Annotated in this window: 43 protein-coding genes and 1 pseudogene (2 of these 44 running past the window's edge); 16 read left to right on the top strand and 28 right to left on the bottom strand. The window is 61.1% G+C overall.

What is annotated here, in order from left to right:
- From JF545_RS02430 to xdhA, 5 genes are all read right to left on the bottom strand, one after another.
- A protein-coding gene (locus tag JF545_RS02430; RefSeq protein ID WP_206938321.1) for a rhodanese-related sulfurtransferase crosses the window boundary here: on the bottom strand, positions 1-818 show its 5' portion. The gene continues 262 nt to the left of window position 1, outside the view; only the first 818 of its 1,080 coding nucleotides appear in the window; it begins with the start codon at positions 816-818; its stop codon lies beyond the left edge, outside the window.
- Positions 819-1,068: 250 nt separating this feature from the next.
- Positions 1,069-2,460 carry a guanine deaminase gene (gene guaD, locus JF545_RS02435; RefSeq protein WP_206938331.1) on the bottom strand — a complete coding sequence of 464 codons (1,392 nt, stop codon included), beginning with the start codon at positions 2,458-2,460 and terminating at the stop codon, positions 1,069-1,071.
- Positions 2,461-2,561: 101 nt separating this feature from the next.
- Positions 2,562-3,422, bottom strand: a complete 861-nt coding sequence (gene xdhC / locus JF545_RS02440) for a xanthine dehydrogenase accessory protein XdhC (RefSeq protein ID WP_206938341.1) — start codon at positions 3,420-3,422, stop codon at positions 2,562-2,564.
- Entirely contained in the window at positions 3,419-5,860 is a 2,442-nt protein-coding gene (xdhB, locus tag JF545_RS02445) for a xanthine dehydrogenase molybdopterin binding subunit (protein WP_206938343.1), read from the bottom strand. The genes xdhC and xdhB overlap by 4 nt, the downstream gene beginning before the upstream one ends.
- Positions 5,844-7,421: a xanthine dehydrogenase small subunit gene (gene xdhA, locus JF545_RS02450; protein WP_206938345.1), complete on the bottom strand. Its 1,578-nt coding sequence runs from the start codon at positions 7,419-7,421 to the stop codon at positions 5,844-5,846. Before xdhA ends, xdhB begins: the two co-directional genes overlap by 17 nt.
- Positions 7,422-8,008: 587 nt before the next feature.
- Between xdhA and JF545_RS02455 the strand changes: the two genes are divergently transcribed.
- A complete protein-coding gene (locus JF545_RS02455) occupies positions 8,009-8,683 on the top strand; it encodes a TetR/AcrR family transcriptional regulator (RefSeq protein WP_206938347.1) in 675 nt (224 codons plus the stop codon).
- Positions 8,684-8,726: 43 nt separating this feature from the next.
- Here JF545_RS02455 and JF545_RS02460 read toward each other — a convergent pair whose 3' ends face one another.
- Positions 8,727-10,133: an NCS2 family permease gene (locus JF545_RS02460; RefSeq protein WP_206938349.1), complete on the bottom strand. Its 1,407-nt coding sequence runs from the start codon at positions 10,131-10,133 to the stop codon at positions 8,727-8,729.
- A 231-nt stretch (positions 10,134-10,364) separates the two neighbouring features.
- On the opposite strand from JF545_RS02460, the gene hrpB reads away from it, so the two are divergent.
- Positions 10,365-12,974: an ATP-dependent helicase HrpB gene (gene hrpB / locus JF545_RS02465; protein ID WP_206938353.1), complete on the top strand. Its 2,610-nt coding sequence runs from the start codon at positions 10,365-10,367 to the stop codon at positions 12,972-12,974.
- Between the two features lie 63 nt (positions 12,975-13,037).
- Here hrpB and JF545_RS02470 read toward each other — a convergent pair whose 3' ends face one another.
- Entirely contained in the window at positions 13,038-13,427 is a 390-nt protein-coding gene (locus JF545_RS02470) for a DUF6482 family protein (protein ID WP_206938355.1), read from the bottom strand.
- A 536-nt stretch (positions 13,428-13,963) separates the two neighbouring features.
- Here JF545_RS02470 and JF545_RS02475 point away from each other — a divergent pair.
- Positions 13,964-14,896 carry a glutaminase gene (locus tag JF545_RS02475; RefSeq protein WP_206938357.1) on the top strand — a complete coding sequence of 311 codons (933 nt, stop codon included), beginning with the start codon at positions 13,964-13,966 and terminating at the stop codon, positions 14,894-14,896.
- Positions 14,897-14,941: 45 nt separating this feature from the next.
- The gene (locus tag JF545_RS02480; protein ID WP_206938359.1) at positions 14,942-15,406 is read left to right on the top strand and encodes a YchJ family protein; all 465 of its coding nucleotides are present in this window, start codon (positions 14,942-14,944) and stop codon (positions 15,404-15,406) included.
- A 161-nt stretch (positions 15,407-15,567) separates the two neighbouring features.
- On the opposite strand, the gene hutU is transcribed toward JF545_RS02480, so the two are convergent.
- From hutU to hutI, 3 genes are read right to left on the bottom strand one after another with little or no spacing between them, the layout of a single operon-like run.
- The gene (hutU, locus tag JF545_RS02485; RefSeq protein ID WP_206938361.1) at positions 15,568-17,259 is read right to left on the bottom strand and encodes a urocanate hydratase; all 1,692 of its coding nucleotides are present in this window, start codon (positions 17,257-17,259) and stop codon (positions 15,568-15,570) included.
- Between the two features lie 45 nt (positions 17,260-17,304).
- Complete coding sequence (gene hutG / locus JF545_RS02490; RefSeq protein WP_206938363.1) at positions 17,305-18,279, bottom strand: formimidoylglutamase; 975 nt, start codon at positions 18,277-18,279, stop codon at positions 17,305-17,307.
- Positions 18,272-19,495, bottom strand: a complete 1,224-nt coding sequence (gene hutI, locus JF545_RS02495) for an imidazolonepropionase (RefSeq protein WP_206938367.1) — start codon at positions 19,493-19,495, stop codon at positions 18,272-18,274. Before hutI ends, hutG begins: the two co-directional genes overlap by 8 nt.
- A 406-nt stretch (positions 19,496-19,901) precedes the next feature.
- Between hutI and JF545_RS02500 the strand changes: the two genes are divergently transcribed.
- Positions 19,902-21,224 carry a YjiH family protein gene (locus JF545_RS02500; protein WP_206938369.1) on the top strand — a complete coding sequence of 441 codons (1,323 nt, stop codon included), beginning with the start codon at positions 19,902-19,904 and terminating at the stop codon, positions 21,222-21,224.
- A 111-nt stretch (positions 21,225-21,335) separates the two neighbouring features.
- On the opposite strand, the gene hutC is transcribed toward JF545_RS02500, so the two are convergent.
- Complete coding sequence (hutC, locus tag JF545_RS02505) at positions 21,336-22,043, bottom strand: histidine utilization repressor (RefSeq protein ID WP_206938371.1); 708 nt, start codon at positions 22,041-22,043, stop codon at positions 21,336-21,338.
- Between the two features lie 120 nt (positions 22,044-22,163).
- On the opposite strand from hutC, the gene JF545_RS02510 reads away from it, so the two are divergent.
- Positions 22,164-22,769: a DUF938 domain-containing protein gene (locus JF545_RS02510; protein ID WP_206938373.1), complete on the top strand. Its 606-nt coding sequence runs from the start codon at positions 22,164-22,166 to the stop codon at positions 22,767-22,769.
- A gap of 117 nt (positions 22,770-22,886) precedes the next feature.
- On the opposite strand, the gene JF545_RS02515 is transcribed toward JF545_RS02510, so the two are convergent.
- The 4 genes from JF545_RS02515 to JF545_RS02530 form a co-directional block, all read right to left on the bottom strand.
- A complete protein-coding gene (locus JF545_RS02515; RefSeq protein WP_206938375.1) occupies positions 22,887-23,837 on the bottom strand; it encodes an NAD-dependent epimerase/dehydratase family protein in 951 nt (316 codons plus the stop codon).
- Positions 23,838-23,984: 147 nt separating this feature from the next.
- Positions 23,985-25,277 carry a TRAP transporter large permease gene (locus JF545_RS02520; RefSeq protein ID WP_206938377.1) on the bottom strand — a complete coding sequence of 431 codons (1,293 nt, stop codon included), beginning with the start codon at positions 25,275-25,277 and terminating at the stop codon, positions 23,985-23,987.
- Between the two features lie 5 nt (positions 25,278-25,282).
- On the bottom strand, positions 25,283-25,789 hold the full coding sequence (locus JF545_RS02525) for a TRAP transporter small permease (protein WP_206938379.1): 507 nt from the start codon (positions 25,787-25,789) through the stop codon (positions 25,283-25,285).
- 113 nt (positions 25,790-25,902) lie between these two features.
- Positions 25,903-26,877: a TRAP transporter substrate-binding protein gene (locus tag JF545_RS02530; RefSeq protein ID WP_206938381.1), complete on the bottom strand. Its 975-nt coding sequence runs from the start codon at positions 26,875-26,877 to the stop codon at positions 25,903-25,905.
- A 264-nt stretch (positions 26,878-27,141) separates the two neighbouring features.
- On the opposite strand from JF545_RS02530, the gene JF545_RS02535 reads away from it, so the two are divergent.
- Entirely contained in the window at positions 27,142-28,182 is a 1,041-nt protein-coding gene (locus JF545_RS02535; RefSeq protein ID WP_206938383.1) for a LacI family DNA-binding transcriptional regulator, read from the top strand.
- 8 nt (positions 28,183-28,190) lie between these two features.
- Here JF545_RS02535 and JF545_RS02540 read toward each other — a convergent pair whose 3' ends face one another.
- The 5 genes from JF545_RS02540 to JF545_RS02560 form a co-directional block, all read right to left on the bottom strand.
- Positions 28,191-28,466 carry a hypothetical protein gene (locus JF545_RS02540; RefSeq protein ID WP_224852013.1) on the bottom strand — a complete coding sequence of 92 codons (276 nt, stop codon included), beginning with the start codon at positions 28,464-28,466 and terminating at the stop codon, positions 28,191-28,193.
- 68 nt (positions 28,467-28,534) lie between these two features.
- Positions 28,535-29,782, bottom strand: a complete 1,248-nt coding sequence (locus JF545_RS02545) for a TRAP transporter large permease subunit (protein ID WP_206939228.1) — start codon at positions 29,780-29,782, stop codon at positions 28,535-28,537.
- Positions 29,779-30,270 (bottom strand): TRAP transporter small permease, encoded by a 492-nt coding sequence (locus JF545_RS02550; protein ID WP_224852048.1) that lies wholly within the window; start codon positions 30,268-30,270, stop codon positions 29,779-29,781. Before JF545_RS02550 ends, JF545_RS02545 begins: the two co-directional genes overlap by 4 nt.
- 9 nt (positions 30,271-30,279) lie before the next feature.
- Positions 30,280-31,341 (bottom strand): TRAP transporter substrate-binding protein, encoded by a 1,062-nt coding sequence (locus tag JF545_RS02555; protein ID WP_206938385.1) that lies wholly within the window; start codon positions 31,339-31,341, stop codon positions 30,280-30,282.
- 189 nt (positions 31,342-31,530) lie between these two features.
- Positions 31,531-33,156, bottom strand: coding sequence for a glucan biosynthesis protein (locus JF545_RS02560; protein ID WP_206938387.1), 1,626 nt, complete (start codon positions 33,154-33,156; stop codon positions 31,531-31,533).
- Between the two features lie 422 nt (positions 33,157-33,578).
- Here JF545_RS02560 and JF545_RS02565 point away from each other — a divergent pair, with 422 nt between their 5' ends.
- Together JF545_RS02565 and JF545_RS02570 are read left to right on the top strand one after the other, a co-directional pair.
- Positions 33,579-34,640, top strand: a complete 1,062-nt coding sequence (locus JF545_RS02565) for an HlyD family secretion protein (RefSeq protein ID WP_206938389.1) — start codon at positions 33,579-33,581, stop codon at positions 34,638-34,640.
- 43 nt (positions 34,641-34,683) lie between these two features.
- A complete protein-coding gene (locus tag JF545_RS02570; RefSeq protein ID WP_347401300.1) occupies positions 34,684-35,742 on the top strand; it encodes a DUF2955 domain-containing protein in 1,059 nt (352 codons plus the stop codon).
- A gap of 214 nt (positions 35,743-35,956) precedes the next feature.
- Here JF545_RS02570 and JF545_RS02575 read toward each other — a convergent pair whose 3' ends face one another.
- Positions 35,957-37,240: a lactonase family protein gene (locus tag JF545_RS02575; protein WP_206938400.1), complete on the bottom strand. Its 1,284-nt coding sequence runs from the start codon at positions 37,238-37,240 to the stop codon at positions 35,957-35,959.
- A 278-nt stretch (positions 37,241-37,518) separates the two neighbouring features.
- Complete coding sequence (locus tag JF545_RS02580) at positions 37,519-38,511, bottom strand: LysR family transcriptional regulator (RefSeq protein WP_206938409.1); 993 nt, start codon at positions 38,509-38,511, stop codon at positions 37,519-37,521.
- A 101-nt stretch (positions 38,512-38,612) separates the two neighbouring features.
- On the opposite strand from JF545_RS02580, the gene JF545_RS02585 reads away from it, so the two are divergent.
- Positions 38,613-39,680, top strand: a complete 1,068-nt coding sequence (locus tag JF545_RS02585; RefSeq protein WP_206938411.1) for an SDR family oxidoreductase — start codon at positions 38,613-38,615, stop codon at positions 39,678-39,680.
- 77 nt (positions 39,681-39,757) lie between these two features.
- On the opposite strand, the gene JF545_RS02590 is transcribed toward JF545_RS02585, so the two are convergent.
- Both JF545_RS02590 and JF545_RS02595 read right to left on the bottom strand, forming a co-directional pair.
- A complete protein-coding gene (locus JF545_RS02590) occupies positions 39,758-41,026 on the bottom strand; it encodes a Y-family DNA polymerase (protein WP_206938413.1) in 1,269 nt (422 codons plus the stop codon).
- Positions 41,023-41,508, bottom strand: coding sequence for a LexA family protein (locus JF545_RS02595; RefSeq protein ID WP_206938415.1), 486 nt, complete (start codon positions 41,506-41,508; stop codon positions 41,023-41,025). The genes JF545_RS02590 and JF545_RS02595 overlap by 4 nt, the downstream gene beginning before the upstream one ends.
- Before the next feature lie 2,175 nt (positions 41,509-43,683).
- On the opposite strand from JF545_RS02595, the gene JF545_RS02600 reads away from it, so the two are divergent.
- Positions 43,684-44,136, top strand: coding sequence for a hypothetical protein (locus JF545_RS02600; protein ID WP_206938417.1), 453 nt, complete (start codon positions 43,684-43,686; stop codon positions 44,134-44,136).
- Positions 44,137-44,244: 108 nt separating this feature from the next.
- Here JF545_RS02600 and JF545_RS20190 read toward each other — a convergent pair.
- Positions 44,245-44,991 (bottom strand): annotated as a pseudogene (locus tag JF545_RS20190) (IS30 family transposase); the annotation flags it as partial.
- An 885-nt stretch (positions 44,992-45,876) separates the two neighbouring features.
- Here JF545_RS20190 and JF545_RS02605 point away from each other — a divergent pair.
- From JF545_RS02605 to JF545_RS02625, 5 genes are all read left to right on the top strand, one after another.
- The gene (locus tag JF545_RS02605) at positions 45,877-46,128 is read left to right on the top strand and encodes a hypothetical protein (protein WP_206938425.1); all 252 of its coding nucleotides are present in this window, start codon (positions 45,877-45,879) and stop codon (positions 46,126-46,128) included.
- A 2,583-nt stretch (positions 46,129-48,711) separates the two neighbouring features.
- Positions 48,712-49,182 (top strand): HNH endonuclease, encoded by a 471-nt coding sequence (locus tag JF545_RS02610; RefSeq protein WP_206938436.1) that lies wholly within the window; start codon positions 48,712-48,714, stop codon positions 49,180-49,182.
- 36 nt (positions 49,183-49,218) lie between these two features.
- Complete coding sequence (locus tag JF545_RS20195; RefSeq protein WP_206939240.1) at positions 49,219-49,437, top strand: WYL domain-containing protein; 219 nt, start codon at positions 49,219-49,221, stop codon at positions 49,435-49,437.
- Between the two features lie 82 nt (positions 49,438-49,519).
- Complete coding sequence (locus JF545_RS02620) at positions 49,520-49,729, top strand: DUF1153 domain-containing protein (RefSeq protein WP_206938445.1); 210 nt, start codon at positions 49,520-49,522, stop codon at positions 49,727-49,729.
- Between the two features lie 214 nt (positions 49,730-49,943).
- A complete protein-coding gene (locus JF545_RS02625; RefSeq protein WP_206938447.1) occupies positions 49,944-50,654 on the top strand; it encodes a hypothetical protein in 711 nt (236 codons plus the stop codon).
- A 181-nt stretch (positions 50,655-50,835) separates the two neighbouring features.
- Here JF545_RS02625 and JF545_RS02630 read toward each other — a convergent pair whose 3' ends face one another.
- The 3 genes in view from JF545_RS02630 to recB are tightly spaced (at most 53 nt apart) and all read right to left on the bottom strand, a layout consistent with a single transcriptional unit that may run on beyond the window.
- Positions 50,836-51,831 (bottom strand): ion transporter, encoded by a 996-nt coding sequence (locus JF545_RS02630; RefSeq protein ID WP_206938449.1) that lies wholly within the window; start codon positions 51,829-51,831, stop codon positions 50,836-50,838.
- 53 nt (positions 51,832-51,884) lie between these two features.
- Positions 51,885-54,089 (bottom strand): exodeoxyribonuclease V subunit alpha, encoded by a 2,205-nt coding sequence (recD, locus tag JF545_RS02635; protein WP_206938451.1) that lies wholly within the window; start codon positions 54,087-54,089, stop codon positions 51,885-51,887.
- On the bottom strand, positions 54,086-57,671 hold the 3' portion of the coding sequence (gene recB / locus JF545_RS02640) for an exodeoxyribonuclease V subunit beta (protein ID WP_206938459.1). 329 nt of this gene lie beyond the right edge of the window; only the last 3,586 of its 3,915 coding nucleotides appear in the window; its start codon lies off the right edge, out of view; the stop codon is at positions 54,086-54,088. The genes recD and recB overlap by 4 nt, the downstream gene beginning before the upstream one ends.

Below are 57,671 nucleotides of genomic sequence, written 5' to 3' on the forward strand. Positions count from 1 at the left end.
CACTGATCGTAGCGCCCTGGCTTGAGGTCATGGTCGACGGTGACGCGGTCATCGAACACGAAACACTCACCCTGCCACAGGGTCTGCTCCTTGGGCACGTCTTCCAGGTACTTCAGAATGCCGCCCTTGAGGTGGTAGACGTCTTCGAAGCCCTGCTCCTTGAGATAAGCGGTGGACTTTTCACAGCGGATGCCGCCGGTGCAGAACATGGCGACCTTCTTGTGGCGTGAAGGGTCCAGCGTATTTCTGACATAGTCCGGAAAGTCCCGGAAGGCCTCAGTGGAAGGGTTGATGGCGCCCTTGAAGGTGCCTACCTCAATCTCGTAATCATTGCGGGTGTCGATGACCAGCACGTCCGGGTCTTCGATCAGCGCGTTCCAATCCTTCGGTTCGACGTAGGTGCCGACGGTGTGGCGTGGGTCGATACCCTCGACCCCCATGGTGACGATTTCGCGCTTGAGCTTGACCTTGGTGCGCATGAACGGAGCTCGCTCGGTCAGTGACTCCTTGACGTCGAGCTGCGCCAGCCGCGCATCGCTGCGCAACCACGTCAGCAGGGCATCAATACTCTGACGCGGGCCAGCCACGGTGCCATTGATACCTTCGCGGGCCAGCAGCAAGGTGCCGCGAACCTGATGATCGAGCATGACCTGAAGAAGCGGCTCGCGCAGCGCTTCGAAGTCTTCCAGAGTGACAAACTTGTACAGGGCACACACCACCAGTTTGCCGCTGTCGGCCTGGTAATCCGAAGCGCCAGTGGTGGTAGCGGTGGTAGAAGTGGTGATCCTAGTGGTCGAAGTCGTGCTATCGGTCGTCATGGGGGCCTCGTGCGAACCGGAGCGTAAATCCGGAGCAGGATGGGGGAAAATCGGAGGGGCGGGATTTTACCTCACTTGCCAACGATTTTCTAAGCCATGCCCGGTGGCCGACAGCGGGCTGCCTCGGCCAGGAGCGAAAGTTGATCCTTTTGCATCACCCCCCGAGGTCACCCCTGTCGTCCGCCTTGACGTCCGCCTTGATGTCATCCTTGACGCCACTCCTGGCGGCCCCCTGTGGCTGCTGCTGGTGTCACCCCTGGCGGCGATGCTGCAGGCGTCCTCCCGCCCAGGTCTCATAGATGGCGCGATCGTCACCCATCATCATCAGCGTGAACAGCTCCTCGGAAAGGCTTCGCGTGCGGCCCATGCGCCTCGCCATCAGCGGTGAGGCCATCGGGTCGATGACCACGAAGTCCGCGTCCTTGCCTGCCGTCAGGCTGCCGATGCGGTCATCCAGCGACAGCGACACCGCATTGCCCAGCGTCAGGTCATGGAAGCCAGCCCAGGCGGTCAGTGGCGTGCCACGCAGCTGGCCTACCTGATAGGCCGCCTTGAGGGTGGCCAGGCCCGACAGGTCGGTGCCGGCGCCGATATCGCTGGCCAGGGTCAGCTTGAGGCGCTGTTGCCTGGCGCCGGCACGGTCGAACAGACCGCTGCCGAGAAACAGATTCGAACTGGGGCAGAAGGCGATATTGGCACCACGGTCAGCCAGCCGCTGGCGCATGCCATCGTCCAGGTGAATACCGTGGGCAAAGGTGCTGCGAGGGCCAACCAGATCAGAAGCTTCGTAGACATGTAGGTAGTCTCTGCTTCCGGGGAACAGCTCGGCGACCCAGTCCAGCTCGCCGAGATTCTCGGCCAGATGGGTCTGCAGCCATAGGCTCGGGTCGTTGCGCAGCAGGCCGCCGGCGGCATCCAGTTGGGCCCGCGTGGAGGTTGGCGCAAAACGCGGAGTGACGCTGTAGCCAAGTCGTGCTGTGCCGTGCCAGTCGCTGATCAGCCGTTCGCTGTCGCGGATGCCGCCCAGGGTGTCATCGGTCAGCGCGTCCGGAGCGTGGCGGTCCATCAGCACCTTGCCAGCCAGCATGCAGAGATCCCGGCGCCTGGCGGCGCTGAAGAAGGCGTCCACAGAGCCTGGGTGACTCGAACAGAACACCTGGGCGGTGGTGGTGCCGACCCGCATCAGCTCATCTAGAAAGACGTCGGCAATATGTTCGGCATGCTCGCGCTTGGCGAAGCGACACTCTTCGGGAAAGGTGTACTCATTGAGCCAGTCCAGCAGCTGTCGCCCGTAGGAGGCCATGATCTCGAGCTGGACATAGTGCACGTGGCTATCGATGAAGCCAGGCATCACCAGCTTGCCGCGATGATCAATGAGGGTGGTGTCGGTCGGCAGACGCGGGGCGATGTCGGCGTACTCTCCGACGGCTTGGATGACGCCGTCGGACCACCATAGTGCGCCATCTTCGATGTAGCTGACGCTGCCTTCGGCGGGTGTGTCGTCATCGCCTGGGTCGGCATTGAAGCTCAGCAGCCGCGCGCGAATGACGTGATGGGCAGATGGCTGTGCCGCAACGTCTGGCTGCCGGGCAGGGCGGATGGACTCGGCGGCATGGCCGAGTGAGGAGTCAGGGGCATCCATCGGAAAGCTCTCTTGTCAGTGTCGTCGCCGGCGCGGCCGGAAGGATCAGCGGTGGGCCCCATCCCTGGGGACGTTGCACGCCCGAAAGGGCGTTGGTGGCATCAGGGCATCAGGCGTTTCAGCGTCGCGCTGTCGACACCTCTTGAAGTGTCGTCACGTTTCGTTGTGTCACGTCGAGGGTGGGCCAACGGCAGCAGTTCTGCCAAGGCGGCCAGCGCCACGGCGTGAGGCGTCTTGTTGCCGCCGGAGTCACCGATGGGGCAGCGCACGCGGTCGATGCGTGACGCCGCCACGCCGGCACGCTCGAGTCGACCGCGAAAACTGGCCCACTTGCTGCGTGAACCGATCAGCCCGATTGACGCCAGGTCGTCTCTTTCCAACAGTGCCGCGATCAGGGCGTAGTCCTCGCCGTGGTCGTGGGTCAGCACCAGGGCATGGCTGTGTGGCACCAGGCCCGCGACAGCCTCGCTCGGGTCGTTCAAGCGGTGTTGATGAACGCAAGCATGGGCACCGGTACCTTCGAAGGCCGCGTCGCGACTGTCGAACCAGTCGATGCGCCATTCAAGCGGCGCCGCCAGTTCGGCGATGGCACGGCCCACGTGTCCCGCGCCGAACAGCGCTAGACGGGTCATGCTGCCAAGGTCGGTCTCCAGCAGCACATTGACGAAACCGCCGCAGCACTGGCCGCTGCGTCCGCCCAGGGGAAAGGCTTCCAGGCTCATGCCTGCCTGACCCTGAGCCAGCCGCTCGCGGGCGCTGGCGATCAGTTGCCACTCGAAAGTGCCGCCGCCCAGGGTGTCATGCAGGCTGTCCGGGGTGATCACCATCTTGGCGCCCGGCTCCCGCGGTGTGGAGCCAAGGCTGGTGACCTGGGTGGCCAGAACGAAGGGCTGGCCAGCCGCCTTGAGCCTTGCAAGGGCGTGGTACCAGGGCTCCTTGTCCGGTCCGGCGTGGGCGGTCATGGTGATGTGTCTCCTGACGGGGCGCCTGGACTTGCCTGGGCTGTTCGCAGGGCTGTGCTAGCGGCGATGTGACGTGCCTTGCGCGCGGCCTGCATGACCCGCTCCGGTGTGGCCGGGGTGTCCAGGCGCACCGCGTGGCGGTAGTCGGTCAGGCTCGCCAGGGCGTCGCGCAGGGCACACCACACCGACATGCCAAGCATGAAGGGAGGTTCACCCACCGCCTTGGAGCGGTAGATACTGGCCATGGAGTTGGGATGCCCCTCCATCAGCTGTACCTTGAAGGTGGCGGGCAGGTCTCCATAGGCGGGAATCTTGTAGGTAGCAGGGCCGGTTGAGGTCAGCTGACCACTGTCATTCCACTTGAGCTCTTCGCTGGTCAGCCAGCCCATGCCCTGGATGAAACCACCTTCCACCTGGCCGACATCGATGGCCGGGTTCAAGGAGTCGCCTACGTCATGCAGGATGTCGACCCGGTCGACCTGGTATTCCCCGCTCAGGGTGTCGACCGATACCTCGGCCACGGCGGCACCAAAGGCAAAGTAGTAGAAGGGCCGACCCTGTCCACTGTGGCGATCGTAGTGGATCAGTGGCGTCGCGTAGAAGCCTTTCTCTGACAGCGAGACGCGTCCGAGATAGGCGTCCTGAATCAGCGTGCCCCAGGCGATTCGCTGCTCGCTGCCGGCAATGCCCGCGATAAGTTCACCCCGCTCCAGGCGCATTTCATGGCGGTCGAGCTGGTAGTGCTCGGCGGCGAAGTCGAACAGGCGCTGCTTGAGCTTGTCGGCTGCGTCCCTCGCCGCCTGACCATTGAGGTCGGCACCGCTGGACGCTGCCGTGGGCGAGGTATTGGGAACCTTGTCGGTGCGGCTGGCACTGATACGTACGCTGGACAGCTCGAGGCCCAGCTCGCGGGCGACCACCTGACAGATCTTGGTGTGCAGGCCCTGGCCCATCTCGATGCCACCGTGATTGATCAGCACACTGCCATCGGTATACACGTGCAGCAGGGCACCCGCCTGATTGAGGTGCTGGGCGGTGAACGAGATGCCGAACTTGACCGGCGTCAGCGCCAGTCCTTTACGGATCACCGGGCTTCGCGCATTGAAGTCGGCAATGGCGCGGCGCCGGGCCCAGTAGTCGCTGTCCGCCTCCAACCGTTCGACCAGGGTATGCAGCAGCGCGATCTGATCTACCGTCTGGCCATAGTGGGTGGTGTCGCGTCCCTGGCGATAGAAGTTGCGCTTGCGCACGGTCAGCGGGTCTTCACCGACCTGTCGGGCGATGTCTTCCATGGCGGCCTCGATGACCATCATGCCCTGGGGGCCGCCAAAGCCGCGAAACGCGGTGTTGGACGCGGTATGGGTGCGGGCCCGATGCCCTGTGACTCTGGCCTGTCCCAGTGAATAGGCATTGTCGGCGTGGAACATCGCACGGTCGACGATGGCGTCTGACAGATCCGGGGAGTAGCCGCAATCGCCGGTAACGCTGATATCACCCCCGCTGATCACTCCCGCGGCGTCGATGCCCAGGCGATAGCGGTTATGGAAGGGGTGGCGCTTGCCGGTGACCTTCATGTCATCGCCACGGGGCAGGCGAATACGGCAGCTCTTGCCGGTTCTTCGCGCCACCAGGGCCGCCAGACATGCCCAGGGAGACGCCTGCGTCTCCTTGCCGCCGAAGCCGCCTCCCATGCGCCGCACCTCGACGGTGACCGCATGGAACGGAATATTCAGCACTTCCGCGATCAGCTTCTGTGTTTCGCTGGGATGCTGGTTGGAGGTGTGGACCATCACCCCTTCGTCTTCGGTGGGGTGTGCGACACAGGCCTGTCCCTCTAGATAGAAGTGCTCCTGGCCGCCGATAAATTGCTCGCCCTCTACCACATGGTGGGCGTCGGCCAGCGCCGCTTCCCAGTCACCGCTTTGCTGACGATGGGTGGGGCGCACCAGATCGCCAGCGTCGACCGCAGCCATCGGATCGAGAGACACTGGCAGCTCATCGATCTCGATGCGGGCCTTGGTGACGGCCTGTCGGGCAGCGCGATGGCTGGTGGCAGCCACGCAGAACATGACCTGGCCGGCGTAGAGCACTTCCTGGTCTGCCATGATCGGGTCGCCAGGGAAGACCGGACCAATATCGGTGTGACCCGGCACGTCGGCAACGCTGATGACATCGACCACGCCAGGGGCCCGCCGCACCTCGTCAAGGTGCATGGCGGTGATGCGCCCGTGAGCCTTGGGCGAGAGGCCCACGGCCAGGTGCAGGGCGTCGGAAGGCAATGCCAGATCATCGATATAAGCGGCTCGCCCAGTGACATGTTTCACGGCGCTCTCGTGACGGGCGGACGAGCCAGAAAAACTGTGGGCAGCGGTGGCATCGGCGTTGTGGCGCTCCGTCGTATCGGACGGAGGTGTCGGCAGATCAGTGAGCGTACGCATGAAGCATCACCTCCGTGGCGAGGGTGTCGGAATGGTCACGAGCATCAGCGGATGACGCACCCGGGGACGTCGCGTTCTGGGCTGCCCCCTGGGCGGAGGATGCGATCACCAGCAGCAGTCGTTCGAGCAGGGCGGCGGCGGCATCTTGACGGTATTCGCTGCTTCCGCGCACGTCGCTCATGGGCGTAAAGTCCTGGGCCAGGGCCTCGCTGACTGCGCCAAGGCTGGCGCTGTCCGCAGGCTTACCCTCAAGGGCGGCTTCGGCGCCCGTGGCCCTGGCGGGGATGGCGGCCATGCCACCGAAGGCCAGGCGAACATCGGCCAGGCGCCCGCCGACCACGCGCCAGGAAAAGGCGCCCAGCACTGCCGAGATGTCATCTTCCCGACGCTTGGACAGCTTCCACACCTTCAACTGCTGATCGTTAGCCAGATGGGGCAGGAAAATGGCTTCCAGCACCTCATCGTCACCCAGCGCGGTATCCCGGTAGCCCAGGAAGAACTCGCTGGCGGCCAGGGTCCGGCTGCCGCCGGGCCCGGTCAGCCGCAGTCGTGCATCCAGCGCCAGCAGTACCGGCGGGGTATCGCCGATGGGCGAGGCGTTGGCGACGTTGCCACCGAGGGTGCCGCGGTTGCGCACCTGGCCAGAACCCAGGCGATGTAGCAGATGGGCAAAGGCGGGGTAGTGCTCGGCAAAGAGTGGCTCCAGGCGTGAGTAGGTCACCGCAGCGCCAATCCACACGCCGCTGCGACCCAGGTCGTCGGCCGCAGATTCGACGGTCAGAAGCTCTGCAACGCGAGTCACATCAATGACCTGTGGAAGATCCTTGAGCTGTTGCGTCACCTCGAGCCATAGATCGGTACCGCCCGCGACCAGCCGTGCCTCGGGGAAGCGCTGACGCAGAGCCACCAGGTCAGCCAGGCTGCGGGGCTGGTAGAAGCCGGAGGCGTTCGCTGTCTCAGCACCGCGTGAAGCAACGTTGCGCTCGTTGGGAGTCGCGCCAGGGCCACCCACGTCGGTGGCAAGGGCGTCGGCTAGGGACAGGTCGTCGAGCCAGGCAGGACGGAAGCCCGGAGTGTCGTGCATGGCCAGGGCGGCATCTCGAATCGGCCGGTATCCGGTGCAGCGACACAGGTTGCCGCCCAGCGCGGCTTCCAGCCGCTGCGGGGTCAGCGGGGCGGGCTGCTGGACTTGGTGCTCATGCAGGGTGAACAACGACATGACGATGCCCGGCGTGCAAAAGCCGCACTGACTGCCGTGGTGCTCGACCATGGCCGCCTGGCAGGGATGGAGCTCGTCGCCATGGGAGATTCCTTCGACGGTCACCAGGTGACGACCGGCCAGCTGGTGGGCCGGCATGATGCAGGCGTTGGCACTGTGATAGTGCAGGCGGCCGTCGGCATCCACTTCACCTATGGCGACGGTACAGGCACCGCAGTCTCCGGAGGCACAGCCTTCCTTGGTGCCCGTCTGGTTCAGCCGTTCGCGCAGCAGATCAAGGACGCTGAGATGGGGCTCGGCATCCACGTGCTGCATCCGGCCATTGAGGTAGAAACTGATCATGGCTAGAGGTCCCGCTTTGGCGTTGTCATTATCGTTGGACAGTAGGGCGCACGAGGCGTCCTGTCGTGGGGCTTGCGATCTTCGGTCGATGTCGCCTTGGTGTTGCTAGCGTCGGTCTGTTTAGCTCGGGTCTGTTTAGCTAGGGTCTGTCTGGCGTTTGCCCATCTGGCTTCAGGCCATCACTTCTTGATGTATCACTCTCCGATGCATCACATTTTGGTGTATCAAGCTTTGACTCTGCTTTCCTAGACCCTGCTTTCCTGGAGCGGGGTCCCTTGCGCCCCTATGTAAAGAAAATGGTGTATAGGGAAATGGTGCAAAGGAGATGGCTGAGCCGGGTCTTGTAAGCAGCAATGTTGTTATTCTTGACCAATCGGTCAGCTTCTTCAAGGTGAAGGAGTGAAATTTGCTTAGGACTGCCGTTTGGCGTTAGTTCGACAACGACATGACAGCCATGCCTCACCCACAGACCTGTGTCGAATTGCCAGTCCCTGACCCTTCAGGCACTCTTTTACGGCGCGTTGTCCTGATCAGGCGTGACGTGGGTTCACGCCAAGGGCGGCGGTTTGTCAACGACCGGGATGAGCATGGGATCACAGCTGGATGATGCAGCGCTCGACAGGGCGCTCGACACCGAAGGCGGCGCCATACGCCAGCGCAACGAGCGCGAGATACTCGATGCAGCCGAGCGGGTGTTTTCTCGCCACGGCTACCGGGGTGCCAGTCTCAAGCTGATCGCGGAAGAGGCGGGGCTTCCAAAGTCCAATATCCTCTATTACATGGGCAGCAAGAAGGCACTCTACGTGCGTCTGCTGGAAGGCGTGATGGAGCGCTGGAACACCATGCTCGACGATATTTCTGTCGAGGACGATCCCGCCGAGGTACTCAGCGCCTTTATTCGCTCCAAGATGGAGATGTCTCGCCGTTATCCCGAGGCCTCGCGGCTATTTGCCGGTGAGATCCTGCAAGGGGCTCCCTTTCTGCAGGACTTCCTGCGTGGCGAGCTGCGTGACTGGGTCGAGGGCCGGGCCGAGGTGTTCCGTCAGTGGGCCGAGCGCGGCCTGATGGACCCCGTGGACCCGGTGTCGCTGATCTTTCTGATCTGGTCGGCGACGCAGCACTACGCGGACTTCGAAGCTCAGGTGGCCGGTATCACCGGCCATGAGCACTTCACCGACGACGACATGCAGCGCGTTACCGACTTTCTCGTCCAGGTCGTTCTGAAAGGGTGTGGAGTGGTGTCGGCACCCACAGGGCACTGAATGGCTGCGTGCCCTGGGACGCCGGCATGGTGACTCGCGATGGTTACTGCGCGGTGGCCAGCATGATCGCCGACAGTACCGCTGATACCCACATCGCGGGCTTGATCTGAGCGGCCTTGCCGGTGGCCAGCTTGATCAGCACGAAGCTCATGAAGCCGAACGCAATCCCGAGCGTGATGGAGTAGGTCAGCGGCATCAGAATGATGGCCAGAAAGGCAGGAAAAGCGTCCTCGAAACGACTCCAGTCGATCTTGCCGATGGGGGCCATCATGAACAGGCCGACCAGAACCAGGGCTGGCGACGTGGCGATGCCCGGTACCAGAGAGAGCAGTGGCGACAGGAACAGGAAGGGCAGAAACAGCGCCGCAATGACCAGCGCCACCAGCCCGGTACGTCCTCCCTGGGCGACGCCAGCGCCTGACTCGATAAAGGTCTGGGCTGCGCTGGTGCCCAGTGGCGCCGCGATCATCGAGGCAAACGCATCGACGGTCATCGAACGTTTGAGGTTACGAGGATTGCCGTTGGCATCCTTGAGGCCCGCCGATTCCGACAGCGCCATGAAGCAGGACAGGGCGTCGAAGAAGTTGGTGAACAGCATCACGAAGATAAACGGCAGATAGGCGACCTTGAGAGCGCCGAGCACATCGACCTTGCCCAGGGCAGAGAAGTCCGGCCACGCCGCCAGTCCTTGCCACACCACCACGACCTCGTCTCCCCACAAGCGGCCCAGGGGCAGCGCCAGCAACGTGGTGGCCGCGATGCCAAGAATCAAGGCGCCGTTGAAGCCTCGGATGACCAGCACCGCAGTGATGATCAGGCCCGCGAGGAAGGTGACCAGCAGCGCATCCAGGTGTCCCAGGCTCACGAGTGTGGCGGGACTGGCCACGATGAAGCCGGCATTCTTGAAACCAATGAAGGTAATGAACAGGCCGATGCCACAGGTGATGGCGTAGCGCAGTGACGCCGGAATGGCGTCGATGATGGCCTCGCGGACGTTGAACATGGCCAGTACCGCGAACATGACGCCGGACCAGAAGACGCAGCCAAGTGCCACCTCCCAGGACAAGCCGGCTCCCAGTACCAGGGTGTAGGTGAACAGCGCATTCATGCCCATACCCGGTGCGACCAGAATCGGGTTACGGGCGTACAGCGCCATCGCCAGGCTGCTGAGACTGCTGATGACCACGGTGGCTGACAGGGCAGCGGAAAAGGGGATGCCCGCGTCTGACAGTACCGCCGGGTTGACCACGATGATGTACATCCCGGCCAGGAAGGTGGCAATACCGGCCAGAATCTCGGTTTTAACCGAACTACCGCGTCGGGTCACGTTGAAGAATCGGTCGAGCAACGCCCCCAGACCGCTGGAGTCGGAAGGGCAGGATCTTTCGCGGTCTGTCGTCTGGCGTTCTGCGGTTGATGGTTCTGCGGGCGATGAACCGGGATCACTCATGGCGGGGTCCTCTTGTCGTTGTCATGGCCATGGGGTGTAAATCTGACCGTTCGGTCAGGCGATAAGCGTAGACAAAGATGCGCCATCATGGCAACAAACGCTGGGCGGTAATGTATACAAAACCCTTGCCGCAGAGTGCTGCAAGGCGGTCGTGCTATGATCCCCGTCCGTGCGGCGCCACGCCGCTGAGCCAGCCGCTGAGCCACTTCCCCTGCCGACGGAGCTGTCTTGATGTCCTTGTTCCCGCCACTGCCGATCGACGAACGTCTGCCCGAGCTGCGTCGCGCGCTGGAGGCAGATAACCGCGCGATGCTGGTCGCCCAGCCCGGGGCGGGCAAGACCACGCGGGTGCCGCTGGCGCTGCTGGAGTCGGACTGGTGTCGTGGTGACAGCGGTCGGGGCAAGCTGCTGCTGCTGGAGCCCCGGCGGGTTGCCGCCCGTCTCGCCGCCAGCCACATGGCAGACCTGCTCGGAGAGGTGCCAGGCCAGACCGTAGGCTATCGCATGCGTGGTGAGAGCTGCGTGGGTCCAGATACGCGGCTCGAGGTGGTGACCCAGGGGGTGCTGTCCAGAATGTTGCAGGACGATCCTTTGCTCGACGGTGTGACTGGCATTGTGTTTGACGAATTTCACGAACGCAGCCTCGAGGCGGATCTCGGTCTGGCACTGGCTCTGGACGTCCAGCAGGGGCTGCGTGAAGACCTGCGGCTGCTGGTGATGTCGGCCACGCTTGATGTCACGGCATTGTCACGGGTACTGGGCGACGACGTCAGCGTGGTTGACTGCCCAGGACGGCAGTACCCGGTCACGACCCTGTATCGGCAGGCCCCGTCGCGGCTGTCGGCGGAAGAGCACCAGGGGCGTGTCGTGCTGGAAGCACTGGCGGCAAAGAGTGCGGCGGGCGAAGAGGCCTCAGCGGACCAGGCGGCGGACATACTGGTGATCTTGCCCGGCGTGGCGGAGATCGAGAGGCTATCTCGCTGGCTGTCCCAGCGGCTCGATCAGGTCGCGCTGGTGCCGCTCCACGGACGGCTGCCGCTGGATGCTCAGCGGGCTGCCCTAAAACCACGGGCGGATGGCCTGCGCCGAGTGGTGCTCGCCACCGCGATTGCCGAGTCCAGCGTCACCGTGGACGGCGTGCGCACGGTGATCGATGCCGGGCAGCAGCGGGTGCCGGTGTTTGTGCCTCGCACGGGGCTGACTCGGCTGGAGACCCACCGTGTCAATCGGGCCAGCGCCGACCAGAGGCGAGGACGAGCGGGACGCCAGGGGCCAGGGCGTTGTTATCGCCTGTGGGCGGAAGAACAACCGTTACCACCCCACGGTGAGCCGGAGATCCTCCAGGCAGATCTATCCTCGTTGGCCTTCGAACTCGCCCGTTGGGGAGTGAAGGACGCGACCCAGCTTGCCTGGGTCACGCCGCCGGGGCGCGCCTCGCTGAAGGCCGGTCGCCAGCTGCTGCGACAGCTCGAGCTCAGTGATGAGCGGGATGGGCTGACGCCGCTGGGTCGTGCCGCTGGCCGTTGGCCCACATCGCCCCGTCTGGCGGGGATGCTGGAGCGGGCGAGCCAGCGTGACGAGGCCTCGCTGGCCCTTGCCTGCGCGCTAGCCGCCTGGCTTGAAGGGCGTCAGGGTAACGGCCGTCAGCTGGACCTCGAAGCGGTATTCGCCGAGTTACTCAATGACTCACGCCCAGACCCCCACTGGCAGCGAGAAGCCAAGCGGCTGTGTGCTCGCGCGGGTGTCTCGCTGTCTGCAGCGAAACGAGCGGGTGACGGCGCGCTGGCTCGCATGCTGTTGCACGCGTTTCCCGATCGGGTGGCTCAGCAGGTAGCGGCGGGGCGGTTTCGACTGCGCTCTGGCGGGCTGGTGACGTTGCCCCAGGATCAGCCCCTGGCCCATGCCCCCTGGCTAATCGCGGTGGAGCTTGACGGTCGCGCCCGGGAGGGCAGGCTGTATCGGGCAGTGCGCACCGATGAGTCGGCCCTGGTGGCCCAGTGGCCGATACTGTCCGAGTGGCGTGAACGGGTCGAATGGAACGCCGACGCGGGGCGGCTCGAGGCAGAACAGGTACGGGGTATCGACGCGCTGGTGCTGGCGCGCCGTCCGATGCAGGGCCCCCCTGGCCCCGCTGCCTGTCGTCAGGCGTTGCTGCAGGCCATTCACGACGCCGACCGCCTGCCGCTCAATGACGCCGCCGAGGCACTGCGGCGGCGGGTGGCGTTGCTGCGTCAAAGCCACGATGGTCAGTGGCCGGCGCTGGACGACGAAACCTTGAAAGCTGAGCTGGACGAGTGGTTGGGGCCCCGTCTGGAGGGACTGACGCGGATGGAGCAGGTGTATGCGTTGCCGTGGGAGCAGCTACTGCGCGAGCGCTTGCCCTGGCCACTGGCCAGTCGTCTGGACGAATTGGCGCCGACCAGGTTGACGCTGCCCAGTGGCGACAGCGCGTCCCTGCGCTACGAATGCGAGGGATGGGTCGGGCAAGCCGCTGAGGCGAACCCGTCTAAACCGTCTTCTCAACACCTTGCGCAACAGCCAGATGATGGGTCTGGCGAGGCGTATCGTGTGGTGCCGGTGCTCGCCGCAAAACTCCAGGCGCTGTTCGGCTGGCAACAGACGCCACGGATCGCCGAAGGACGGGTGCCGGTGCGTGTCGAGTTGCTGTCCCCGGCCCGTCGCCCCCTCGCCACGACCATGGATCTGGCGAGCTTCTGGCGCAATGTCTATCCCGAGGTGCGCAAGGAGAACCGCGGTCGATATGCCAAGCACCCCTGGCCTGAGGATCCGCTGACGGCTCAGGCTACCTCGCTGACCAAGGCACGCCTGGGCAAGACGTGAAGGCACCAGCTGGCGGCTGACGTCGGTGGGCAGGGCGAGAGGGCCCGATGGCCGCAGGAGCTGTCAATGGTGAGTGCTCAGGGCAATCCGCGTACCGTGGGCGATGACATCCGCCAAGGGCGTCGGGGACGTCGTCTGACCGACCATTTCGTCGGTGACCTCTGCCCAGGTCAGGGTGGCGTGGGTGAATCCCAGTGGGGCGAGAGTGCGACTGATCCACGCCGTGCCGGTAAAACGCCAAGGGTCACCCGCGTCATCGACCAGCAGCGCCATCTGATCGTCGAGGTGAATCCTGACCAGATAAAAGCCCATATCGATGGAGTGGATCTCGATGGTGGGGGAACGGTCCGTCAGCGCCGTCAGGCCTGTCAGGGTCAGGGTGTCGGGAAGCGAGTGGACGGCGGATGTGGCGTCCGCGGGGAGATCGCTGGTGCGGTCCTCGGAGAATGGCATGATCGTCTCTCTCTGTGGGTGGCGTCGTGCGTGGGTGGCGTCGTGTAGGTGGCGTCGTGGGCGCGCCCGGCGTTGTGGTATCTCTCTGTCACTGTCGACCTGTTCCACTGTCGCCTGGCGATACTGTCCCGGCATTGTCACGATGAAGGGCTCCGGGGCTGGGCTGGTGGATGGCCGGGTAGAGGCTGTCAGCGACAGCCAATAATGGGATTCAAGTGATTTCTTGCATAGTATGTGTACAGGAAATGTACATGCCTGGTCGCATGGGCGCCACTCCGTCATCCACCCGGTAGCCACCAGATCGCCACCCGGCACGACCTTGATCACGGTCGCAAGAGAGCGCTGAGGCGTTGACAGTCGTGCGCCCTGTCGCCACCATCGCCAGCTTTGCCGAATCTGTCCTGCCTGGCGTGGCGAGAAGTGGCATCGGTATCGACGTCTCGTGACCAAGCGCCATGTGATCACCAGCTCTGTCAGCATACGCTCAGTCACCATAAGCCCAGTCACCACAAGCCCAGTCACCAAGAGTCATGCCCATGGGGAACACCCTGACGCCCAAGCAACTGCAATCACTGGTCGAGACCCTCGACCGCGAGGCTAGAGCCAGTGACCAGTGGGGCAACGTCGCCAGCTACATTCCTGAACTGGCGTGCATCGACCCCCAGCAGTTTGCCATCAGCATCTGTACCTGCGATGGGCGTGAATATCACGCAGGTGATGCCCACACCGGCTTCTCGATCCAGAGCGTCTCGAAGGTCTTTACCCTGGCCCTGGCGCTTGGGCGACTGGGGGCAGGCCTGTGGGAGCGGGTCGGGCGGGAGCCCTCCGGGCGTGCCTTCAACTCCATCGTCCAGCTGGAGATGGAAGACGGCATCCCGCGTAACCCGTTCATCAATGCCGGTGCCATCGTCACCACCGACGCAGTGCTCGGGCGCAACGCGCCTCGAGACACCCTGGGAGAGATTCTGCGCTTTCTGCGCGAAGCCTCCGGCGACGATGACATCCATATCAATGAGCAGGTGGCCCGCTCGGAACACGCCACCGGGGACCGCAACTTCTCGCTGGCCTATTTTTTGCGCTCCTGCGGCAACCTCACCAACGACTGTGACCGGGTGCTCGGCACCTATTTCCACCACTGTGCGATCGAGATGTCCACCGCCCAGCTGGCGCGGGCGACCCGATTTCTGTGCGGCGGCTTCGAAGGTCAGCGGATGATTGGTATCGAGCGGGTCAGGGCCATCAACGCGCTGATGATGACCTGTGGTCACTACGACGGCTCCGGCGACTTCGCCTATCGCGTCGGGTTTCCGGGCAAGAGCGGCGTCGGCGGTGGCATCATGGCGGTCGTCCCGAACGTTGCTTCCATTGCGGTGTGGTCTCCCGGGCTCGACCGTTATGGCAATTCGCTCAAGGGCACGGCCGCACTGGAAGGCCTGTCGAAGGCGACCGGCTGGTCTGTGTTTGCCTGAAGGATGGCCCCATGGACCAAGATCCATCGTTACAAGGAGCCTGACATGGCCACATCGAATGCCTCTGCATGTCCCTGCGGAAGCGGCCTGGCACTCGCCGACTGCTGTCAGCCACTGCACCAGGGAGGCACGGCGACCAGTCCCGAGGCGCTGATGCGCTCCCGTTATAGTGCCTTCTCGCTGGGGCTTGATGACTATCTGCGCCACAGCTGGCACCCGGACTGCTGCCCACAGGAGATGGGCGCCTCAGACACCTGCTGGAAGCGTCTTGAGGTCCTGGGCAGCGGTGAAGAGGGCGATGCGGGCTGGGTGCACTTTCGTGCCACCTTCGCCGAGGGGCCACGTGCACGGCAGCGCTGGGGAGTGCTGGAAGAGCGCTCACGCTTCGTTCGCTACCAGCAGCGCTGGGTCTACCTGGATGGCGAGCCCAGTGTCACCAGACTCAAGCCGGGACGCAATGACAGCTGCCCCTGTGGCAGTGGGCGGAAGTTCAAGCAGTGCTGCGCCTGACATTCATGGTGGTTGCATCGAGGGTCCTCGCCTCGGCGGCATGTTGGGCATTTCGGCTAAAGGCAGCCGCTGCATGCCTCTATCCCACAGCAACGCAAAAGGCCGCCCTCGGGCGGCCTTTTGCAGGTTAGCGGTCGGCATAGGTGCCGCGCCGCAGGTGCTCAGTCCTCGAGCATCGGCAGGTCGAGGCCGTTTTCGCGGGCGCATTCCTTGGCGGACTCGTAACCGGCGTCGGCATGGCGCATGACGCCGCTGGCCGGGTCGTTGCGCAGGACGCGGGCCAGGCGAGCATCGGCGTCATCGGTGCCATCGGCAACGATGACCACGCCCGCGTGCTGCGAGAAGCCCATGCCGACACCGCCGCCGTGGTGCAGTGACACCCAGGTCGCGCCGCCGGCCGTGTTGGCCAGGGCGTTCAGCAGCGGCCAGTCGGATACCGCGTCGCTGCCGTCCATCATCGCTTCGGTTTCGCGGTTGGGGCTGGCAACGGATCCTGAATCCAGGTGGTCGCGACCGATCACGACGGGGGCCTTGAGCTCGCCGTTCTTGACCATCTCGTTGAAGGCGCGGCCAAGACGAGCCCGGTCCTTCAGGCCGACCCAGCAGATACGCGCGGGCAGTCCCTGGAAGCTGATGCGCTCGCGGGCCATGTCGAGCCAGTTGTGCAGGTGCTCATCGTCGGGGATCAGCTCCTTGACCTTGGCGTCGGTCTTGTAGATGTCCTCCGGGTCGCCGGACAGGGCTGCCCAGCGGAAGGGACCGATGCCCTGGCAGAACAGCGGGCGAATATAGGCCGGTACGAAGCCGGGGAAGTCGAAGGCGTTGTCGACGCCTTCCTCTTGGGCCATCTGACGAATGTTGTTGCCGTAGTCGAAGGTCGGCACGCCCATCTTCTGGAACTCGAGCATGGCGCGAACATGCACCGCCATGGACGCCTTGGCGGCCTTGACGACCACGTCCGGCTCGGACTTGCCGCGGGCGACGTATTCGTCCCAGGTCCAGCCAGCAGGCAGGTAGCCATGCAGCGGGTCATGGGCGCTGGTCTGGTCGGTCACCATGTCCGGCTTGACGCCACGCTTGACCAGTTCCGGCAGCACGTCGGCAGCGTTGGCACACAGGCCAATGGAAACCGCCTTGCCCTCGCTGGTGTAGCGAGCGATGCGTGCCAGGGCGTCGTCCAGGTCGCTCGCCTGCTCGTCCAGATAGCGGGTGCGCAGGCGGAAGTCCAGGCTGGACTGCTGGCATTCGATGTTCAAAGAGCAAGCGCCGGCCAGGGTGGCGGCCAGCGGCTGAGCGCCGCCCATGCCACCGAGGCCTGCGGTCAGCACCCAGCGGCCCTTGAGGTTGCCGTCATAGTGCTGGCGGCCTGCCTCGACGAAGGTTTCGTAGGTGCCCTGGACGATGCCCTGGGAGCCGATGTAGATCCACGAGCCCGCGGTCATCTGGCCGTACATCATCAGGCCTTTCTTATCGAGCTCGTTGAAGTGCTCCCAGTTGGCCCATGCCGGCACCAGGTTGGAGTTGGCGATCAGGACGCGTGGGGCATCCTTGTGGGTCGGAATGACCGCCACCGGCTTGCCGGACTGGATCAGCAGGGTCTGGTCGTTCTCCAGGCGCTTGAGCACCTCGACGATCTTGTCGAAGCACTCCCAGGTACGTGCCGCGCGACCAATGCCACCGTAGACCACCAGGTCTTCGGGACGCTCTGCCACGTCCGGATGCAGGTTGTTCATCAGCATGCGCAGCGCCGCTTCGGTCAGCCAGCTCTTGCAGGACAGCTCGGTGCCGGTGGGCGCGGCGATCTTGCGGGTCGGGTCGTGACGATCGTTCTTGGGGGGTGTGATCTGGTTCATGGGGTCACCTTGAATGTGGACAGATAGGGGGAAACGATGGCTCGGTCAGTGGTCCGACCGGGTCAGCTGGTGGACCAGTCGTGCGGCAAGGCGTGCGGTGCGCTGGTCAATGTCATACGCCGGGTTGACCTCCGCGATATCGATCAGGCGGAGCTTGCGTGAGCGGCGCAGGAATTCGAGGATCGGTTCCAGGTGGGTCAGGATGACCCCGCGTGAGGCGGGAGCACTGACCCCGGGAGCATCGCTGGCCGGGAACACATCCATGTCGATGCTCAGGTAGACGTGATCGCAGTCGGCGACCAGGCGCTGGACATCGCGCTTGATGAAGGCAATGCGGCTATCGCGAAATTCGCGATCTTCCACCACCAGCGTCTTCAGGCGAGACGCCGTATCGAACAGGGCGCGGGTGTTGGCAGCCTGGCTGACGCCAAGGCAGGCGTAGCGAAATGGCCATCGACGGCTGGCGCAATCGGCGGCGATCTGGGCGAACGGGGTGCCCGAGGACGTCAGCTCGCTGGGATCGCGCAGGTCAAAGTGGGCGTCGAGATTGATGATCGCCACGCAGGACCGACGCTGCTGCCGTGCCAGATGATCCGACAGCCCACGCCAGCTGGCGTAGGCCACCTCATGACCACCGCCCAGCACGACCGGCAGATGGCCTCGTTCAAGCAGCTCGGTCAGTTGCTCTCCCATGCGCTGCTGGGCAAGCTCCAGCCCGTCGCCGTGGCAGGCCACGTCGCCGGCATCGTAGACGGGAGTGTCATGGTGCCAGGCCATGGGGCCCAGCGCCTGGCGGATGGCGGTCGGGCCTGCTGCTGCGCCGATACGGCCCTTGTTGCGCGCCACCCCGGCGTCGCTGGCAAAGCCGGTCAGTACGGTGCCCGCAGCGGCATCCGTGTGATAGGCGGTTATCCGCTGGTGCCAGCGCTCGCTATCCGGCTCCGGGTCGATACGCCCTTGCCACAGGCTCATGTCCGGCGTGGCATGGGCTGGCTTGATCACGGCAGCTTGCTCATCCATGGGTCAGCACTCCTTCCAGCACGCGATGCCTGAGTCTTCCTGGCTGAACGGCGTAGGCCAGTTCCGCGGGTCGTTGTACGTCCCACACGCACAGGTCGGCGATGGCCCCCACGGTGATACGCCCAAGACCCACCGTGCCGATCGCCGTGGCGGCGTGGGCGGTCATGCCGGCCAGGGCTTCCTGGGGTGTCAGTCGCAGCAACGTGCAGGCCATGTTGAGCATCAAGGTCGGCAGCATGATGGGGGAGGTGCCAGGATTGGCATCCGACGCCACCGCCATGGCAACGCCCGCGCGGCGCATGGCATCGATGGGCGGATGCTGGGTCTCACGTAGCGTGTAGAACGCCCCCGGCAGCAGGACGCCCACCGTGCCGGCCTCGGCCATGGCGGCGATGCCGGCGTCGTCCAGGTATTCAATGTGGTCGGCAGACAGGCCGTGGTGTTCGGCGACCAGGGATGCGCCGCCCGACAGCGATAGCTGTTCCGCATGAGCCTTGACCGGCAGGCCGAGTGCCCGAGCCGCCTCGAACACGCGCAGACACTGCTCCCGCGAGAAGGCGATACGCTCGCAGAAGACATCCACTGCATCGACCAGGCCTTCGGCGTGGGCCGCGGGCAGAATCTCGTTGCATACCAGGTCGATGTAGCCGTCGGCATTGCCGTGATATTCCGGCGGCAGGGCGTGGGCCGCCAGCAGCGTGGTGCTCACCCGTACCGGCAGTTCGCGGCCAAGGCGGCGAGCGACCCGCAGCATTTTCAGCTCGTCGTCGGTCGACAGTCCGTAGCCGGACTTGATCTCCACGCTGGTCACACCGTCGTCGATCATGGCGCCAAGGCGCGTTGCGGCTGTCGTGAACAGTGCCGCTTCATCGGCGTCTCGGGTGGCCTGTACGGTGCCAAGGATACCGCCGCCATGTCGCGAGATGTCCTCATAGGAAGCGCCTTCAAGGCGCAGCTCGAACTCGTCGCTACGCTGGCCACCGTAGACCAGATGGGTGTGGCAGTCGATCAGGCCTGGCGTCATCACACCGCCACTGCCCATGTCGATGCAGTCAGCCTGTTGTGCCTGATCCAGGCTATCCATGGCGCCCATGGCAGCGATGCGTCCGTCCTCGACCTTGACCCAGTAGCGGCCTGGCTGGGTGGTCAGGCCATCAAACAGGCTGAGGTCGCGCCACAGGCGTGAAGGGTGTTGGGGTTGGGATGTAGTAGCCATGAGGAGCTCCCGTGTCGTAATGTATATACAAATAAGCCGTCCGGAGCCTTTCGTCAAGCCAGGCGTTCGCTTGTCAGGTCCTGTCCTTTGGCTAGGAGTAGAGCGCTAAGTCACGGAAACCGTAAGAGAAAGGCAGGCTCTGGAAGATCTGATGGGTGCCCCTTCCGGGTTGGCTTAGACCATGGTCTAGAGCCGAACAACGGTTGCTGCGTGGCGAATTATCGGTAGGGCAGAAGCGGCGCAAGAACGCTAGGAGAGGACGTGAATCATGGGCGTCTTATGGATCTTATTGGACTATAGTCTAAAGGCGGTCTCCGGTGGTGTTTTGCCACTATAGCGTCATAGCTGTATATACAAACTACGTGACGCATCGCGACGTCGACGACACTCCTGCGAGGCTTCCTCCATGGCGACGACTCCACACTCTTCAGCCAGCCGGCAATCGCCCGGGCTGTTGCTGTTCAAGCTGCTGGTACCCAGTGCCATCGGCATCTTCATCTTCTTCATTCCGGTGACCTGGGCAGGGCGCTCAACCATACCGCTGGATCATCTGGTGACGGCGGCTCGCGCGGGTCTCGGTGATGGGGCGAGGTACTATGCGCTGGCGCTGATCGTGGCTGGCGCCGCCTATCCGTTGATCAAGGGCGAGTGGCGGCGCAGCGCGACCGATATCGTGTTCACCGTGCTCAAGCTCCTGGGCGTAGTGGCGGCGGTGCTGACCATGACCTCCGCTGGCCCCGCATTGCTGCATCAGCCGGACATGCTGCCGTTCCTGTATGACAAGCTGGTCATTCCGGTCGGGTTGATCGTACCCATCGGCGCAATCTTTCTGGCGCTGCTGCTCAGCTATGGCCTGCTGGAGTTGATCGGCATCCTGGTCCAGCCGGTCATGCGACCGCTGTGGCGGACGCCTGGACGCAGCGCCATTGATGCGGTGGCGTCCTTTGTCGGCAGCTACTCCATTGGACTGCTGATTACCAGTCGTGCCTATGCCAGCGGGCAGTATTCCGCCCGGGAGGCAGCGATCATTGCGACCGGCTTTTCCACTGTATCGGCACCCTTCATGATCATCGTGGCCAAGACCCTGGGACTGATGGAGGTGTGGAACGCCTTTTTCTGGCTGACACTGGTCATCACCTTCATCGTATCGGCGGTGACCGCACGGCTCTGGCCGCTGTCGCGCATGGACAATCACGCCTCCGATGGCGAACCGGAGGCCCAGAAGGGCGACCGCCTGGGCCTTGCCTGGCGCACCGGGATCAAGGTGGCTGAGCAGGCGCCGCGGCTAAGCGCCAGCGTGCGCAAGAACCTGGCAGAAGGGCTGGTGATGGCGATCAGCATCCTGCCGTCGATCATGTCGGTGGGACTGCTTGGCCTGCTGGTCGCCAAGTACACCCCCGTCTTCGAGTGGCTGGGCTGGTTGTTCTATCCGATCGTTGCCCTGTTCGGCATCGAGCATGCCCAGGAACTGGCCCAGGCCAGCGCCGCAGGACTTGCTGAAATGTTCCTGCCGGCGCTGCTGCTGGGTGGCGACGCCGGGATCGATTTCGTCGCGCGCTTTGCCGCCGGCGTGGTCTCGATCTCGTCCATTTTGTTCTTCTCTGCGTCGATTCCCTGCGTGGTGGCGACGCGCATTCCCATCACCCTGTGGCAACTGGTGGTCGTATGGGCCATTCGCGTGGCTCTGACGCTGGTGCTGGCCATCCCCATGGGCATGTTGCTTCAGTAGACGCCAATCCATGGTGTAGCTCGAAAACGACGAAGGCCGGATGCCATGCATCCGGCCTTCGTCATTTGGGGGAGCGGCCAACAGCCCTAGAGGCCTGTATGCAGTGGTGCCCTAGTCCTTCCAGGCAGAGCGCAGCGTGTAGCGGTCCCCTGGATGGATCAGCACGGCGTAGCTGATCAGCAGCTCGTTGGACCAGGTGCGACGGCGCAGGCGCAGGCAGGGCTCCTGGGTGGTAATGGACAGGGCGGCCGCCTGATCGGGCGTCGCCAACACCGCTTCTACCACGTGCTCGATATCGGTGATCGGCCAGGCCTGTATCAGCACCTGGTGAGGCGTCAGTCGAGTAAAGTCGGTGGCCAGATAGTCGGGGACATGGCGTGGATTGACGAAGCGCTCCTCCAATTGGATCGGCACGTCATTTTCATGGTGGACAATGCGAGTGTGAAACACCTTGCTGCCATGGCGCATGCCCAGCTGAAGCGCCACATCTTCGCTGGCGTCGATGGCCTCCGCCGCCTCTACCCGAGCATGGTAGCGATGGCCGCGGCCCTGAACCTCCTCGGCAATGTTGTGGACTTCCATCAGCGAGGACTCGGCCTTGCGCTCGGTGACAAAGGTGCCGGCACCGGGCTGGCGCGTCAGGTAACCGCGCTGGACCAGCTCGCGAATGGCCTTGTTGGCGGTCATGCGGCTGACATTGAAATCCAATGCCAGCTGCTCTTCGCCGGGGATGCGATGATCCGTTGGCCATTCGCCCCGCTGGATCTTGGCGAGAATGTGCTGTTGAATCTCGAGGTAGCGGGGCTGGTTACGCGCCATGTGCCGTCCTTGGTGGTGAACAAGAGTACATGGCGTTAGTGTACCGAGGCAGGGCCTCGTTGGCACCGGCCTTCGTACATCCTGCGTACCTGTCATCGATTTTCTCTGAGGTATCTCTGCATGACCGATGCTCGGCTCTCCAGCCCGGCTGCCCTGCGCAATCGTGAACCCATCTTCGAGGTGCTCAAGGACTACCTTGGCCCACAGGCGCGGGTACTTGAACTGGCCAGCGGCACTGGCGAGCATGCCCTGTACATGACCCAGCGCCGGCCTGGCTGGGTCTGGCAGCCTACCGATATTTCCGAGCCGGCGCTGGCGTCCATCGAGGCCTGGCGTGAATCGCTGACCGATGGTTGTGACAACCTGCTGGCGGCGCAGCGCCGTGACGTCTTGAGTGAATGGCCAGAGCAGCAATTTGACGCCATGGTGGCGATCAACCTGATCCATATTTCGCCGTGGGTGGTGACGGCTGCGCTGATGGAGAAGGCGGCTCTTCATCTGGCCACGGGTGGCGTGCTGTTGCTGTATGGCCCCTATCGGCTTCATGGCGAGCACACGGCGCCGAGCAACGTTGCCTTCGATGAGGACCTCAAGCGGCGCAATCCCGAGTGGGGGATTCGCGACCTTGAAGCGGTGACTGAGCTGGCCGCGAGTGCAGGGCTGAGCCGTGAGGGGCTCCACTCGTTGCCGGCCAACAACCTGGCGCTGGTCTTCCGGCGGGGATAAGCGCCCGCGTCAGCCGAGGACAGTGACAGACGAGGCCACCTACGCGGTGGCCTCGTCACGTTCAGATGTCATGAATCGCTCACAATGCGGGTCAGTCCGCGCAGCGCAAGCGGCGTTTCAACCCGCGTTGTTGAGCCATCGGTGGTAGTCCTCGAGGCCTTCGCGGATGTCGGTGAAGCGGGGCTCGAAGCCAAGGTCCTGCCGGGCGCGGGTGATATCCAGCGGGCTTCCACGCACCACGAACGGGCCAGGCCCCAGGCGCATGCCGCTGTCGTGCCCCAGCATCTCTGTCACCGTATCGACAATCTGCTGGTGAGCCACCGGCACACCACAGGAAATATTGTAGTGGCGGTGCGGCACGCTGGGGGCGTCGAACAGCGCCAGGATGCCGCTGGCGGTATCTTCCACATGGGTCCAGTCGGTGGTCTGGTCGCGTCCATTGGCAGGGGTAACGTTGCTGAGCCCCTCCAGCGGGCCAAACATGGCCTGGTAGACCGCATGCATGTGCGAGGGACGCTTGCCGGGCCCATAGACAAAGAACAGCCTGGCCTGGCGAATGTCCATGCCGAAGGTTTCGCTGTACTGGTCACCGTAGAGTTCGCCGGAGATCTTGGTGGCGCCGTACAGGTCCGTGGCCTTGTAGGGCATGGTCTCGACCTGGGGGCCTGCAGCGTCTCCGTAGACAGCGCCGGAGCTCATGTTGACGACCTTGTTGATGCCCAGTAGCCGACAGGTCTCGTAGACGTTGAGGGTGCCCATGGCATTGATCGATAGATGCTTGAACGGACGAGTCTGGAAGAACGGGCCGGCGATGACGGAAACGCCGTGGATGACGCCTTCCAGCTCATCCTTGTAGCGCAGGAAGGTCTCGAACAGTGTGTGCGTATCCAGCACATCCACCGCCTCGAAGTGAATGTTGTCGCGAACGTCATCCAGATAGTCGAGGCCCATACGGTCAACGTGGGGGGCGGCCATGTCGCAGATGATGACCTTGGTGCCGCGACGGGCGAGCAGGGTGGCGACCCAGGAACCGACGTGACCGAGGCCACCGGTGATCAAAACAGCCATGACAGAACTCCTTCGCAAAGGTGCGGACTGGGGGTGATGAATGAGGTTGAAGGCTGAGGCCAGAACTGAAGCCAGAACTGAAACCAGAACTGAGGCCAGGGCGGCGACCCGTGACCGGTCAGGTCACAGGCCAGGCCCGCGGTTGACTCATTGCAGCATCAGGTTGGGCAGGAACATCACGATGGATGGGAACAGCGTGATGATGATGAGCACCGCCACCAGCGGGATGTAGAACGGCAAGGTGGCGCGCACCAGGGCGGTAAAGGGCAGGTCGGTGATCTTCTGGATGGCGAACAGCACCGTGCCCACCGGTGGCGTGATCAGTCCGATCATCAGGTTGAAGATCATCACTACACCAAAGTGCACCGGATCGATGCCGTACTGGACCACCACCGGCACCAGCAGCGGCGTCAGCAGGAACAGCGCCGGTACCGAGTCGATGAACAGGCCGATAAGCAGAATGAACAGGCTCAGCAGCAGTAACAGCACCACCGGGTCACTGACCGTGGCCAGCAGGAAGTCCGCCACCAGCGCGGTGACCTGATAGCGCGCCAGGATCCAGCTGTACAAGGCACTGCCGGCGATGATCAGCAGCAGCACCGAGGTATCGATGGCCGTATCGCGAAGGATCTGGAAAAACTCGCGCAGGCTGATCGAGCGGTAGACGCAGAACGAGATGATCAGGCAGTACAGCAGCGCCACCACCGACGCCTCGGTCGGGGTAAACAGGCCCGACAGGATGCCCACCAGGATGATCACCGGCGTCAGCATCGGCAGCAGTCCACGGGACAGCGCGCGCATGAACTCCGCCAGGGTAGCGCGGGCGCGGGTCGGGTAGCCGCGGCGATGAGAGATCACCGCGACCATGACCATCAGGCCCGCTCCCATGAACAGCCCCGGCAGAATCGAGCCAAGGAAGATCGCAGCAATGGAGGCATTGGCCAGCGCCCCATAGATGACCGCAGGAATGCTGGGCGGAATGATCGGCCCGATGGTCGCGGAACTGGCGGTGACCGCGGCGCTGAAGTCGGTAGGAAAGCCATCGTCTTCCATGGCCTTGATCTCGACGGCGCCCAGGCCACCGGCATCGGCCACCGCTGAGCCCGACATGCCAGCGAACAGCATGCTGGCGAGCACGTTGACGTGGCCCAGGCCGCCTTTCAGATGGCCGACGGCACAGCGTGCGACGTCAAACACCCGGTCCGAGATGCCGGCCGAGTTCATCAGTCTGCCGATCAGCAGAAACGCCGGAATGGCCAGCAGGGTGAAACTGTTGACCCCGTACAGGGTGCGCTGGGCGATCATTTCCAGCGGAATCTCGGTAAAGCCACGGGTGTAGGCGAGCACCGCAGCCGAGGAGGCAATCATCGCGAAGGCCACCGGCACGCCGAGCATCAGCAGCACGATCAAGCCGATGAACATGATGGCGAAAATTTCCATGGTGCTTACTCCTTGTCGCCGTCGCGAGGGTCAGGTGTCGTCAGACGCTCGATAAAGTCCTCTACCAGCAGCAGCACCATCAGTCCGGCGGCGATCAGTTGCATCAGGTAGAGGTAGGAAAAACTCATGTCGAAGGTACTGGCGAACACGCCGGCGGTACGCTCCATCATGTTGAAGGCGCCGCCCATGATCATGCCCAGCACCAGGATGCTGACGATGTCGGCAAGCATCGCCGCCACGCGTTTCGCCCTGGCTGAGAGCAGGTCCGTGACGATGGTGATGCGAATGTGCTCCTGATAGCGCAGGGCCAGTACCGAGCCCAGGAAGATTTCGGCCAGGAACAGGTAACGCGAGACTTCGTCGGTCCAGGGCACGGCCACGCCGAGGGCGTAGCGGGAGATGACCTGAATGCCCATGACCAGCAGCATCAGGCCGAAGGCGCCGACCACGACAGCGGTCAACAGCCACCAGAAGGCTCCCAGCGCCTTGGCCAGGGTCGAATTGGTCGTCATGGATATCTCCGTGGGCCGCTGACGAATGACAGCGGCAGCAGGCGGTGCATCAGCCGTCCCGCCCCAGGCCTTGGCAGCCTTCAGGTGCCGGGGCGAGACGGCCGCTGCCCCGATTACTGGATCAGCGAGAGCACGTAGTCACGCACGGCGGGGTCGTATTCCTGGGCGATCTGCTCGACCGCTGGACGTGCCGCCTGGCGGAACGCGGCCACATCCGGCTCCACGATCTGCATGCCTTCTTCCTCAAGCTTCTGATACAGCTCGGCCTGGCCATCGGCCACCAGCTGGTCGCCCCAGGCGGTGGCATCGGCTACCGCATCCAGTACCACCTGGCGATGCTCGTCGGACATCTCCTGATACAGGTCTTCGTTCATCAGCCAGTGGAAGAAGGAATAAACGTGCTCGGTGCGACTGACGTAGTCCTGCACCTCGTAGAGCTTACCGGCGTAGATGTTGTCGACCGGGTTCTCCTGCATCTCGATGACGCCGGTCTGCAGTGAGGTGTACACCTCTGGCCAGGCGATGGGGCTGGGCAGGGCACCGATCTCACCCCACACCGCGACCCATGGAGCAATCTCCGGCACGCGCATGCGCACGCCGCTGACATCCTCCGGAGTCTCGACCGCTGTCTTGGCGGTCAGGTTGCGAGGGTTGCGGGCAGACAGGCCGACCAGGCGCATGTTGCCCTTGGCGATCAGACTCTGGTTGAGCGCCTCGCCCATCTCTCCCTCATAGATCTTGCGCGCCTGGTCGCTGGAGTCATAGACGAAGGGCAGGTCGGCGGCAGCGAACTCGGGGGCATACAGCGTCATGGGCATGGAACCGCCCAGGGCAATGGCGTACTCGCCGTAGCTGGCTCCCTCGAGGTGGTCCCGTTCACCGCCCACCTCGGTACCCAGCAAGGTGACGGTCAGCTCACCATCGGTATTGGACTCGATGGTGTCCTTCAAGCGTTCACCGATCTTGAACATCGCATGGGAAGGATCGGTATGGATGGCGATAGCCAGATCCTCGGCTGCGGCGGTGCCGGCGGAAGCCAGAGAAATGGCGGTGACAAGCGCAAGTGGGGTGAGGCGGCGTGGGTTCATTGTGATTATCTCCTCGGGACGTGAGCGGCGTGACGGCTCAGCGGGAAAGTCGGGCAAACGAGGGTATGCCCTGGCGTCATCCACCAAGGTAGTCGATGGTCTTTGGGTAGCGCTACCATTTTGATGGTAGCGCTACCCATACTTTGGTCTTGGGTTACACTGCGCAGCAGGACGGGGATGATGTCCTTATGTGTTTTACAGCCCGAGACCGCTTTCCCGCGCAGCGGACGGTCGCGGGCACGACAAGCGAGATCGAGGAACCCCATGGACAGACAGGAAGGTCGTTCACGCAAGCGTCACCGTGGTCAGGGCCGCGTCACCCTGGCGGATGTGGCGCGCCAGGCTGGCGTGGCGCCCATCACCGTATCGCGAGCGCTGAACACGCCGGGGCGGGTCTCAGAAGCGGTAAAGGCGCGGGTGGATGCGGCGGTAGAGGCGCTTGGCTATGTACCGAACCTTATTGCGGGGGGGCTGGCCGCCGCGGGTACCCGGGTGATTCCGGTGATCGTGCCATCGCTGGCCATCCTGACCTTTATCGAAGTCATCGACGCCATCCAGAAACGGCTCGAGGCCGCCGGCTATCAGATGCTGCTGGCCACCACCGACTGGGATCTGGATCGCGAGGCAGGGCTGGTCGACACCGTGCTGGGCTATTCACCCTCGGGTGTCATCCTGACCGGATTGCGCCATCACCCTCGGGTGATCACCCGCCTCAAGGAATGGGGGCGTCCGGTGGTCGAAATCATGGAGGTCGGGGAAGATCCCATCGACATGAACGTGGGCGTCGATGGACTGGCGCTGGGGCGTGCCATGGCGCGCCACCTGCTGGACAAGGGCTATCGCCGGATCGTCTTTGCCGGGTCCCATCTGGGGCATGACTATCGTGCAGCCCAGAGGCTCGAGGGACACCAGCAGGCGCTGGCTGAGGCAGGGCTTCCACAAGGGCCGGTACTTGAATACGCCGAGCCTGCTTCCTACGCGGTGGGGGCGAGGGCACTGGCAGATCTGCTGGCGATGACGCCCCGGCCGGACGCGGTGGCCTGTTCCAACGACATCCTGGCGAGCGGCATCCTGCTGGCCGCGAGCAAGCAGGGCATCCGTATTCCGGACGAGCTGGCGGTAGGGGGGTATCTGGGACTGCCGTTGGCCGAGCACCTGTCGCCCCCACTTACGACACTGGCGGTGGCGCGCAGTGACATGGGACGACAGGCAGCCGAGCTATTGCTGCAGCGACTGGAGGGAATGACACCAGCGGAGCCTGTGCGGGACCTGGGCTTCACCCTGGTGGAAGGGGGCAGTACCTAAGACGCTGCTCAGTTATCCGGTACCACCCCGGGCTCCCGGTAGATCACCCCTTCACGCTGGCGCTCCTGCTCGGACTTGTGCTCATCCACCGGCGGCACCCCCCAGACGGTTTCCTTGCGGCCGTCATCGTAGGAGTAGGTGGTGCACCCGCTGAGACTGGCCAGCAGCACGCAGGCCAGCAACGAGCAGGACAACACCAGGCGCGCGCTACGTCCTTGCGCTGCAGGCGTGCGGTCAGTGCTGCGGCCTGACCGGGCCAGGTGAAGCGGTGTGAAATCGGGCATGTTGACTCCCTGTCAGAGGCGGCGAGGCCTTGGGACGGCTCGTGATGCATCAGTATACCTGCTGAGGGCTAGATCAGCAGCGGTACATAGACCACCAGCAGCAGCACGCCGATCAACCCCAGCAGATAGGGCAGAATCGCCCGAGTGATGCGCTCAAGCGGTAGCTGCGTCACTGACGATGCGACATACAGATTGATCGCCACCGGGGGCGTGATCATGCCAATGGCCAGCCCCACCACGATGATCAGGCCGAAGTGCACCGGGTCGATGCCGAGTTGTGTGACCAACGGCAGCAGTACCGGTGTCAGGATGATCAAGGCGCTGGCGGTCTCGATAAACACCCCCGTCAGCAGGATGACCGCCACGACCAGCAGCAGCACGATGTAGGGATTGGTCGACAGCGACAGCACCGATGACGCGATCTGGGCCGGAATCTGCGCACTCGACAGCGTCCAGCTGAGCACCGCGGAAGTGGCGATGACCAGCATGATCACCGAGGTGGTGATGGCCGACTGGATCATCACGCGGTAGACGTCCTTGAGACTGAGGTCGCGATAGACGAACAGCGACACCAGCAGCGCATAGACCACCGCGACGACCGCCGCCTCGCTGGGGGTGAAGATGCCCGAGAAGATGCCACCCAGGATGATGACCGGTGTCATCAGTCCCCAGCTGGCGGCGCGCAAGGTGCGTGCAATGGTCGCCAGTGACAGCGGACTACCGTGGGGATACTGACGTCGATGGGCCTGGGCCAGAGCAATCCCGCCGAGCCCGAGTCCCATCGCCAGTCCTGGCAGGAAGCCCGCCAGAAACAGATCGGACACCGACTCCTGGGCGATCACCGCATAGATGATCATCGGCACCGATGGCGGGATGACCACCCCGATGGTGCCGCTGGCCGCGATCAGACTGGCCGCGGAGGCCGGATCGTAGCCCTTGCGCTTGAGCTCGGGCACCAGGCTGGAGCCCACCGCTGCGGTGGTGGCAGCACCTGAGCCAGAGATGGCGGCGAAGAACATGCCGGCGAGTACCGAGACCAGGGACAATCCGCCCTTGAGGAAGCCGAATAGGCTGTCGGCGAAGTCCACCAGCTTGCGACTGACCGCGCCCTGTGCCATCAGGTCACCGGTCAGGATGAACATCGGCACCGCCACCAGCGCAAAGGTATTGATGCCCTGGAACATCTGTTGCGGCACGACGGCCAGCGGCGTGCCCTGCATGACCAGCGTGGCCAGGGTGCTGGCACCGATGGTGAAGGCGATGGGCACGCCCAGCAGCATCAGCATGAAGAAGGCAATGAGCAACAGCAGCATCAGGCATCACCCCCATGGTGGGCGGTCGTCCGTCCGGCGATCTCGTTGAGTATGGCGACGAGGGTGGTCCACGCCATCAGCACCGCCGTCAGCGGCATCACCGCATACACCCAGGTCATCGACAGGCGCAGTGAGGCTGACTTCTGAAAGCTCTGAAGTTGCATGTAGTTCCAGCCGATGATGGCCAGCGCCACCAGGAACACCAGGACGCACAGGTGCGCGCACAGGCGAGCCGCCTTGCCGCTGACGCCGGGCAGGGCATCCACAACGAAAGTGACGGCGATGTGGCGGCCGGAGCGATAGGCCAGGGTGGCGGCCAGGAAGGTGATCCAGACCAGCAGGAAGCGGGCGACCTCTTCGGTCCAGCCGACGGCGGTGAAGGCCACCCGTGAGACGATCTGCAGGGAAATGACGCCAATCAGCGCCGCCATGGCGATAAACACCACGGGGCGCGTGACGGCGTCGAGTCCCTGCTCAAGACGTTCGAGCAGGGACAGCACTTAGTTTGACTCCTGTTGCGCCTGTGCAGACTGCCCCAGCGCTTCCTGGATGCGCGGCAGGTAGTCACCGAACTGGTCGCCGTAGGTCTCGTATACTGGCGTTACCGCCTGCTGGAAGGCGGCGATATCCGGCGATTCCTCGATGGTCATGCCTGCCTCGCGCAGCTCGGCCAACTGCTGTTCCGCCATGGCCGCGTTCTGTTCGCGCTCGTATTCTGCTGCCTGCTGCGCGGCCGATGCGACCACTTCCTGGGCGGCCTCGGGCAGCTTCTGCCAGCTGGGCATGCCCATCACGAAGATGGCGGGTGCATAGGTGTGGCGTGACAGCGTCATGTAGTCCTGGGTCTCGTTGAGCTTGAACGAGTGGACCACGTTGATCGGGTTTTCCTGGCCGTCGATGGTGCCTTGCTGCATGGCCGTCAGGGCTTCGGTCCAGGCCATGGGCACGGCGTTGGCACCCAGCTCGCGGAAGGTGTCGACGTAGACCGGGTTTTCCATCACACGGATGCGCAGGCCTTCGATGTCTTCCGGGGTCTTCACCGGACGCTCGGAGTTGGTCAGGTTGCGGAAACCACGCTCAGCGTAGGCCAGGCCCTTGAGATTGACGTCCGCCAGCTTGTCGAGCAGCTCCTTGCCGATCGGTCCGTCCAGCACCGAGTAGGCCTCTTCCGGTGACGCGAACAGGAACGGCAGTTCAAACACGGCCATGGGCTCGACAAAGTTGGCGACCGGACCATTGGTGATCACGCCCATGTCGACGGTGCCGATCTGCATGCCTTCCAGCAGCGTGCGCTCATCACCCAGGGTGGCGTTGGCAAAAATCTCTACATCGACCTTGCCATCGGTACCGGCTTCTACCAGTTCCTCGAACTTGGTGGCGGCCAGGTGAAAGCCATCCTGCTCGTTGACCACGTGGGCCAGGCGCAGAGTGATCGGGTCCATGTCGGCGAAGTCGTCCGCCAGGGCGACAGGGGCGGCGAGCACAGAACCCGCAGCGATGGCAGCGGTGAGCGTAGCGAGGGCGAAGGGCGAGGACCGGCGTGACGCGAGATGGCGTGTCATGACACTTCCTTGGAGTCGTGTTCAGCGAAGCAGGGCGCCTCATCCCGAGCCGAATCATCGAGATGATTCGGACGGGAAGATAACGCACCTTGATTTTTAAGGGCTTTTATTTAGAGGCTGAAGGTCTTCAGCCACAAGGAATCATGCCGGAAGCGGCGCCACGCGGTCAATTCGGGGGGAGAGGTGCCATCAGCCCTTGAGGTGATCGGCGTTGTGCAGTTCACGCTGATCCGCGGGGGGCGGTGTCCACTGATAGATCCAGGTCTCGGTCAGGGGATTGCCGTCCTTGTCACGCAGGTACAGGCGCAGGTTGATCGGCTCGCTGCCGTCGTCCGGTGGTACGACGTCGAACATGGCGCGGTAGCCTTGGATCGCAGCCAGCGGGCGGGCCGAGGTGATTTCGATCTCGCCGGCGCTGGCCTCGATCACGGCCTCCACGTCCACCTCCTGGTCGTCGTCGAAGGGGAAAGGCCCGCCACGGAAGTCGACGGCAAACCGCCAGCTGAAGTACTCGCGCAGCTGGCCGACGACGCCCCCAAGCCCTGTGCGGGTGGCGACGCAGCGGGCCAGGCTGGGCTGGCGGGCGGGCAGGTCATACCAGCTGAGGCGGTAGGAGTAGCGCAGCTCCTGGCCCGGCTCCACCGGTGTCTGTGGGCGCCAGTAGGCCACGATGTTGTCGAAGGTTTCGTCCTTGGCCGGCAACTCCACCAGGTCGATGCTGCCTTCCCCCCAGCCTTCGGTGGGCTCGACCCAGACGCTGGGACGGCGATCGTAGTAGACGCCGTCATCCTGATAGTGGTCGAAGTCGTGATCGCGCTGGGCGAGGCCAAAGCCCTGAACATCGGTGGCGGCGTAGGCGTTGTAGCGCAGGCTGGAGGGGTTGACCAGGGGACGCCACAGCCATTCGCCGTCGCCGGTGTGAATGCTCAAGCCGTCGGAATCATGGATCTCGGGGCGCCAGTCGTAGTTGACGTCGCGGTCGTTCTCGCCGACCAGGTACATGCTGGTCAGTGGTGCGATGCCCAGTCGTTCGATGGCCTTGCGTGGATACAGCGTGGCGGCGACATCCATCACCACACCTTCAACATTGCGGCGGATGTCGAAGCGGTAGGCCCCGGTGGTGCTTTCCGACTCGAGCAGCGCATAGACGATCACGCTGTTGTCGCCGTCGGGCTGCTCCAGCCAGAAGCGGGTGAAGTCCGGGAACTCCTCCGGCGTATCGCGGGCGGTATCGATGGCCAGGCCGCGGGCCGACAAGCCGTATTGCATGCTCTGGCTGACCGCGCGGAAATAGCTGGCGCCAAGGAACGAGGCAATATCGCGCTCCGGGTCCTGATGATGGTGCAGGCGGAATCCCGCAAACCCGAGCTGCGGCGACAGCGCGTCGGTATCGACGACCGGGCTGTCGTCTTCACCGCCAAAGCGAAACAGCTCGGGGTCGTAGGCCAGCTCCTGGGCCTGCCCCTCGCTGACCTGGTAGATCCTCACCGGCGTGGTAAAGCCCCTGCCCAGATGAAACAGCTGTCCCGTGTAGGGGCCATTGCTGTCCTTCCACAGGGCGTGGTCGGCGCGATAGCCGATGGACTGGTAATCGTCCCAGGACAGCGACTTCAGCTGTTCAGGCAGTTCGCCCTCGTGATCGTCGTGGGGCTGCTGTGACAGGTGCCGAGCAAAGCCCTTGAGCCAGGCGTAGTCAAAGGCCACCTTGTCGCCGGTGGTGTTCAGGCGCTGGTCCATCGCCGCGAGCAGGGGGGAAATCGGCAGGGCATAGGCGCTTAGCGCGGTGGCGGCCTTCAGAAAATCACGTCGCTGCATGTCCATCATCCTTGTGGTGAGCAAATGCCGTGTCAGCAGGTGGCTGCTGTGAAGTGCGCGGTACGGGCCAGGGAAGACCCGAGCATCCAGCGCTACGACTGCTCGAATCAGCAAAGGTTCACCGATGGGAAGATCGTCGACGCGGTGACCGCCAGCAGCCGATGCGTCGATAGATCCGTGGGGAAGGCAGCGAAGGGGAAAGGCAGCGAAGGGGAAAGGTGTCGTAGGAAAGATGGCGGGGAAGGATGGCGGGGCAAATGTGCCTGTTATTGTTACCATGCTAATTAAATGCTAGTCTTCGCGGCCGCCCTGGGCGCTCATCGAGCGAAGCATTGGGCACGTTGACCTGTGCATGGCGCATCACCGCCGCCCCCCAGGGAAGGATGACGGCGAAGTGAGCGATTTCGAGCAAGAGGAACCCCATGACCCCCGATCAGCGCTTCAAGTGGCTAGTGCGCCTGGCCTTGGGCCTGTTTGTCCTGATGTTTGGCTATTTTGTGGTGGCCGATACCTACATGCCGATGACCCCGGAAGCGCGAGTCATGCGTCCGGTCGTGCGTATTGCGCCGGAAGTCAGTGGCCCGGTGGCCCGTGTCGACGTGTCCAACAATGTCCACGTCGAGGCTGGCGATGTGCTGTTTCGTCTGGATCCCGCGCCGTTCGAGCTGGCGCTGGAGCAGGCGCAGCTAGAGCGGGAGGCCGCGCGCCAGGAAAACGACACCCTGGGCGCGAGTATCGCCTCCGCCAGAGCGACCTTGGATGCCGCCAGGGCGCGAGCACAGGAGAGCCGCCAGGAGCGCAGTCGCGGTGAGCGTTTGATTGGCCAGGGCAGTATCTCGCGGCAGCGGCTGGATGGCCTGGTGGCCACTGATCGCCAGGCGCAGGCAGAGGTCAAGGCAGCCGAAGCGGAAGTGGCGCGCCTGGAGGTGGAGCTGGGGGCTGAAGGCGACGCCAACCTGCGCCTGCGTCAGGCCCGTAACGCGGTGGAACAGGCGCGCCTGGACCTGGAGCACACCGTGGTGCGCGCCCAGCACTCCGGCATCATCAGTAACCTGCAGCTGGAAGTGGGCGACTACGCCACCCAGGGGCAGCCGCTGGTGGCGCTGATTTCCGACGAGCTGGACGTGATCGCTGATTTTCGCGAAAAGAGTCTGCGCAAGGTCGCGGCCGGTGATGATGCCAGGATCGTGTTTGATGGCCTGCCCGGCCAGGTGTTCAGTGCCCGGGTCGAACAGCGTGATGCCGGTGTCCGCGATGGCCAGGTCAGCGCCGATGGCAACCTGGCGGACATACCGACCACCGACCGTTGGCTGCGCGATGCGCAGCGTCTGCGCCTGCATCTGACGCTGACCGATGATGTGCCTCAACGGCTGCCGACAGGGGCTCGTGCCACCGTGCAGCTGTTTCCCGGTGACCATCCCATCGCCCATCCGCTGGGGGCATTGCAAGTGCGGCTGATGTCCTGGCTTCACTATGTCTATTGATCGCTCTCGATCCTCTGACAGCGCACGGTCGTCTGATACGCCCGTGCCGAGCGACACGCCCGCACCGCGGCCGTCGAAACTCAGCCGCAACGACTTGCGCCAGTGCCTGCGCATCGCGGTAGGCGCCTGGATCGGTTTTCTGGTGAGCCAGTTGATGCATTGGAACTACGGCGTCTTCTTTACCGTGTTTCCGATGTTTCTGCTGGGCATCATTCCCGTGTTCAATGCCCATGTGGTGCGTCAGTTCCTGGGCAATGCCTGTCTCAACGTGGTGGAAATCAGCCTGGTGGTGGGCCTGACCCAGCACCTTCCCGCGGTGATGACCGGCCTGGTGTTCCTGATGTTTCTGGGGCGCTTCACCTTGATGGCGCGCGGGCCGCTGTTCGTGTTTGGTGCCAATGGGGTACTGACCCTCAGCATCATGCTGCATTTTTCCAGCTATCCCGATCTCGACCTGTTCGACCTGCTGACCAGCAATACCGTAGCCAGCCTGTTGGCGGTGGCAATCGCGGCGCTGATGCATAGCGTCTTTCCTGACGTTGACCCGCGCCAGCCGCCTCCGCCCCAGCTCAAGAGCGTGTCGCTGCAGCGTCACCAGGCATTGATTGGCGCGATTACCGCGACGCTGTCGTTTCTGGTGTTTCAGCTGCTCGATCTGCGCGATTCCCTGTCGGCGCAGATGGCGACCATCCTGATTCTGTTCGCCCTTGGCTATCACGGCGCCAAGGCGTCAGCTCATCGTCGGGCGATAGGGACCTTGCTGGGCTGTAACCTGGCGCTGTTGCTGCAGTTGATTCTGTTCACCAAGAGCAGTCACCTGCCGCTGGTGCTGCTGGCCTACGGCATTGGCCTGCTGCTGTTTGCTCGCGAGCACGTTATCGAAAAGGCCGGGTCGGGTATCGGCTTTGGCGGGCTCACGACGCTGGGCATCCTGTTTGGCCAGTATCTTCGCCCCAACCAGGACCTGGTGGTGGATGCGCTGTACCGGTTCAGCTCGATGTGCGTCGCCCTGATGGCGACCTTGGTGGCCATGGCCGTGCTGCATCGATTGCTGGATCTGTGGCCGGCGGTATCCAGTCGCGGCGACGACGATAAGGGCTGAGGTTTTTTGGCTGAGTGTTAGGGGGTGAGTGTCGCGGGCTGAAGACTCCCATCGCCGGACCAGGCCTACGCGTACAGATAGGGGCCGTACCTCCACGGCCCCCTATTCGACCCTTTCCGACCCCATCCGACCCTATCCGACCCTATTCGATAGTGTGTCGATAGTGTCGTTCGTCACGTCCCGCTGCCGTCAGGCCGTTGGCCTCTATGCCAATCTACTCCTTGCTGGCCAGCGTCTCTTCGCCCGGCACCGGTATGGTCACCAGCCCGTAGGAGTGCACCTCGGCACTTCCCGGATAGGCGTCGACCACGCTAAGGCTGCCGTCCTCTGGATCGATGCCGAAGACCCAGGTCTTGCCGGTGTTACCGCTGATGACATTGACATAGTGGCCGTCGGCGCTCAGGTCCATGTCGGCGAAGTACTCGTTGTAGTCCTCGGCGCGGTAGGCGGCTTCCTCGAGCAGGGCGATGCTGCCATCTTCCGGGTCGATGCTATAGGTCGACAGGCTGGACGTGTGGGAGTTGGTGGTCCAGGCGTAGCGTCCGTCCGCCGAGGTGGTGACCCAGCAGGCGGCCTGCTCGCCACCCCAGATGTCGGCTCCCGTCATCACATCCGCCGACACCATGGTGAGCTGGCCGTCGGCGTCGATGTCATAGGACGACATCGAGCCGGTCTGGCCCTCGTACTCCTGCAGGAAGGGGTACTTGGCCTTGCTCTCTTCCGAGGATGGATGGAACTGATAACCCTGGGTGATATAGCGGGTCTCGGTAACCAGCAGGGTACTGTGGCCATCGGGCCGAGTGATCAGCTTGGTGCCGATGGGCAGCGCGAAGAAGCGGTCCTCCGACAGGTGCGGCGACGGCAGGCTGGATACTGGCGTCTGCGACAGCAGGCCATCGTCGTCGACCGCGTAGACGTGCACCATTCCGGTAAGAAAGCCCACCACGGTGAGGTACTTGCCGTCCTCGGTAAATTCCATGCTGACCGGTGAGTCGTCCAGTGCCCGCAGTGAATTGGCGAGCTCCGTCAGCTGGCCGTTTCCATCGATGGTGAAGCCCTTGATCACGCCGGGCTCGTCGTTGGCCCCGTTGGTGCTGGCGACGTACACCAGCCCGGCATGGCCATCGATGGCCTTGGGCTTGGCCCCGCCAGCGTCAACCACGTTGTTGAGGGTAAGGGTCAAGTCGTCTTGTACGTGCAGCGATGACAGGGTGCCATCGCCGATGTTGGCCACCAGCACATTGCGGTCGTCGGCGGAGCGCCAGACGCCATAGGCCGATCCCAGCGGATCAAGGCCGCCATCCATGCCGTTGCCAGCGCCACCGGTGGGGTATTCGCCGATCTTTTCCAGGGTGCCGTCATCAAACTGACGCCAGGCCACTAGCGAGTTCTGTTGCTGATGGTTGGTGGCGACGTACACGCCCCCGGTCACTTCCTTGGCCATGGTCGGCAGGGAAACCGAGAGCAGCAGCGCTGTCATTACGACGGGTGTCTTCATAGGGGTGCCTCTTCCTCGGCCTGCTCCTGGGGCTGCCCGTCAAACTGTGCTCGACAGGCGCTTAGTTCAGGTAAATCTTAGGCAAGAATGGCGGCCATGAAGGCTTTTAACTGTCGTCAAACGAGCGTTGCTCGCGGAAGATGCGCAATTCCGTGCTACGGCTAGGCGATGTCCGAAAAGTCGGCGAGCGAAGGTTAGACAAGGCAAAAATCGGTGAAAAAGCGCAGTTTACGGGGTGTAAATGAGCATTTTGACCGGGCTGGCGCACCAGCCTATTTTTAACGCTGTATTACCGAGCGCAGGCACTTTTCAGACGAGCCCTGCGGCTCCTGGGACAGGGCGCGGCGGTCCCACGGCGGCGGGTCCCCGACCTGTTCCGTGACGTAGTCGACGAACAGCGCCACCTTGCGCGGCCCCAGGCGAGACGCGGCGTAAAGCAGGTGAATGGACCGCTCTTCCGGGGCCACCTCCCACTGCCATTCGTTAAGCAGCGCTACCAGGCTGCCTTCATCCAGCTCCTTGGCGATCATCCAGGATGGAAACAGCACGATGCCCTGGCCCAGTACCGCGGCGTGGCGAAGGCTCGGCGCGTCGTCACTGTGCAGCGAGCCGTCCACGTCCAGGCGCTGAAAGTCCGCCGCGCCAGGTTGGCGCCAGAACCAGCGCTGGCGGCCGTACTCACCCTGGTAGCGCAGGCAGTCGTGGTCGAGCAGGGCGGCCGGAGATGTCGGGGTGCCAGCTGTCGCGAGGTAGTCAGGAGACGCCGCCACGATATAGCGCATGGGCGCCAGCGTGCGTGCGACCAGGTTGGAGTCGGTCAGTGGGCCGACGCGGAAGGTCACGTCGGCTGCGCTGCGCACCGGATCGACGAACTGGTCGGTCAGGCGTAGTTCTGTCGTGACCTTGGGGTAGCGCCGGGAGAAGCCACGAATCAACGGCACGACCTGGCGCTCGCCAAAGGCGACCGGGGCGTTGATGGTGAGGGTGCCGGCCGGTTCATCCTTGGCCGCGGTGATGTTCTCCGTGGCCGCGTCCAGGTCGGCAAGCACAGGACGAATCGCCTCGATGTAGTGCTTGCCTGCCTCGGTCAGCTCCACCGCGCGGGTGTGTCGGTGGAACAGGGCTTGCCCCAGGCTGCGCTCCAGCGTCTGAATCTGCCGTGAAATGGATGACACCGCACGATGGCTGCGGTGTGCCGCGGCGGTGAAGCCGCCAGCATCCACGACCAGCCGAAAGGTGCGTAGCGCGTTCAGGTCAACGTTGCCTTTCATGCAATAAACCTTTGCCATCATAGCGATTGTCGCAAGTGTTTATAGGTGCACAATGGGACACCGTCAATCCACAACGACGGCTACCGTCTAGGGATATCTTCATGCAGAAAGGCAACGCACTTGTTGTCGGTGCGACCGGCATCACCGGTGGCAACCTCGCCCAGTACCTCGTCGCCAGTGGCTGGACCGTCTACGGCATGTCGCGCAGTGGCACCACCACCAGCGGCGTCATCCCGGTCGCGGCTGACCTGCTCGATCCGCAGGCCACCGCCGACGCCCTGGCAGGGCTGCCGATCAGCCACGTGTTCTACTGCACCTGGACACAGCGCAGCACGGAGCGGGAAAACGTCGAGGCCAATGGCGCCATGATGAATCACCTGTTCGCCGCGCTGGACCCTGCGCGCCTCGAGCACGTGTCTCTGGTGACGGGCACCAAGCAGTACCTGGGATCCTTCGAAGCCTATGGCAGCGGCCAGGTGGAGACGCCGTTTCGCGAGTCCGCTGAGCGGGTGCCGGGTCCCAACTTCTACTACACCCTGGAAGACATCATGCTGGAGGTGGCGGAACGCTACGGCATCCGCTGGAACGTGCACCGTCCCCATACGGTGATCGGCTACGCCTCCGGCAACCTCATGAACATGGGCACCACGCTTGCGGTGTATGCCTCGATCTGTCGGGCCACCGGTCGGCCGTTCATCTTCCCGGGGTCACAGCAGCAGTGGAACTACCTGACGGACCTGACCGATGCCCTGCTGTTGGCCCGCCAGATGGAATGGGCCGCGCTGGCGCCGGGAGCGGCCAACCAGGCCTTCAACACGGTCAACGGTGACACCTTTCGCTGGCGCCGGATGTGGCGGGAGATTGGCGAGTACTTCGGCCTCGAGGTGGGCGAATGCCCCCAGACCCCACAGCCTCTGGCAGAGCAGATGGCCGGTATCGAGGACACCTGGAAGGACATTGCCAAGCGCCATGACCTGGTCCAGGACGATGTCAGCAAGCTGGCGTCCTGGTGGCACACCGACGGCGACCTTGGCCGCACCCAGGAGTGCGTGAACGATATCAACAAGAGCCGCGAGTTTGGCTTCCACGAGCATCGCGAGACCCGGGCGGTCTTCCTCGACCTGTTCGACCGCTTGATCGCGGAGCGGGTGATTCCACCGGTGGCGTAAGCCAACATCGCTGTCGCCGCACGTTCGGGCCAGGCCATAACAGGCCTGGCCCGCTTGTGTTTTGCCCCTGGGACTGCCTATAGCCTGGCGACCGGCAGCTCGTCCCAGCGGGTGGTGTAGCGGGGTGTGCGGTGTTCGCACTTCAGTTGCCAGGCGGCGTTGTCACTGGCCTTGCCGAGGCTCAGTGCGCCGCGTCCGTGCTTGCGGTTGATCGCGTCCAGAGTATCCATCAGGCGTTCATTGCGCTGGGTATCGGCGCTTTCGCTGGCGAAGATGTCATGCTGCAGGGTGGCCTTGTCCTGCAGGTCGAGGAGCATCACCCCCGCCTTCATGTACTGGTGGCCCTGGCGATGCATGCGTGCCAGCGCCTGGGTCGCGGTGGCCACTATGGCCAGGCTGTCGTCGCTGGCGGTAGGGAGTGGCACCACCAGCGACGGATGATGCTGGGGTTGGTCGGGGCGGTGGCGATTGGTACGCAGAAAGACCTGCACCGCTCGGGCAACGCTGCCCTGGCGGCGAAGCTTTTCAGCACCGCGCGTGGCGTGGGCGCGCACGGCCTGGCGCAACTGCTCCAGGTCCCCGGTGGGGCGCCCGAAGGAACGGCTGGTCATGATGCGCTCCCTGGGGACATCGCTGTCTTCCGGGGCCAGGCAAGACTCTCCTCGTAGCTCGCGCACGGTGCGCTCCATCACCACGCTGAAGTGGCGGCGCACGTGCTTCGGGTCTGCTTCTCGCAACTGCCAGGCCGTGTGGATGCCAAGCGTTGCCAAGCGCGCCGCACTGCGGCCGGCCACGCCCCACACCTCGGCCACCGGCAAGTGCTCCAGCCAGCGTTGGGTGTCTGTGCTGTCTGCTTCCATCAGGCAGACGCCATGGCCGTTGGGGTCCTTCTTGGCGCGATGGTTGGCAATCTTGGCCAGGGTGCGGCTGCTGGCAAGACCCACGCCTACCGGTATCCCGGTATGCCGCTGCACCGTGCGTCTCAATTCAACACAGTGGCCGATCAGGTGATCGCTGGCGAAGCCCTCGAAGTCCAGAAAGGACTCATCGATGCTGTAGACCTCTACCTGGGGGCAGAAGGTGTTCAGGGTCTCCACCACTCGTCGTGACATGTCCCCGTACAAGGTGTAGTTGCTCGACAGCAGGACGCATTGGCGCTTCAGGCGCTGGTCGATCTGGAAGGCGGGGATGCCCATGGGCACGCCGAGATCCTTGATTTCCTGACTGCGAGCGATGACACAGCCATCGTTGTTGGACAGCACCGCCACCGGCTTGCCGCGCAGGCGCGGATCAAACACCCGCTCGCAGCTGACGTAGAAATTGTTGCAGTCGACCAGCGCGATCATGACGGCGTGCCCTGGTAGGCCGAGCTGGCATGACGGCGGGACGTCCCTTGCGGCAGCGCATGGATGCTGTGCGTCACCACTCCCCATACATCGCAGTCGTGGCCGTTCAGGGCAATCGGCGGGTAGGCCTCGTTGGCCGCCAACAGATAGGGCCGGTCGCCCAGCTTGCCCAGCTGCTTGCAGGTCAGCTCACCGTCCACGCTGGCGATCAGCACCGCGCCCTGGCGCGGCTCCAGCGACCGGTCGACGATCAGCAGGTCGCCGTCGAAGATGCCGAGTTCCTTCATCGACTCGCCCTTGGCGCGCAGATAGAAGGTCGAGCTGGGGTGGGGCACCAGGTGCGCCACCAGATCGAGCTGGCCTTCCAGATAGTCATCCGCCGGCGATGGAAAGCCCGCGCGAACCTCGCCAGCCGCCAACGGCAGCGGAGCCCGCGGCGCCCGCTCATCCACCCGACCCAGCACCTCGAGATGCACCGTCATGGTTCCGCCCTCATCGGTATAGCCAAACGAGCAACAAGATTGATGTGGTGCATGGTGCCTCCCGCAACGGATAGATACTGTTCGTATGTACAGTATCAGCAGCAGAAAGCCTCCGCCAGCCAGGCAGCACCCGGACCAAAGTTGGCTTGGTGGCCCTTTGGCGTGTCCCGGCGGGGTGGGTGGGGAGGGAGAGTCGGATGGCAGGACAAAACGGGTAAGGTGGGAAGAGGCGGATGGCAGGACAGGATGGGTGAGGCGAGAAAGGGTAGTTGTAGGAGTCATCTGAACTGATGTCGACGCCGGATGTGTTGGATAAGCGACTGCTTACTTGTGGAGGTGATTGTTTCGCGGCGTTTTTCCTAGAATTAAGTATGTAAGAAGGGATGTAACTGTGTGTCACATCTGTTTGCCGTAAACAAACGAGATTTTAACGTTCTTAGTACATCGAAGTTTGTCGTCGTAATTAGACAAAAGGAAGGGGGCGAAAACTGGCGACATGGCTTGTTTCGCAGTAGTCTTCGAAAAACTGTGCTGTTTTTGGCGGTGTGTTTGTACCGGGTAGGCTGGCAATGGGAGTAGTAGGGGGAGGGCGCATGCGGAATGAGATACAGATGAGTTGTACAAGGTGACCGCTTTCGACATGAAGCTGACATGGCGGCAAAGGCCGACAGCTTGTTCATTGAGGGGGTAGCATGCACTATCACTAATGACAGGTAGACGAGTTATACTTAAGTTTCTATAGTTAGAGCCTGAGGGGCTCTTAATGAGAAGAGCATAACATTCTTAGACGCGTGCTCGTGGAAGTAGATAAATGAGCGATCTTTCGAATACCTGTTAACTGCTCAGTTTGATTTTCTACGTATACTCCGGTTCTTCAGGATGGTTTATTTTGGCTAAAGAGGCGATGAAATTTTGCGATTATACTTGTTAAGAGATTCGCACGTGTGGGCGGTTTTCACTTCACATACGCTGAGGCCTCTGAAAAGGGCCGTTCAGAGTATTTGAAAATTTCAGCAGAAATTGAAACGTTCGGTAGGGTTGAGTTCCAAGAAAGACTAGAAGAACTCAAGCAACTGCGGGATTTGGCAAGGCTGCAGGCCACTGTTTTCTCGGCAATGCCGTTTGAGGCTTAAATTTACGATTTTGCGTCGGTTCCCACGGTGACAATTACGTTCGGAATCATCTAGGTCGGCTTGACGTCCTCTCAAAGTGGTTGGTTATTCTGCGTCTTGTTGGGGGTGGAACTACCCAAAGGCGAAGCTCCGTATGCTGCGTTGAAGACTCTATTTTTTGAGCGTAACCGGTTGGTGCACTCTAAGTCAGAGCTTTTCGAATTCGATAACCCTGAGCGACACTTTGCCAAAGTGAGGAAGCGGGAAAGGGAGTTTGAAAAAATGTCCATACTCCTTTTCGCGCGCTAGTCTTAATGTCGCTGTATTTAGAAAATGTCTAGATGTCTACTATAATCCATTGCCGTCGTATGGCAAACTTAACGCGTCTCGACGCCGTTACTATGCTGAGCTAAAATCTCTGATTGGCGAATGCCTCAATGTGGTGGAAAAAATTGGCTGCAGCTAGAAATTTGCTGCATGACGATCGACTCGCTTGCGCTAAGCCCTTACGCTAATTCAAACGGTGATGAGCAAAAGCGGTGAAAAAACAAGGAGTTGCTATAATTGAGTGGAAAAATGTAAGATTCTTAGCCATACAAAGAGCTGGTTACGATGCTGGCACTTACCGGATGTACATCGACTTTGAAGATGATGATTCTCACTATATATATTGTCGTGCTCCCTAAGAGCTATTTCGCAGGTTTGTATCTGCGTGATAAGTTGGCAGATTTTATCATCAATACATCTAAGAGAACTTTGGCTGTGAGGATGGCGGATGAATAGCAAAGCCTGTACGATAGCAAAAACTATTTCCTTTGAATGATAGAAGTGACCGTTAGCTAGATGACGAAGATAAAGGAGCAGTGATAGGTCATCATATTCAGCAGTTTAAAAAAGGGTCACGAATGAAAAACGTTTCTGAGAGAAGCATAATTAATAGTTTGAATAGTTTTCTAAAAAAGCAACAAAGTAGTTCGTAAGGTTAAGAGGAATCAGCATGTTTCAGCCTTTTTTGCTGCGTTTGGTAAGCCGGTTAAACCATGGCATGTGGTGAGGAGTAATAATGGTTTGGTCAAGTTTTATCTCTGGAGTAGCTGGTGGTTTTTTTGGCAGCGGTGCGGTTTGGTTGCTTTTGAAAATATATTTAGCTCATAGGCTTGAACTTGCGCGCAGCAAGATCGCAGAGGAACGTCTAAAGCTTCAGAAGCAGCGTGAAGCAAGCACCGCAGTTGCTGAAATACTAAGCACATGGATTAAATCCAACTATCAAGAGGGAACCACAAACGACGAGCAAAGGTGGGAGATTCAAACAACATACTGGAAGAATATTCTTTTACTTGATAAGAGGTTAATTGACCAACTTTTTCCTCTGCTTGCTCTTCGAGACGGAGCTATCACTACAAACGAAATGGTCGTTCGAGCTAGGCAAATACTACTGGGACTTGAGGAACCGGATATCAAGGCTGACGCTTTAAACAATTGGCCTCCAGTTAAATCAGCCCCAGCGTCGGGATAAGTGTCTATCGGCTGATACACTGTTCCGAAACCCCTTTCGGAGACGAATGGAGGCTGTCGGCCTCGGATTAAAAGCGCAGTACGATTGGATTTGCGGAGATCCGAACACCTACTTCTGGATAGCATCTGAGTATACCTCCAGAGGCGTCATTTAGTTGGCGTCCTTAGAGGCCTCCTATTTAGCGGGCCTGCGATCTTATCGAGCTCCCTCAGGGTGTAGATCGAGAGGTCTGACCCCTCAGCTAAATACTGTCGAAACAGACCATTCGTATTCCCGTTCGACCTGCATTGCTATGGCTATGTGGAGCGGCGAAGTAAATAGCTGTCTTGGTACGCTGGGTAATCTCCGCATGCTTGGCTATGTCACTCCCTTGGTCGTAAGTCATCAATAGCAGAAGTGAGCGTGGAACACGGTTCAACTTCTCGCTGAAGCCGATCATGGCATCGGTCGCGGCGGTACCTGACGAACCGTGACGAGAGCTCGCCCAATGTGCCCACTGGAGAGAGGTGCTAGGCCAAAATTAAGTCGCCTTCAATGCCCCGGCATCAGCCGATCTTCGATCTCAGGAGGCCGGAGTTGGATACTGACCAAGCCAGGGTTCCGGTGGCGAGGGTCCTTGCCACTGCTACGTGGTCGCCACTTGCCTTTCCCGCAACTAGCTCTTTCTTTAGGGAGCCTCGTGGCATCTTATAGAGCGCGTTGTAGACCGGCCTCATGAGAAGGCTGACGTGTCGGATCATTTGGATACATGTACTTCAGTGTGGTGGCAATTTACTTAGGGGGCCGATACTCACGCAACAGATAGGTCACCAGGTCGAAGAGAGGCGTTCCAAACCGCAACTTCGATTGTCGTCGTGCTCATATGCCTTGAGGATAGTGATGACACTGCTCTTGAGTGTGTCGATTATGCTTCATTACGAGATCGCCTGCTATCAAGTTAAATGTAACGGAAATCTCACGTTGGCGGTGGGCCGGTTTCTGGGGCAAAGATCAATAGTGCTAACGTAATTTTTCGAACAGGTGTTGTACTTGCATATTGAGCGTCAGGGCCTTAGCATCTTGCTCAATCCAACGGATAGAGTTAAGATCCTAGTCTTGGAATAAGGGAAGCGTTATGTAAATGCCCTTAACCGATATAGCAAGTACCGGAAAGAGTACGATACGGGGAGTCTGAATTTACATAGTGTTGATTGTGTAGGCAATATGCTTACAGGTGGATCAGCTCTTAAAGATTATTTTGAACAAAAATAGCTGTATGGTTTGGATCGTTCAGAGCTTCACGTGCACGATACAAATATACAGTCGTAATAGAATGCCATTCAAACTTTAGATTATAATCTACATCCATCAATGTGGCATTTGCTATGACGAAGAAGGAGCTAGGAGATTAATTTCACTCAGCCTCAATAGAAGAGGCGTGTTTAGCTCTCGGGGCTAATGCAGCAGCCGTTGGTGACACAGCCAAAAAATATTTCTGAAGAAGTAGGGATGAAATCTCATGAGCTAAAGACGAATAACAGGGGGTATCAGAAAAAAATTAGAAAGGCAGGTGAATGGTGAAAAAATATTGTGGAAAGGTTAGAGGAAAATCTTCGATATACTAATGCTCGCTCATTTGCTTAATAATGTAATTGGTTTTACGACATGATAATACCATATATAAAATTCCAAATATTCAGTCGCAGAAGAATTGTGTTGAATTATGAGTCATGAATCATATAATTTAAAGCAGGGGGTCTTATGTTAAGAAGCCATGAGCAGTCAATAATCGATAGCTTTTTTGACTATTTCAAGATGGTTGTAGAAGACAGAGGAGAAAACCTAACTAGATTTTCAACTGATGGGCAGGATAGTATTTTAGGTGGGGATTACATATTCACAAATAGCACAAAATTTGTTTTGACAGAATTTAAATATAAAGAAAAAGGTATTAAATTAGAAGGAAAAAAGGAAAGAATGCTAACCTTATGCATAGAACTTGATAAGGATTAACGTAGATTAAATCAAAGCATAAATTGTCACTACATTGGTTGGTCACATCTTCAAAGTGATCTCACCATTTTATTCAATTCATATTATAATGAAGTATGCAATAAAAAAATTTTTGAACAATCCTCAGGCCTTGAGCAATGTGGGCCAAAGAAAGAAAGACGGATCACTGCTGAAAAGTTTGTTAATGAATTCCTCGATGGAAACATAGGTGTGACTTATAAAAATTTTGACCATTATGTCAAATGGTTGACGGGTCTAGGAGGTAGCGGCACTAGTAGTATTGAGCTAATAACTCGCGATCCTACTAGCAAAGTAATGAGAATGCTTGAATTTAGTTCGATTTCGGCATTGAAGGATTGGCTTGATATGATAAAGCCTCAACAGGCGAAGCAGAACAAACCTGGAGGATCTTTCCATCCTTAACATTTAGAAAATCCTATAATTTTCAATTATGTGCTACAGGATTTGGTGCGATAAATACTGTGGCGTGTGTTTTTAATTGGTCTTTGAATTAGACTTTCGACCGAGTGGTCTCAAAATACGACCCCAACACAAAAGGAATGACGTATACCCTGGCATCAGGTTCGGAATAATATTCTAGAATACCTCCAGAGGCGGCATTTAGTTGGCGTCTCTAGAGGTCTACTACTGCGCGAGGCTGCGATTTCCTTAAGTTCTTCATGATTGTAGGGCGAGATTTCTAGTTACTAAGGCAAGTTCTGCGGAAGCAGACCATGGGTGTTTTCTTCCAACCCGCGTCGCCATGAGCTATATGAATCGGCGAAATAAATAGCCGGCTAGAGCGCAGCTGAACGGATCCCTTCCGAACTACGCAGTGAAGTGCCCCCCCCCTCCCGAGCTGCACAGGCTATAGTGCAGCCATCAGCAGGATGACATGAGCAACGTACCTACCGTCAAACGCTGGACGGCGAAGCGCAAAGCCGCTGTTATCATGCTTATCTTCAAGGGCAGGACCACAGTAGCTGAGGTGGCGTACCGAGCTACGATCTCACGGTTTCCGAGATTTTGGGGCTGGATCGATGAGGCACATCGTAGCATTGAAAACGGGTTCAGGGCTCGCGTGAAGGGCGTGCGCGAGCAGTTGCGCGAGATAAAGGAGGCGCCGGGCGTTGCCCATCTACAGATTAATGCGCTAAAAAGTTTTGCCGCCTGCTCGACGAGTACTAGAATTTTTAAAGTCGCTGCAGGGCCACATGGTGTCGCTCGCCAAACTCTGTTAGTGGCGGGGCCTTCCACAGCGGATGTTGTATTACCGTCCGAGGCCGCGGCGGTGCGCCATCAATATCTATCTGGCGTCGCGGGTGAAGCTAGCCTTAGATCGGTTTCCTAGCGATTGCTATTGTCGACGGGCGTGCGGCCTGGGAGATAACCGCAAGCCTATAAAGCGCACATCGCAACTCAAAGGCTGGCAAGTACGCAATCGGCCTCAAGGCCTCCGCGCTCGTGCCAAGAGTCTGCCATCCGTCGCCTCGAGGCCTGATGGGAGCTCGGCGACAGACCTCACCCACCTGTGTTGCGTTAAGGAACGGCAGTCCAGCTTATCGCTCATCATTGACTGCTGCGCTATTGAGATCCTTGGCAGTCGATTGCTGGATAATAACATCAAGTAGACTGCGGTGGCGGCGCTAGAAGAAGCGCTGATCTATCGACGAAAAGCGCTGTGGCTAGTCCAGAAGCCGTTGCCCCTTTGCTCCGATACCCGGCTTGTCTTTAGCAGTCGCCACTAAACGCGCACGGTAGATGCCTATGGCCTAACTCAAGAATTCACGACGCCGAATCATCTGGAGCAAAATGGGCTCTTCGAGCGCTTCTTCAGGACCTTCAAGTAGGAGTGCATCTGGCTTCATCGCTTTGGATGACTGGATGACTGGATGACGCAAGGTGTCATCAACTACTAAATGAGACATCACAACGTAGAGCGGCCACATCAGTCTCTAGGCTATGTGGCATCTCGGGCATACCGGTCATTAGCGGCGTAGGGTGTTTAGGAACCGTGGGGGGCATTACAAGCAGTGGTGCTTGGTAGATGATACTGATTTTGATGGTGTATTTGCACCGGGAAGTTTGGCTAGGGATGTGTAGCGGACGTATAATAAGTGAGATTTAAGTCGAGCCGACGCACAGGGACTAAGATATTGTGGAGTGGGTGTTGTGGCTGCTTTCGACCTAAGGCGGTCATTCTTGGAAATGCAGCAGGCGCAAATTTTTAATATAAAGGTTTATAAGTATTTACTGCTTAAGAGTTGCAAGGCTGGAAGTAAACATCAGGCCGCATGCGTTGGAAAAAAGCTCCAGTGTTTCATTGTGATGATAGTTTGACTTGTTCTAATATCTATTATAAAAAATAAGGACATACTCTATGTTTAAAAAATAGTCACATGCCAGAATTGCGGAGTAAAAAATCGGTTGTTACCGGATAGAGCTGGGCAAACAGCAAGATGTGGTTCATGTGGAAAAGTAATTGTAGGGACGGAAAGGGAAAGTCATTTATGCCCTGTATGCCAAAGGGTTGTTTCCAAAGGAGTGTATCTTTCCAGTGGAGAAACTGTTCATGTGGTTTGCTTGAAGAAGCTACAAAGGAACCAGGAAAAGATAGAATCTGACATTAGTGAAAAGGAATTAGAAGTTCGTCGATTAAGTAGTATTATCGAAGAGCAAAACGGAGTTATATACAAATTAAAACACCTGTTTTCAAGTCCTAAAATCAACCTGGATGATTTGAGGTGTTCGGTCTCGCGCCTGCAGTGTGATATCAGAAATTTAACATTAGATTTGTCTAACGCAAGAGAGGCCCTCTCCTCGATATACGATTACTTCCTCTCCTATCCGCCAGACTGGGATGAAAGAAGGCAGGTACTGATTGACATAAACGGTAGGGCGTGTAGTCATTGTGGAACCAGATCAAACCTTCATGTTCACCACGTGAAGCCTTTATCGAAAGGAGGCAGTAATGAATTATCAAACCTGATAATATTGTGTGAAAAATGCCATTCAGGAGTACATGGTGGTAGGGACTTTTCTGGCAAGTTTTAACCAAACGAAACCGCATTTGCAAAACGGGTCGCAGATATTCGTTATGCAATAGATAAGAATAAAAAAATACAGTTCGGTTACAGGAAAACTACTGATAAAGGGTATAAGCAGCGAATAATCCGTCCCGTCATGCTCGAAAAAGTCGATCATGATCGAGATTTTGGAGCCACGCTTTGCGTCAGAGGTTATTGTGAACTGAGAAAAGCGGAGCGCATATTTGCACTCAAACGCATGAGAGGTCTTAGATTGATATAGTTATAACAAGTCACTGGAGCCCCCACTGAAGTGACCCCCTTCCGAGCTTCACAGGCTATAGTGCAGCCATCAGGAGGGTGAAATGAGTCACGAACCTACCGTCAAACGCTGGACAGCGACGCGCAAAGCAACTGTCGTCATGGACATCTTCAAGGGTAAGGCCACCGTCGCTGAAGTGGCTCACCAGCACGATCTCACTGTCTCCGAGATCGAGGGTTGGACGGACGAGGCCCAGTGCAGCACGGAAAACAGGTTCAGGGCACGCCCGAAGGACGTCCGCGAGAAGTACTGATCAGAACTGCGGGAGACCGAAGAGGCACAGGGCGTCTACTTTCGACTATAAAAGTGCGCTCTTTGTACGTAGAAAAAAACGAGAAGTTTCCTATATCGCAAATACGAAAGAATAAGCTAGGTGATGTAAGCTCGGAAAAATTTGATAGACTTCATTGTTATTCACGGTGTCATCAAATTCATTGAACTGCAAAGTAAAGCCCTGTGAGGCAAATATGAAACTTGAACATCTCCTGGGGAAGAGGGCTTTGGGTAGTGCGCGTATCGAGGATTACACTACTTGGGCAGAGTCTTTGCTATACGACAGCATAGAGACTGAAAATGCGGCGATCCTGGCAAGCATTGGATTAGAAAGAAATCCAGAGTGGGATGATGTTGAGAGATACTTCCGGAAAACGCTAGGGGATCTTGGTCTATCATTGCTGTCCGATGAAGATGCTCTGAAAGTTTATGCTAAATATCTTTGTGAGACAATCGTCTCCGGTGATTGTGATCCCGAAGCTGGAGTGGGTGTGTTGGCAGATTTTTATTCAAGATCTGGGTACGATCCCATCTACAGTATTTGGGATGATTTAAGTGCAGACCTATTGTTTCTGCTTGATGAAGATGGAGCTATTTTTAATACTGGATTGACCAGAGATAATAGGAGTAATTATATAAAAAGAGTAGCCTCTCAGTTTGTCGTGCTTCTTGATTCCGGCTTGCCGGAGGGATTCTTTAATCTAAGCGCATGTCCGGAATGCGGGTATGTTGGAAAGAGTAAGCTCGAATCCATGCATATACCTTGGATGCCGGATAGTTTGTTCCGACTAATCTATAGACGTGGCAGAATGAAGAGGCCTATTTGTCCACGGTGTCAGAGGCCCTTTCCGAAAAATATGCGTGACTATGAAGGCAGAAGGCAATTTTTAGCTCAGCAGTGCTAATGAATTGATCAAGCCGGCGTCTTCTGCCTGGCGTTATGCGCCTTGTTTCCAAGTTAAGTGTCTCGTCTTTGGTATTAAGTTGGCTAGATGGCGCCGCTTCGCTCAAGCCGCCTCTGTCAGCTATCTAGGACAGTTTTCTATAAAAGCCACCCAAGAAAGCTGCCCCGTCATCTACGCCCCCTCACTCATACCTTTCCTGCCAGCGTTTGATGGCGATTCGGTCCTTCAACAGTTCCAGCATATCGACCAGTACCTGCTCGGTGATCTGTTCGGTTTCCGGGTCGGTGCGCAGCCAGGCGTCCAGGCCGCTTTCGGCCATATGTTCGACGAGGGTCGAGAACTGCGGGGAGCGCAGGCCGGCGAGGGCTTCGTCGACGATATGGCAGGCGAGGTCGGACAGGGAGGTTTCCAGGCCCTGGGTCAGCTGGCTACCCATGGGCAGGCGTTTTAGGCGCTGCAGTTCTGGGGTCTCTGCCAGGGTGCGGGCCACCAGTCCGCGCACGTAGGCCAGGGTTTCGAAGCGGTTACGGTAGGCGATATCGCCCACCATGTTCTCCAGGCGCTGGCTGATTTCCTGTACCAGCGCCTCCTTGCGCGGCGTGATGATCTTGTCGATGGCGGGTGAGGCCAGGCCCTCGCCGCTGGTCAGCTCGCGCTGGACATTGTCGAGCAGGCGAATGGCGATACGGTCGGTCAGTTCTTCCATCAGGATGTCGACGTACTTGGCGACAACGCTGTAGACATACCAGCGGCGCACATCGATCAGGCCGAGACGCTGCAGCCGGTGCAGCAGCGAGATGACCCGCAGCACACGCAGCAGGCGAAAGCCCCCCAGCGGAATACAGCCAAGCACGTCATACCAGTGCACAAAGGGGTAAAAGAACCAGCGATGGTAGCGACGCTCGGCGATGGCGACTGCCCAGCCCAGCAGCACATCCAAGAGGAAGACCGTGACGAAGGCCAGGTCGATCGTAAAGAAATTGGCGTGGATGTAGCGGTCGTAGGCGGCATGCAGGCTGGGGGCGATACCCTCGAAGGCGGCATTCAAGGGCGGGAGCAGGTAGAGGCTGTCGAACAGCAGCAGTCCCAGGTTGATCACCACCAGGACGATGATCGCCAGGTCCCACGCCAGGTGTGCGCGCTCCAGGATGAGTGAGCGGGTTCGCTGTGTCGACATGGGCTCTCCGGCTGCGGACGGTTTAGGCGGTGTCTGTTTGGTTACCTGCTGGTCTACTGAAACAGCCGGCTCTGGCGCTGAATCCGGCGTTCGATGGCGCGGGCCAGCACCTGGTCGTTGGCGCTGGCCAGGGTAAAGGTCTTCTTGGCTCGCGTGACGGCGGTATAGACCAGCTCTCGTGTCAGGATAGGTGAGAGGGTGTCGGGCATCACCAGCGCGGTATGCACGAACTCGGAGCCCTGGGACTTGTGCACCGTCATGGCGAAGACCGTTTCGACCCGCTGCAGACGACTGGGCAGCACCCAGCGAATGCCGCCCTGGCCGTCACCCGCAGGAAACGCCACGCGCAAGATGGTGCCGGCTTCGGGGTTGCCGAACTCCGCCGGTACCTGCAGGGCGATGCCGATATCCCCGTTCATCAGCTTCAAGGCGTAGTCGTTGCCGGTGACCAGCACCGGGCGGCCTTCGTACCAATGGGTATACAGGTCGGGCTTGTCGATCAGGCCGTGGCGCGCCAGCGCCTGCTCGATGCGCTGGTTCAGTGTCTCGACCCCGTGGTGTCCGCTGCGCAGTGGTGTCAGCAGCTGGAACTGGGCGTGGGCCTTTAGAATCTCTGCTGCCCACTGGTCCCACTCGCTGCGGTCGGCCGCTGTCGCTGGGCGTTCGCGGCCACCGCTGGCGGCGTCGGGTCCTGCGTCGCTGCGCGCTTCACGGGGGCGAATGGCGTCAAGGTAGTAGCGGTAGCCCCAGGCGTTGTCGTGGCCACGGCCGTCGAGCACCAGCGTCATCAAGGCCCGTTCATCGTTACGGCGCAGACTCAGGCGCTGGGCCTCAGTAAAGGAGGGGGCATCCAGTACCGCCATGGCCCGTCGACTGTCTCCCGCATTGATGGAGCGAGCCAGCTGGCCGATGCCGCTCTGGTCATCGAAGCGGAACGAGTGACGCAACATGGCGATGGACTGATCCAGCGCGCGTCCACTACTGGCCTGTTCCGGGGGGAGGCAGAGCGCTGGCGGCAACTCGATACCGGTGGCGTCCTGCAACCACTGGGCGGTGTCCGGCTGATAGTGGCCTTCCTCCGCTCGCGCACACAGGTTGCCCAGCACGGCCCCGGCTTCGACCGAGGCCAGCTGGTCCTTGTCGCCCAGCAGGACCAGACGCGCCCTGGGGGGCAGTGCCTCCAGCAGTGCCGCCATCATGTCGATGTCCACCATCGAGGCCTCATCCACCGCCACCATGTCCAGCGGCAGCGGATTAAGGCGATGATGCCGGAAGTGACGGGTATCCGGGCGCGCCCCGAGCAGACGGTGCAGGGTCGTGACCTCGGCGGGGATCGACTCGCGGACCTGCTCGGCGTTGGGCAGGTCGAGGGATGCCAGGGCGGCGATCTGGTCGCGGATGGATTCACTCAGGCGAGCTGCGGCCTTGCCGGTGGGGGCAGCCAGGCGGATGGTCAGCGGCACGCCTCGTGTGGCGATGGCCTGGGCCTGCAGCAGCGCCAGCAGGCGGATGACGGTGGTGGTCTTTCCGGTGCCGGGACCGCCGGTGATGACCGAGAAGGGCGTCCGTGCGCCCAGGGCGCAGGCGAGTTTCTGGGACTGTGCCTGTTGCGCACGGGGGTCCTGTGGCGGAAACAGGCTGTCCAGTACCGGGCGTAGCTGGCTGGCCTGGGGGACAGCGTCGCTAACGCTGGTCTGATTCGTGTTGGGCTGAACCGTGCTGGGCTGAACCGTGCTGGGATGGGCGGTATAGGCCGCTACCAATCGATCAGAGATGGCATCGGCGACCCGGCGCTCGTGACGCCAATAGCGGCGCAGATACAGCCGGTTGCCATCCAGTACCAGCGGCGTGCTGCCGGGGCCCTGGCCCACCGCGGACCACCGCTCAAGGCGCTGGGCCCAGTCGTCGCCAATGGCGGCCAGCACCTCATCCGGTGGGGCTGGGGCGGTGTCGTCGGGTTCCACCGCGATCAGCGTCTGAGGGTGCCGCCTGGCCTGGTCGAGGTCCACCAGCAGATGGCCCTGGCCGGCCTGGTGGCTGACCAGCATCGCGGCGACCAGGCAGCAGGCATCGGCGTCCGGTGCCAGCGCGGCAAGACGATGGGCCAGGGCGGCGTCGAGGTCACGAATCCAGTCGTGTTCGGCCCAGGCGAACTGCAGGCGCAACATGGCCTGGGGATCGGCCAGGGCCTCGCTGACGCTGGGGCTGTCTGAAGCGGCATCCGTGCCAGGGCGGTCATGGGTCAGCGTCTCGGTCATGCCGGAGTCTCCTCTTGGCGTTCCCCGGCCAGGCAGCGATCCAGCGCCTCGATGAAGGCCAGCGGTGGCTTGATCGCGGCAACGCCTCGTGAGGGGGCATCGATACCGCGTAGAAACACCAGCATGGCGCCGCCCACGTGCTGCTCGTAATCATAGTCCGGCAGCGTCTGGCGCAGGTGTCGATGCAGCGCCACCAGGTAGAGGGCGAGCTGCATGTCGTAGCGTTTGTCGAGCATGGCGTCGCGCATGGCATCGGGGTGATAGGCAGCGTCGTCGGGGCCCAGCCAATTGGACTTCCAGTCGATGACGTAGAAACGCCCGTCGTGTTCCGCCAGCAGGTCGATAAACCCCTTGAGCAGTCCGTTGAGGCGCTGGAAGCCGAGCTGCGGCCGTGGGGCGCCAGGGAAAAGATGGTCCCGGGTGAGTCGGTCCATCGCTGGGGTAATCGCATTGTGGGTGGCAAACCAGAAGTCGGGTTCCGCCCGGTAGCGCGATAGCTCGCACAGCGTTAGGCCGTCCGTCACTTCAGCGGTGGACGAGGTGGCACCCGCGGATTCCATGGCCGCAGGCGACAGGGGGGTGGTCAGCCAGCGCTGCATGCCTTGGGTCAGGGCGTCGATGTGATCGTCCCAGCCTCGCCGTCGGCAGCGCTGTGCCATGCGTGCCTGCAGCGTGGTGTCGCCCACGGCGGCGGCAAAACCATGTTCGGCCATGGCTTCCAGCACGCCGTGGAGGAAGGTACCGGGCCCAGGTCCACGAGGAAAGGCATGCAGGCTACCGGGCTCGGGCTGGCGGGTGTCGGCGCGACTCACTGCCTGACGCTGGTCGCTGTCTTCTTCTTCCAGCACTTCGGCGGCAGGTGTTTCTGGTGCCGCCGCGCCCTTCTGGGCCAGTGCCGAATAGCTGGCAATCCACCAGGGGGCAAAGGCCTGGTGGGCGGCGGAAAGCGCCGGCTTGTGGGCTCGCGTCGACTGCCGGGGCACGACGTTGATGATGGGAGAAGCCACGCTTGAAGGGGCGGTCTCCAGCAGGACGTCGCCACTGTCCCCCTGCATCTGTTGCCAGCAGGCACGCAGGCTCTGTTCGTCCGGAATATTCGCGCCACCGGCCAGCAGGTGACCAAGGGCCGACTTGTGCAGGGTCGCGGCCTTGCCATTGCCGTACTTGAGGGGCGCGAGGCCGATAAAGCTGGCGTGACGGGCACGGGTCAGGGCCACATAGATAAGTCGGACTTCCTCGGACAGCCGTTCATCATCGGCCAGCTCGAAGCCTTCCTTGGCCATCTCCTTCTTGGGCGCCAGTTCCAGCACCGGGCGGTCGTCAAGGTGGTAGAGCGGGGTCCCGGTCTTGCCGCTGACTTCCTTGTAGGTGCACAGGAAGGGCAGGCATACCACCGGATACTCCAGGCCCTTGGACTTGAAGATGGTGACTACCTGGATGAGCTCGGCATCGCTTTCCAGGCGCAGAATCTGTTCGTCGTCGGCGGGCTCCTGCACATGCTCCGACAGCAGGCGGATCAAGGCGTGGTCGCCATCCAGGGTGTCACTGGCCTGCTGGGCCCACTCTGCCAGGTGCAGCAGGTTGGTCAGGCGCCGCTGGCCCTGGTCGGCATTCAACAGGCGGGCAGGGATGCGATAGTCGTGCATCAGCTGGCGTAGTGCCGGCAGAACGCCGCGCCGCTGCCAGCGCTGGCGGTAGGCCATGAAGCGTTCTTGAACGCGCTCCCAGGCGCTTTCGTCGCGCTGCAGGTGATCCAGCTCCACCAGACTGAGCCCCAGGGTGGCGGTGGCCAGGGCGGTGCGCAGGGTAGACACGGACTCGGGGTGGGCGATGGCCTTCAGCCAGTAGAGCATGTCACGGGCTTCTGCGGTGGCGAAGACGCTGTCCCGGTCAGACAGGTAGACGCTGGCAAGGCCGCGCTGGCTGAGCGCCCGGCGAATGGCGGTGGCCTCGACCCGGTCACGCACCAGAATGGCAATGTCACTGGCGTTCAAGGGCGTCAGGCGGTCGTCGCCCGGGCGGGCGAAGCCGGCGCGGGGCTCGCCGCCCTCAGGATGGGACTGGTTGAGCCATTCGGCGATGCGGTTGGCGCAGTGATGGGCGGCCTCGCGCAGATAGCGTGCCTTGTTCAGGCAGCCGCTGTCTCTGTCGTCATCGCTGACCAGCCAGCCGGTCAGGGCCGTGGCGGGCTGGCCATCCAGCATCAGGGTTTCCTTGCGGCCGTTGGCCTTGACCGTGACAAAGGGCAGCGGGTTGGTGGCCTGCCCGGTGGCGTCGGCAAAGCGAAAGGCCCCCCGCTCATGGTGCTGCTCGGCGAAGGCGAACAGCTGGTTCACCGAGTCGACGGCGGCCTGACTTGAGCGGAAGTTGGTGTCCAGGCTGTGGTGATGACCCAGGGTGGCCTGGCGGGCCGCCAGGTAGGTATAGATGTCGCCACCGCGAAAACCGTAGATCGCCTGCTTGGGGTCCCCGATCAGGACCAGCGCACTAGGGTCGTCAGCGGCGTCGATGCTGGCGTCGTCGGTCGCCTTCGCGTTCGCCTGGTCGATGCGGTAGATACCTTCGAAGATGCGGTACTGGGCCGGATCGGTGTCCTGGAATTCGTCGATCATCGCCACCGGGAATTGCTGGCGAATCCGCCGCGCCAGCACGTCCCCGCCTTCGCCGTCGAGGGCCTCGGCAAGCCCGGTGATCATGTCGTTGAAGTCCGTCAGGGCATCGGCCTCAAGCTGCTCGCGCAGGCGCTGGCTGATCCAGCGGCTGGCATCGGCAAGAAACTGGGGGAGCAGCTCACGCTTAAGGTCATCGGCGTGCTGCTGATAGGTGCCCCACTCCTCCAGGGCATTAAACAGGGCGATGTCCGGGACCTCTACGCCTTTCTTCACCTTCAGGCGGGAGCGTGCCAGCTTCTGCACGAACTTCGTGTCGCCGGTGGCGATGCCGCCCTGGGCCCAGTGGTCGAGCTCTTCCAGCCAGCCGGCAAAGGTCTCGTCGTTGTCCTTGCCGCGAAAGCTGTTGCCGTTGAGGCTTGGGCGCAGCGCTTGCAGAGCGTCGCGCACCTCCTGCGCTTCATCCAGGTAGCACTGACGTGCCTGCGCTTCCAGGCTGTCGGCCTTGGCGCGATGGTCACTGAAGGTGGTCAGGGTAGCGGTCAGGTCGGTACTGACCAGCGGCTCGCCGCAGAACATCAGCGTGGCATCATCCCGGGCGAGCAGGTTGCGGACGTTGCTATACAACCCCTGAGGCGATGAGAAAAGCTCAACCACCGAAGCCGCCAGCGGCTCGCTGAGGGGGTAGACCCGGGTGCGCCAATAGTCGTTGACGGCCTCCTGGATCATGTTGCTCATATCCTGAATGACCTCCTGGCGAAACAGCTTGCCGCTTTCGAAGGCATGCTCCTTCTGCATCCGCTGACACCAGCTGTGAATGGTGGAGATGGCGGCATCATCCATCCATTCGGCGGCCAGTATCAGGCGGCGGGCGCAGACCGGCCAGGCATCCGGGACGAAGTCGTTGCGCAGTTCGGCCAATAGCGGATCGCGGCCGGCCAGGTCGTCGTCGTGGGCGGGATCAGCGCGAAAG

This window comes from Halomonas litopenaei (assembly GCF_017303055.1).
In the GTDB taxonomy this organism is placed as follows: domain Bacteria; phylum Pseudomonadota; class Gammaproteobacteria; order Pseudomonadales; family Halomonadaceae; genus Halomonas; species Halomonas litopenaei_A.

Excerpts from the sequence above, each read along its gene's own strand:
- JF545_RS02470 (WP_206938355.1), bottom strand. The coding sequence starts at position 13,427 with ATGCCATTCTCCGAGGACCGCACCAGCGATCTCCCCGCGGACGCCACA.
- JF545_RS02480 (WP_206938359.1), top strand. The coding sequence starts at position 14,942 with ATGGCCACATCGAATGCCTCTGCATGTCCCTGCGGAAGCGGCCTGGCA.
- JF545_RS02510 (WP_206938373.1), top strand. The coding sequence starts at position 22,164 with ATGACCGATGCTCGGCTCTCCAGCCCGGCTGCCCTGCGCAATCGTGAA.
- JF545_RS02520 (WP_206938377.1), bottom strand. The coding sequence starts at position 25,277 with ATGGAAATTTTCGCCATCATGTTCATCGGCTTGATCGTGCTGCTGATG.
- JF545_RS02590 (WP_206938413.1), bottom strand. The coding sequence starts at position 41,026 with ATGATCGCGCTGGTCGACTGCAACAATTTCTACGTCAGCTGCGAGCGG.
- JF545_RS02630 (WP_206938449.1), bottom strand. The coding sequence starts at position 51,831 with ATGTCGACACAGCGAACCCGCTCACTCATCCTGGAGCGCGCACACCTG.
- xdhA (WP_206938345.1), bottom strand. The coding sequence starts at position 7,421 with ATGATCAGTTTCTACCTCAATGGCCGGATGCAGCACGTGGATGCCGAG.
- guaD (WP_206938331.1), bottom strand. The coding sequence starts at position 2,460 with ATGGATGCCCCTGACTCCTCACTCGGCCATGCCGCCGAGTCCATCCGC.
- JF545_RS02475 (WP_206938357.1), top strand. The coding sequence starts at position 13,964 with ATGGGGAACACCCTGACGCCCAAGCAACTGCAATCACTGGTCGAGACC.
- hutC (WP_206938371.1), bottom strand. The coding sequence starts at position 22,043 with ATGGCGCGTAACCAGCCCCGCTACCTCGAGATTCAACAGCACATTCTC.
- JF545_RS02600 (WP_206938417.1), top strand. The coding sequence starts at position 43,684 with ATGGTTTGGTCAAGTTTTATCTCTGGAGTAGCTGGTGGTTTTTTTGGC.
- hutU (WP_206938361.1), bottom strand. The coding sequence starts at position 17,259 with ATGAACCAGATCACACCCCCCAAGAACGATCGTCACGACCCGACCCGC.
- hrpB (WP_206938353.1), top strand. The coding sequence starts at position 10,365 with ATGTCCTTGTTCCCGCCACTGCCGATCGACGAACGTCTGCCCGAGCTG.
- hutG (WP_206938363.1), bottom strand. The coding sequence starts at position 18,279 with ATGGATGAGCAAGCTGCCGTGATCAAGCCAGCCCATGCCACGCCGGAC.
- JF545_RS02605 (WP_206938425.1), top strand. The coding sequence starts at position 45,877 with ATGTTAAGAAGCCATGAGCAGTCAATAATCGATAGCTTTTTTGACTAT.
- xdhC (WP_206938341.1), bottom strand. The coding sequence starts at position 3,422 with ATGACCGCCCACGCCGGACCGGACAAGGAGCCCTGGTACCACGCCCTT.
- JF545_RS02530 (WP_206938381.1), bottom strand. The coding sequence starts at position 26,877 with ATGAACCCACGCCGCCTCACCCCACTTGCGCTTGTCACCGCCATTTCT.
- JF545_RS02540 (WP_224852013.1), bottom strand. The coding sequence starts at position 28,466 with ATGCCCGATTTCACACCGCTTCACCTGGCCCGGTCAGGCCGCAGCACT.
- JF545_RS02460 (WP_206938349.1), bottom strand. The coding sequence starts at position 10,133 with ATGAGTGATCCCGGTTCATCGCCCGCAGAACCATCAACCGCAGAACGC.
- JF545_RS02500 (WP_206938369.1), top strand. The coding sequence starts at position 19,902 with ATGGCGACGACTCCACACTCTTCAGCCAGCCGGCAATCGCCCGGGCTG.
- recD (WP_206938451.1), bottom strand. The coding sequence starts at position 54,089 with ATGACCGAGACGCTGACCCATGACCGCCCTGGCACGGATGCCGCTTCA.
- xdhB (WP_206938343.1), bottom strand. The coding sequence starts at position 5,860 with ATGCGTACGCTCACTGATCTGCCGACACCTCCGTCCGATACGACGGAG.
- JF545_RS02625 (WP_206938447.1), top strand. The coding sequence starts at position 49,944 with ATGAAACTTGAACATCTCCTGGGGAAGAGGGCTTTGGGTAGTGCGCGT.
- JF545_RS02565 (WP_206938389.1), top strand. The coding sequence starts at position 33,579 with ATGACCCCCGATCAGCGCTTCAAGTGGCTAGTGCGCCTGGCCTTGGGC.
- hutI (WP_206938367.1), bottom strand. The coding sequence starts at position 19,495 with ATGGCTACTACATCCCAACCCCAACACCCTTCACGCCTGTGGCGCGAC.
- JF545_RS02575 (WP_206938400.1), bottom strand. The coding sequence starts at position 37,240 with ATGAAGACACCCGTCGTAATGACAGCGCTGCTGCTCTCGGTTTCCCTG.
- JF545_RS02535 (WP_206938383.1), top strand. The coding sequence starts at position 27,142 with ATGGACAGACAGGAAGGTCGTTCACGCAAGCGTCACCGTGGTCAGGGC.
- JF545_RS02620 (WP_206938445.1), top strand. The coding sequence starts at position 49,520 with ATGAGTCACGAACCTACCGTCAAACGCTGGACAGCGACGCGCAAAGCA.
- JF545_RS02580 (WP_206938409.1), bottom strand. The coding sequence starts at position 38,511 with ATGAAAGGCAACGTTGACCTGAACGCGCTACGCACCTTTCGGCTGGTC.
- JF545_RS02525 (WP_206938379.1), bottom strand. The coding sequence starts at position 25,789 with ATGACGACCAATTCGACCCTGGCCAAGGCGCTGGGAGCCTTCTGGTGG.
- JF545_RS02585 (WP_206938411.1), top strand. The coding sequence starts at position 38,613 with ATGCAGAAAGGCAACGCACTTGTTGTCGGTGCGACCGGCATCACCGGT.
- JF545_RS02560 (WP_206938387.1), bottom strand. The coding sequence starts at position 33,156 with ATGCAGCGACGTGATTTTCTGAAGGCCGCCACCGCGCTAAGCGCCTAT.
- JF545_RS02555 (WP_206938385.1), bottom strand. The coding sequence starts at position 31,341 with ATGACACGCCATCTCGCGTCACGCCGGTCCTCGCCCTTCGCCCTCGCT.
- JF545_RS02515 (WP_206938375.1), bottom strand. The coding sequence starts at position 23,837 with ATGGCTGTTTTGATCACCGGTGGCCTCGGTCACGTCGGTTCCTGGGTC.
- JF545_RS02595 (WP_206938415.1), bottom strand. The coding sequence starts at position 41,508 with ATGACGGTGCATCTCGAGGTGCTGGGTCGGGTGGATGAGCGGGCGCCG.
- JF545_RS02455 (WP_206938347.1), top strand. The coding sequence starts at position 8,009 with ATGGGATCACAGCTGGATGATGCAGCGCTCGACAGGGCGCTCGACACC.